At 69.3% G+C, this 55,183-nt stretch carries 62 protein-coding genes (2 of these 62 running past the window's edge); 46 read left to right on the top strand and 16 right to left on the bottom strand.

Annotated elements, in window-relative coordinates:
• From ASE12_RS06170 to ASE12_RS06095, 16 genes are all read left to right on the top strand, one after another.
• Positions 1–475, top strand: partial view of an MCE family protein gene (locus ASE12_RS06170; protein WP_082582115.1) — the end only. Its footprint begins 614 nt before the window's first position; only the last 475 of its 1,089 coding nucleotides appear in the window; the start codon falls outside the window, past its left edge; its stop codon occupies positions 473–475.
• Complete coding sequence (locus ASE12_RS06165; RefSeq protein WP_056398280.1) at positions 472–1,557, top strand: MCE family protein; 1,086 nt, start codon at positions 472–474, stop codon at positions 1,555–1,557. Before ASE12_RS06170 ends, ASE12_RS06165 begins: the two co-directional genes overlap by 4 nt.
• Positions 1,554–2,066, top strand: coding sequence for a hypothetical protein (locus ASE12_RS06160; protein WP_056398277.1), 513 nt, complete (start codon positions 1,554–1,556; stop codon positions 2,064–2,066). The genes ASE12_RS06165 and ASE12_RS06160 overlap by 4 nt, the downstream gene beginning before the upstream one ends.
• A gap of 33 nt (positions 2,067–2,099) precedes the next feature.
• The gene (locus ASE12_RS06155) at positions 2,100–2,642 is read left to right on the top strand and encodes a VTT domain-containing protein (protein ID WP_056398276.1); all 543 of its coding nucleotides are present in this window, start codon (positions 2,100–2,102) and stop codon (positions 2,640–2,642) included.
• 126 nt (positions 2,643–2,768) lie between these two features.
• Positions 2,769–3,431 (top strand): L-threonylcarbamoyladenylate synthase, encoded by a 663-nt coding sequence (locus tag ASE12_RS06150; protein WP_056398272.1) that lies wholly within the window; start codon positions 2,769–2,771, stop codon positions 3,429–3,431.
• Positions 3,428–4,549, top strand: coding sequence for a glycosyltransferase family 4 protein (locus tag ASE12_RS06145; RefSeq protein WP_056398268.1), 1,122 nt, complete (start codon positions 3,428–3,430; stop codon positions 4,547–4,549). Before ASE12_RS06150 ends, ASE12_RS06145 begins: the two co-directional genes overlap by 4 nt.
• Positions 4,549–4,950 carry a hypothetical protein gene (locus ASE12_RS06140; protein WP_157412827.1) on the top strand — a complete coding sequence of 134 codons (402 nt, stop codon included), beginning with the start codon at positions 4,549–4,551 and terminating at the stop codon, positions 4,948–4,950. The genes ASE12_RS06145 and ASE12_RS06140 overlap by 1 nt, the downstream gene beginning before the upstream one ends.
• Positions 4,951–5,090: 140 nt before the next feature.
• A complete protein-coding gene (gene atpB / locus ASE12_RS06135; RefSeq protein WP_082582114.1) occupies positions 5,091–5,891 on the top strand; it encodes a F0F1 ATP synthase subunit A in 801 nt (266 codons plus the stop codon).
• 112 nt (positions 5,892–6,003) lie between these two features.
• On the top strand, positions 6,004–6,204 hold the full coding sequence (locus tag ASE12_RS06130) for an ATP synthase F0 subunit C (RefSeq protein ID WP_223148725.1): 201 nt from the start codon (positions 6,004–6,006) through the stop codon (positions 6,202–6,204).
• Between the two features lie 28 nt (positions 6,205–6,232).
• Positions 6,233–6,778, top strand: coding sequence for a F0F1 ATP synthase subunit B (locus ASE12_RS06125; protein WP_056208095.1), 546 nt, complete (start codon positions 6,233–6,235; stop codon positions 6,776–6,778).
• Positions 6,778–7,578, top strand: a complete 801-nt coding sequence (locus tag ASE12_RS06120; protein ID WP_056398259.1) for a F0F1 ATP synthase subunit delta — start codon at positions 6,778–6,780, stop codon at positions 7,576–7,578. Before ASE12_RS06125 ends, ASE12_RS06120 begins: the two co-directional genes overlap by 1 nt.
• Before the next feature lie 32 nt (positions 7,579–7,610).
• Positions 7,611–9,257 (top strand): F0F1 ATP synthase subunit alpha, encoded by a 1,647-nt coding sequence (gene atpA, locus ASE12_RS06115; RefSeq protein WP_056398256.1) that lies wholly within the window; start codon positions 7,611–7,613, stop codon positions 9,255–9,257.
• A 2-nt stretch (positions 9,258–9,259) separates the two neighbouring features.
• Positions 9,260–10,192 (top strand): F0F1 ATP synthase subunit gamma, encoded by a 933-nt coding sequence (locus ASE12_RS06110; protein ID WP_056398253.1) that lies wholly within the window; start codon positions 9,260–9,262, stop codon positions 10,190–10,192.
• A gap of 5 nt (positions 10,193–10,197) precedes the next feature.
• Complete coding sequence (gene atpD, locus ASE12_RS06105; RefSeq protein WP_200954974.1) at positions 10,198–11,667, top strand: F0F1 ATP synthase subunit beta; 1,470 nt, start codon at positions 10,198–10,200, stop codon at positions 11,665–11,667.
• Positions 11,667–12,044, top strand: coding sequence for a F0F1 ATP synthase subunit epsilon (locus ASE12_RS06100; RefSeq protein WP_056398250.1), 378 nt, complete (start codon positions 11,667–11,669; stop codon positions 12,042–12,044). The genes atpD and ASE12_RS06100 overlap by 1 nt, the downstream gene beginning before the upstream one ends.
• A 19-nt stretch (positions 12,045–12,063) precedes the next feature.
• A complete protein-coding gene (locus ASE12_RS06095; RefSeq protein ID WP_082582113.1) occupies positions 12,064–12,510 on the top strand; it encodes a DUF2550 domain-containing protein in 447 nt (148 codons plus the stop codon).
• 281 nt (positions 12,511–12,791) lie between these two features.
• Here the strand turns inward: ASE12_RS06095 and ASE12_RS06090 are convergent, their stop codons facing one another.
• On the bottom strand, positions 12,792–13,376 hold the full coding sequence (locus ASE12_RS06090) for a cob(I)yrinic acid a,c-diamide adenosyltransferase (protein ID WP_056398247.1): 585 nt from the start codon (positions 13,374–13,376) through the stop codon (positions 12,792–12,794).
• A 71-nt stretch (positions 13,377–13,447) separates the two neighbouring features.
• On the opposite strand from ASE12_RS06090, the gene ASE12_RS06085 reads away from it, so the two are divergent.
• Positions 13,448–15,430 (top strand): protein meaA, encoded by a 1,983-nt coding sequence (locus ASE12_RS06085; protein ID WP_082582112.1) that lies wholly within the window; start codon positions 13,448–13,450, stop codon positions 15,428–15,430.
• A gap of 24 nt (positions 15,431–15,454) precedes the next feature.
• Here ASE12_RS06085 and ASE12_RS06080 read toward each other — a convergent pair whose 3' ends face one another.
• The 6 genes from ASE12_RS06080 to ASE12_RS20330 form a co-directional block, all read right to left on the bottom strand.
• A complete protein-coding gene (locus tag ASE12_RS06080) occupies positions 15,455–16,231 on the bottom strand; it encodes an isocitrate lyase/phosphoenolpyruvate mutase family protein (protein ID WP_056398241.1) in 777 nt (258 codons plus the stop codon).
• Positions 16,232–16,275: 44 nt separating this feature from the next.
• Complete coding sequence (locus ASE12_RS06075) at positions 16,276–18,699, bottom strand: ABC transporter permease (RefSeq protein ID WP_056398239.1); 2,424 nt, start codon at positions 18,697–18,699, stop codon at positions 16,276–16,278.
• 3 nt (positions 18,700–18,702) lie between these two features.
• Entirely contained in the window at positions 18,703–19,458 is a 756-nt protein-coding gene (locus ASE12_RS06070) for an ABC transporter ATP-binding protein (RefSeq protein WP_056398236.1), read from the bottom strand.
• A gap of 114 nt (positions 19,459–19,572) precedes the next feature.
• Positions 19,573–20,235, bottom strand: a complete 663-nt coding sequence (locus tag ASE12_RS06065) for a response regulator transcription factor (protein ID WP_056398233.1) — start codon at positions 20,233–20,235, stop codon at positions 19,573–19,575.
• On the bottom strand, positions 20,232–21,383 hold the full coding sequence (locus ASE12_RS06060; protein ID WP_056398230.1) for a sensor histidine kinase: 1,152 nt from the start codon (positions 21,381–21,383) through the stop codon (positions 20,232–20,234). Before ASE12_RS06060 ends, ASE12_RS06065 begins: the two co-directional genes overlap by 4 nt.
• A gap of 112 nt (positions 21,384–21,495) precedes the next feature.
• Entirely contained in the window at positions 21,496–21,663 is a 168-nt protein-coding gene (locus tag ASE12_RS20330; RefSeq protein ID WP_200954973.1) for a hypothetical protein, read from the bottom strand.
• A gap of 62 nt (positions 21,664–21,725) precedes the next feature.
• Here ASE12_RS20330 and ASE12_RS06055 point away from each other — a divergent pair, with 62 nt between their 5' ends.
• Both ASE12_RS06055 and ASE12_RS06050 read left to right on the top strand, forming a co-directional pair.
• Positions 21,726–22,250: a ferritin gene (locus tag ASE12_RS06055; protein ID WP_056398227.1), complete on the top strand. Its 525-nt coding sequence runs from the start codon at positions 21,726–21,728 to the stop codon at positions 22,248–22,250.
• Positions 22,243–22,653, top strand: a complete 411-nt coding sequence (locus tag ASE12_RS06050) for an SSI family serine proteinase inhibitor (protein WP_200954972.1) — start codon at positions 22,243–22,245, stop codon at positions 22,651–22,653. The genes ASE12_RS06055 and ASE12_RS06050 overlap by 8 nt, the downstream gene beginning before the upstream one ends.
• A gap of 63 nt (positions 22,654–22,716) precedes the next feature.
• Here ASE12_RS06050 and nucS read toward each other — a convergent pair whose 3' ends face one another.
• Both nucS and ASE12_RS06040 read right to left on the bottom strand, forming a co-directional pair.
• Positions 22,717–23,394, bottom strand: coding sequence for an endonuclease NucS (gene nucS / locus ASE12_RS06045; RefSeq protein ID WP_056398224.1), 678 nt, complete (start codon positions 23,392–23,394; stop codon positions 22,717–22,719).
• Entirely contained in the window at positions 23,391–23,774 is a 384-nt protein-coding gene (locus ASE12_RS06040; protein WP_056398222.1) for a hypothetical protein, read from the bottom strand. The genes nucS and ASE12_RS06040 overlap by 4 nt, the downstream gene beginning before the upstream one ends.
• Before the next feature lie 82 nt (positions 23,775–23,856).
• On the opposite strand from ASE12_RS06040, the gene ASE12_RS06035 reads away from it, so the two are divergent.
• The 4 genes from ASE12_RS06035 to ASE12_RS06020 all read left to right on the top strand — a co-directional run bounded on the left by ASE12_RS06035 (position 23,857) and on the right by ASE12_RS06020 (position 26,775).
• Complete coding sequence (locus ASE12_RS06035; RefSeq protein WP_056398220.1) at positions 23,857–25,050, top strand: 3-hydroxyacyl-CoA dehydrogenase family protein; 1,194 nt, start codon at positions 23,857–23,859, stop codon at positions 25,048–25,050.
• 108 nt (positions 25,051–25,158) lie between these two features.
• Positions 25,159–25,500: a hypothetical protein gene (locus ASE12_RS06030; RefSeq protein ID WP_056398218.1), complete on the top strand. Its 342-nt coding sequence runs from the start codon at positions 25,159–25,161 to the stop codon at positions 25,498–25,500.
• A gap of 215 nt (positions 25,501–25,715) precedes the next feature.
• Entirely contained in the window at positions 25,716–25,985 is a 270-nt protein-coding gene (locus ASE12_RS06025) for a hypothetical protein (RefSeq protein ID WP_056398215.1), read from the top strand.
• 7 nt (positions 25,986–25,992) lie between these two features.
• The gene (locus tag ASE12_RS06020; protein ID WP_056398212.1) at positions 25,993–26,775 is read left to right on the top strand and encodes an alpha/beta hydrolase; all 783 of its coding nucleotides are present in this window, start codon (positions 25,993–25,995) and stop codon (positions 26,773–26,775) included.
• On the opposite strand, the gene ASE12_RS06015 is transcribed toward ASE12_RS06020, so the two are convergent.
• From ASE12_RS06015 to mce, 3 genes are all read right to left on the bottom strand, one after another.
• On the bottom strand, positions 26,776–27,996 hold the full coding sequence (locus tag ASE12_RS06015) for a DivIVA domain-containing protein (protein ID WP_056398208.1): 1,221 nt from the start codon (positions 27,994–27,996) through the stop codon (positions 26,776–26,778).
• A 171-nt stretch (positions 27,997–28,167) separates the two neighbouring features.
• Complete coding sequence (ccrA, locus tag ASE12_RS06010) at positions 28,168–29,505, bottom strand: crotonyl-CoA carboxylase/reductase (RefSeq protein WP_056398207.1); 1,338 nt, start codon at positions 29,503–29,505, stop codon at positions 28,168–28,170.
• Between the two features lie 102 nt (positions 29,506–29,607).
• A complete protein-coding gene (mce, locus tag ASE12_RS06005) occupies positions 29,608–30,054 on the bottom strand; it encodes a methylmalonyl-CoA epimerase (RefSeq protein ID WP_056404573.1) in 447 nt (148 codons plus the stop codon).
• Positions 30,055–30,185: 131 nt separating this feature from the next.
• Here mce and ASE12_RS06000 point away from each other — a divergent pair, with 131 nt between their 5' ends.
• From ASE12_RS06000 to ASE12_RS05970, 8 genes are all read left to right on the top strand, one after another.
• Positions 30,186–31,376, top strand: a complete 1,191-nt coding sequence (locus ASE12_RS06000; protein WP_056398204.1) for an acetyl-CoA C-acetyltransferase — start codon at positions 30,186–30,188, stop codon at positions 31,374–31,376.
• Positions 31,377–31,386: 10 nt separating this feature from the next.
• Positions 31,387–32,349: a methylmalonyl Co-A mutase-associated GTPase MeaB gene (gene meaB, locus ASE12_RS05995; RefSeq protein ID WP_056398199.1), complete on the top strand. Its 963-nt coding sequence runs from the start codon at positions 31,387–31,389 to the stop codon at positions 32,347–32,349.
• A 73-nt stretch (positions 32,350–32,422) separates the two neighbouring features.
• Positions 32,423–32,581 carry a hypothetical protein gene (locus ASE12_RS20325; protein ID WP_200954971.1) on the top strand — a complete coding sequence of 53 codons (159 nt, stop codon included), beginning with the start codon at positions 32,423–32,425 and terminating at the stop codon, positions 32,579–32,581.
• 7 nt (positions 32,582–32,588) lie between these two features.
• Entirely contained in the window at positions 32,589–33,137 is a 549-nt protein-coding gene (locus ASE12_RS05990) for a PH domain-containing protein (RefSeq protein WP_056398196.1), read from the top strand.
• A 55-nt stretch (positions 33,138–33,192) separates the two neighbouring features.
• Positions 33,193–34,098: a co-chaperone YbbN gene (locus tag ASE12_RS05985; protein WP_056398193.1), complete on the top strand. Its 906-nt coding sequence runs from the start codon at positions 33,193–33,195 to the stop codon at positions 34,096–34,098.
• Between the two features lie 104 nt (positions 34,099–34,202).
• The gene (locus ASE12_RS20320) at positions 34,203–35,495 is read left to right on the top strand and encodes a hypothetical protein (protein WP_200954970.1); all 1,293 of its coding nucleotides are present in this window, start codon (positions 34,203–34,205) and stop codon (positions 35,493–35,495) included.
• Complete coding sequence (locus tag ASE12_RS05975; protein ID WP_056398191.1) at positions 35,492–36,442, top strand: hypothetical protein; 951 nt, start codon at positions 35,492–35,494, stop codon at positions 36,440–36,442. The genes ASE12_RS20320 and ASE12_RS05975 overlap by 4 nt, the downstream gene beginning before the upstream one ends.
• Before the next feature lie 168 nt (positions 36,443–36,610).
• Positions 36,611–36,814: a cold-shock protein gene (locus ASE12_RS05970; protein ID WP_056208020.1), complete on the top strand. Its 204-nt coding sequence runs from the start codon at positions 36,611–36,613 to the stop codon at positions 36,812–36,814.
• A 201-nt stretch (positions 36,815–37,015) separates the two neighbouring features.
• Here the strand turns inward: ASE12_RS05970 and ASE12_RS05965 are convergent, their stop codons facing one another.
• Positions 37,016–37,876 carry an NUDIX hydrolase gene (locus tag ASE12_RS05965; RefSeq protein WP_056398189.1) on the bottom strand — a complete coding sequence of 287 codons (861 nt, stop codon included), beginning with the start codon at positions 37,874–37,876 and terminating at the stop codon, positions 37,016–37,018.
• Between the two features lie 50 nt (positions 37,877–37,926).
• Positions 37,927–39,129, bottom strand: a complete 1,203-nt coding sequence (locus ASE12_RS05960; RefSeq protein ID WP_162255468.1) for a S1C family serine protease — start codon at positions 39,127–39,129, stop codon at positions 37,927–37,929.
• Between the two features lie 106 nt (positions 39,130–39,235).
• Here ASE12_RS05960 and ASE12_RS05955 point away from each other — a divergent pair, with 106 nt between their 5' ends.
• The 7 genes from ASE12_RS05955 to ASE12_RS05925 all read left to right on the top strand — a co-directional run bounded on the left by ASE12_RS05955 (position 39,236) and on the right by ASE12_RS05925 (position 44,322).
• Positions 39,236–39,697, top strand: coding sequence for an aminoacyl-tRNA deacylase (locus tag ASE12_RS05955; RefSeq protein WP_056398183.1), 462 nt, complete (start codon positions 39,236–39,238; stop codon positions 39,695–39,697).
• Between the two features lie 42 nt (positions 39,698–39,739).
• Positions 39,740–40,126, top strand: a complete 387-nt coding sequence (locus ASE12_RS05950; protein ID WP_056398180.1) for a nuclear transport factor 2 family protein — start codon at positions 39,740–39,742, stop codon at positions 40,124–40,126.
• 59 nt (positions 40,127–40,185) lie between these two features.
• Positions 40,186–40,596, top strand: a complete 411-nt coding sequence (locus tag ASE12_RS05945; protein ID WP_056398176.1) for a hypothetical protein — start codon at positions 40,186–40,188, stop codon at positions 40,594–40,596.
• Positions 40,597–40,672: 76 nt separating this feature from the next.
• Positions 40,673–41,359 (top strand): SDR family oxidoreductase, encoded by a 687-nt coding sequence (locus ASE12_RS05940; RefSeq protein ID WP_056398173.1) that lies wholly within the window; start codon positions 40,673–40,675, stop codon positions 41,357–41,359.
• A gap of 1 nt (position 41,360) precedes the next feature.
• Positions 41,361–42,476: an S-adenosylmethionine:tRNA ribosyltransferase-isomerase gene (locus ASE12_RS05935; RefSeq protein WP_056398171.1), complete on the top strand. Its 1,116-nt coding sequence runs from the start codon at positions 41,361–41,363 to the stop codon at positions 42,474–42,476.
• A gap of 50 nt (positions 42,477–42,526) precedes the next feature.
• Positions 42,527–43,048: a helix-turn-helix domain-containing protein gene (locus ASE12_RS05930; RefSeq protein ID WP_056398168.1), complete on the top strand. Its 522-nt coding sequence runs from the start codon at positions 42,527–42,529 to the stop codon at positions 43,046–43,048.
• Between the two features lie 8 nt (positions 43,049–43,056).
• Positions 43,057–44,322 carry an MFS transporter gene (locus ASE12_RS05925; RefSeq protein ID WP_056398165.1) on the top strand — a complete coding sequence of 422 codons (1,266 nt, stop codon included), beginning with the start codon at positions 43,057–43,059 and terminating at the stop codon, positions 44,320–44,322.
• Here the strand turns inward: ASE12_RS05925 and ASE12_RS05920 are convergent.
• Complete coding sequence (locus ASE12_RS05920; protein ID WP_369797165.1) at positions 44,270–44,494, bottom strand: DUF6458 family protein; 225 nt, start codon at positions 44,492–44,494, stop codon at positions 44,270–44,272. The two genes, ASE12_RS05925 and ASE12_RS05920, sit on opposite strands and share 53 nt — an antisense overlap.
• A 46-nt stretch (positions 44,495–44,540) precedes the next feature.
• Positions 44,541–45,572 (bottom strand): LacI family DNA-binding transcriptional regulator, encoded by a 1,032-nt coding sequence (locus ASE12_RS05915; RefSeq protein ID WP_082582110.1) that lies wholly within the window; start codon positions 45,570–45,572, stop codon positions 44,541–44,543.
• 95 nt (positions 45,573–45,667) lie between these two features.
• Here ASE12_RS05915 and ASE12_RS05910 point away from each other — a divergent pair, with 95 nt between their 5' ends.
• From ASE12_RS05910 to treY, 8 genes are all read left to right on the top strand, one after another.
• Positions 45,668–46,753 (top strand): substrate-binding domain-containing protein, encoded by a 1,086-nt coding sequence (locus ASE12_RS05910; protein ID WP_235508848.1) that lies wholly within the window; start codon positions 45,668–45,670, stop codon positions 46,751–46,753.
• 75 nt (positions 46,754–46,828) lie between these two features.
• Positions 46,829–47,881 carry an ABC transporter permease gene (locus ASE12_RS05905; RefSeq protein ID WP_082582108.1) on the top strand — a complete coding sequence of 351 codons (1,053 nt, stop codon included), beginning with the start codon at positions 46,829–46,831 and terminating at the stop codon, positions 47,879–47,881.
• Positions 47,878–48,639: an ATP-binding cassette domain-containing protein gene (locus ASE12_RS05900; protein ID WP_056398159.1), complete on the top strand. Its 762-nt coding sequence runs from the start codon at positions 47,878–47,880 to the stop codon at positions 48,637–48,639. The genes ASE12_RS05905 and ASE12_RS05900 overlap by 4 nt, the downstream gene beginning before the upstream one ends.
• On the top strand, positions 48,636–49,559 hold the full coding sequence (locus ASE12_RS05895) for a carbohydrate kinase (RefSeq protein WP_056398158.1): 924 nt from the start codon (positions 48,636–48,638) through the stop codon (positions 49,557–49,559). Before ASE12_RS05900 ends, ASE12_RS05895 begins: the two co-directional genes overlap by 4 nt.
• A gap of 87 nt (positions 49,560–49,646) precedes the next feature.
• On the top strand, positions 49,647–50,426 hold the full coding sequence (locus tag ASE12_RS05890) for an enoyl-CoA hydratase/isomerase family protein (RefSeq protein WP_056398156.1): 780 nt from the start codon (positions 49,647–49,649) through the stop codon (positions 50,424–50,426).
• A gap of 232 nt (positions 50,427–50,658) precedes the next feature.
• Positions 50,659–52,614: a 4-alpha-glucanotransferase gene (gene malQ / locus ASE12_RS05885; protein WP_157412825.1), complete on the top strand. Its 1,956-nt coding sequence runs from the start codon at positions 50,659–50,661 to the stop codon at positions 52,612–52,614.
• Positions 52,611–54,749: a glycogen debranching protein GlgX gene (gene glgX, locus ASE12_RS05880; RefSeq protein ID WP_082582107.1), complete on the top strand. Its 2,139-nt coding sequence runs from the start codon at positions 52,611–52,613 to the stop codon at positions 54,747–54,749. Before malQ ends, glgX begins: the two co-directional genes overlap by 4 nt.
• A protein-coding gene (treY, locus tag ASE12_RS05875; RefSeq protein WP_056398152.1) for a malto-oligosyltrehalose synthase crosses the window boundary here: on the top strand, positions 54,746–55,183 show its 5' portion. 1,827 nt of this gene lie beyond the right edge of the window; the window shows 438 of its 2,265 coding nt (coding positions 1–438); it begins with the start codon at positions 54,746–54,748; its stop codon lies beyond the right edge, outside the window. Before glgX ends, treY begins: the two co-directional genes overlap by 4 nt.

Here is a 55,183-nt window from a genome sequence, read left to right as displayed (position 1 = left end):
CAACCGACGCCGCAACACGATCAACGGCGCGCTCAAGGACCTCGCCCCCGCCGCCAAGGTCCTCCGCACCAACACCGACGAGCTCGCCGACCTGCTGAGCGGGGTCGACAAGCTCGGCACGACCGCGATCCGCGTCGTCGACGCGACCCGGGACGACCTGCTGAAGACGCTCCATGAGATCGGGCCGGTGCTCGACGAGTTCAGCACGCTCGAGACATCGTTCGGTCCCGGGCTGAGCGACCTGGTGACGTTCGGCAGGCTGATCGACAAGGGCGTACCGGGCGACTTCCTGAACACCTACCTCTACTTCCAGGACACCCTCGTGCTGGGCGACACGACGCTGCCCAAGATCGGCGACGAGCTCCGCAAGCTCGCCGAGAAGCCTGGTGCGACCCCGGCGCCGAACGCGGCGCCCGACGCGTCCATGGGCATCGGCCTCGGTGGACTCCTCGACCTGCTGGGAGGCACGCCATGAAGCGCAAGGCTCCCGTGCAGCACCTGGTGGCGGCGTTCAGCCTGCTCGCGGTCCTGATCGTCACGGTGACGTACCTCTACGGCGGCATCCTGGGCGAGTCCGTGACCCACAAGCCGTTGCACGTCACGGTCGCGATGGACCACACCGGCGGCCTCTACGAGGGCTCCGGAGTGTCGTACCGCGGCGTGCGGGTCGGTGCCGTCGACGACATCGAGATCGCCGGCGACGGCGTGGAGGTCGAGGTCAGCATCGACCCGGGCACGCGCATACCCACCGACAGCGCCGCGGTCGTCCGTACGCTCTCGCCCGCCGGCGAGCAGTTCCTGGACTTCCAGCCCGCCGGCGGCTCGGGCCCCTTCTTGCGCAGCGGCTCGCGCGTCGCCGCTGCCAGGACCTCGACACCGACCTCGGTCGCCTCGGCGCTCAGCGCGGTGGACCGGCTGATGAGCCAGGTCGACGCCAAGGACCTGCGCACCGTGCTCGACGAGCTGCACGCCGCCTTCGCGGATCCGGACGACCTCGGGCGCATCGTCGACTCGAGCCGCAGCATCCTGATGACGCTCGACGAGCTGTGGCCCGCGACCCTTCGCACGCTGCGCAACGGCCGCACCGTGCTGCGCACTGGATCGGACCTCAGCGACGAGTTCCGCGAGTTCGCGGGCTCGGCCAAGAGCCTCACGGCGTGGCTCGAGGCGTACGACCCGAAGCTCCGGACGATCCTGGATGAGACACCCGGGCAGGTCGACGACATGCGCCGCCTCGTCTCGGTGTTCGCCCTCAAGCTGCCCGGTGTGCTCGGGCAGGTCGCGACGATCACCGACATCCTCGCCGAGCGGGACCCGCACCTGCGCGCCCTGCTCGAGGCGTTCCCGACCGGCCTCAAGCGGCTCGCCGACACGATCAAGGACGGTCGCCTGCAGACCGAGATGCTGGTCTCGCCCGGCGAGGTGTGCTCCTACGGCACCGACGAGCGGCCGGCGAAGCAACCGGGCCGCCGCGCCGTCCAGCCCGGGCACACCTGTACGACCGAGTTCGACGGCGGACAGCGCTCGTCGTCGCACGTGCCCAAGGTGAGCCGGTGAACGGCACCGAGCGGCGATCCCTGCGCGGCCCGAACCGCCTGACGATCGGCCTGTCCGCAGCGCTCCTGGTGCTGCTCGCCGCCGCCGTCCTGCTGGCGGTCATGTGGTCGGGCGCGCGCGGCGACGCCGGCCTCCACCAGGCCGAGCAGGAGGCGCGGGACGCCGCCGAGACGTACGCGGTCGACCTGACGACGTACGACTACTCGAGCCTCGACAAGGACTACGCGTGGGTCGACGACGGTGCCACGGCGTCGTTCGCGAAGGAGTACGCCGAGGCCAACAAGCCGCTGCGCAAGGTCATCACGACGTTGAAGGCCCGCGCGACCGGCACCGTCACGGGGTCGGCCGCCACCGCGAGCTCCGAGCACGAGGTCGACGTCCTGCTGTTCGTCGACCAGACGATCGTCAACGGCACGGACGGCAAGAAGCGCGCCGAGCGCAACCGGGTGGTCATGACGATGGTCGACCGCGACGGCCGATGGCTCGTCGACAAGGTGGCGCTGCGCTGAATTCCGTGGCACGCGGATAGGGTTGGTCCCCTTATGGGCGGCGAAGAACTGGCACTGATCGGTGCTGCCATCGCCGTCGGCATCGGCGCGGCGCTACTGCCTGTCTTCGTCAACGCCGAGGTCTACGTCGTCACGATGGGCGCCACGGTCAACAGCAAGCCGTTCCTCGCCCTCCTGATCCTCATCCACGTCGCCGCGACGACGGTCGGCAAGGCGTTCGTGTTCCAGCTCGCCCGCAAGGGCACCAACAAGATCCGGATGGTCAATCCCAAGCCACCACGCAACCGGTTGGCGGCGATGTCCCGGAGAGTCGGCCACCGCTTCGCCCAGACCCGGTTCGCGAAGTGGGTCAAGAAGGCCAGCGACTGGCTGCTGTCGTTGCTGGACCGCCCGTACTCCGGCGGACTGACCGCCTTCATGTCGTCCTTGATCGGCGTACCGCCGCTCGCGATCGTCACGATCCTGGCCGGCGCCTCGAAGCAGCCCCAGTGGCTGTTCCTCACCACGGTGTTCACCGGACGCCTGATCCAGTTCCTCGCGATCGCCTTCCTGCTGCACCAGGTCAGTTGGTTCTAGACAGGCGTCACCATAGGCCGAGCGAGCGCCAGCGAGCGAAGGCTGGCGCCCGGGCGAAGCCCGGCCGTCGTGAGGAACGAGCGACGGGGGCGGTGAGGCACGAGCCGCGCGCCCTAGGATGACCGGGTGAAGTTCGACTGCAGCGTGGACGAGGAGTTCGACCGGGGCCTCGCCGCAGCCCAGGCGGCCCTCGAGGAGGGCAAGCTCGTGGTGCTGCCCACCGACACGGTCTACGGCATCGCCGCCGACGCGTTCAACCCGCGGGCGGTCCAGAACCTCCTCGACGCCAAGGGCCGTGGCCGCCAGATGCCGCCGCCCGTGCTCGTCGGTGCCCCCACGACGCTCGACGCATTGGCGATCGACATCCCGTCCTGGTTGCGCACGACCGTCGAGGCGCTCTGGCCGGGCCCGCTGACCGTGATCTGCCGGCAGCAGCCGTCCCTGACGTGGGACCTCGGCGAGACCCACAACACCGTGGCCGTACGCATGCCGGACGACGCGCGGGCCCTCGCACTGCTCAAGCAGACCGGACCGCTGGCGGTCAGCAGCGCCAACACGACCGGTGACCCGGCTGCGCAGACGATCGACGAGGCGCAGGACATGCTGGGCGGTCGTGTCGCGGTCTACCTCGACGGCGGTCCGAGCCCCTCGGGCGTACCGTCGACGATCCTCGACGCGACCGGCTCGACGCCGCGGATCCTGCGCGCCGGCTCGATCTCCCTGGAGACGCTCCACACCTACAACAACACGATCGAGCCACCCGAAGAAACAGCCGAGCCGACAGCATGAGGGAGTACCTCGTCGTCTTCGGCATCGCCCTCGGGGTGACGTACCTGCTCGCGTCGATCGCGCGGATGCTGGCGTACCGCTTCGGCGCCGTCGCGCGGGTCCGCGACCGCGACGTGCACGCCATCCCCACCCCCTACTTCGGCGGTCCGGCGATGCTCGGCGGGCTCGTCGCGGCCTATCTCGTCGCGACCCATCTGCCGTTCCTCTCGCTGGCCGACGACGGCGTGTTCAAGGACGCGCGGGCTGTGGTGCTGGGCGGGGCGGTGGTCTGCATCGTCGGCATCGTCGACGACCTCTACGAGCTCGACGCCCTCAGCAAGTTCGCCGGCCAGGTCCTGGCCGGCGTCATCGTCGTCGCGCAGGGCGTGCAGTTCGTCTACCTCCCGCTCTACGGCAACTACATCGGCCTCGACCAGGCGCAGGCGCTGATCTTCACGGTCCTGCTGATCGTCGGCACGGCCAACGCGGTCAACTTCGTCGACGGCCTCGACGGGCTCGCGGCCGGCATGGTCGCGATCGGCGCGGTGGCGTTCTTCGCGTACGCCTTCGTGCTCGCGGTCGAGAACGGCGAGACCCGCGCGATCGCCGCGGCGCTGCTCACGGCGGCGCTGGCCGGCGCGTGCGTCGGGATCCTGCCGCACAACTTCTTCCCTGCCCGCATGTTCATCGGCGACTCGGGCTCGATGCTGATCGGGTTCGTGCTGGCGTGCTCGTCGATCAGCCTCACGGGCCAATTCCCGGCCACCAGCATCTCCGAGGGCATCGGGGGAGCGCAGAACAGCTTCCTGCCGTCGTTGCTGCCCCTGATCCTGCCGTTCGCGATCCTCGTCGTGCCGTTCGTCGACCTGGCGCTCGCCGTGGTCCGGCGCACGCGGGCGGGCCGGTCGCCGTTCAGCCCCGACAAGATGCACATCCACCACCGGCTGCTCGAGATCGGCCACTCGCACCGGCGCGCCGTCCTGCTGATGTACGCCTTCGCGGGCCTCGTCGCGTTCGGCAGCGTCGTCATCAGCCTGTTCAGCGGCTGGCAGTCGATCGCCGGGTTCGCCACCCTCGCCGTCATCACGATCGCAGCGGTGTTCCTGCTGCCCAAGCTCGAAGAGAAGGTCTGGTCCTGATGAAAGCGCTTCGTCCTGTGCTGCTGCCCGTGCTGGCCGTGACGGCGGTGATCGCGGTCGCCGCCGGCATCGCCGCCGGCTGGGACGGCGTGATCGGCGCCGTGATCGGTGGCCTCGTGGTGGTCCTGTTCCTCGGCTCGACGCCGGTCGTGCTGAGCCCGCTCGTCAAGGCGAGCGCGACCCTCTCGCTGCCCGTCGCGCTCGGGTTCTTCACGACCAAGGCCGTCGCGATGCTGGTCGTCCTGGTCCTCCTGTTCGACGTCGGAGGGGTCGCCATGCACGTCGATTCACGCTGGTTCGGGATCGCTGCGATCGCCGCGTCGCTCGCCTGGACCCTCCTGCAGATCCGTGCGTTCCGCCGCGAGCGTGTACCCACCTATGACCTGGGTAACAGCAACTGAGGTAGCCCTGATAACCTCTGGACTGCGACCAACCATCCGGCCCTCTGGGCCGGAGAACATGTCGCACGACAATGACGCTGGCCGTATGCCTGATCGACGATGAGTCGCAGGCGACCACGCCATGACACGAAGGTGACCGAGTGACTCTCGCCTTGACCGCTTTTGCCGCATCGGCTGAGCCGCCCAGCCCTGGACCCGATGACTTCGACCTGCCTGCGGTCTTCCACCTCGGCGAGTTCGGCGTCACCAAGCCCATGCTGCTGGTGGTCCTGTCGCTGTTCGTGATCGTCGGGCTGTTCAGCACGATGGCCCGTCCGGCCGCGGTCGTCCCCGGGCGCATGCAGTTCGCCGGCGAGCTGGTCTACGGATTCATCCGCAACGGCATCGCGCGCGACAACATCGGCTCCGCAGAGTTCATGCGGTTCGTGCCCTATCTCTTCACGATCTTCCTGTTCGTGCTGGTCAACAACTTCTACGGGCTCATCCCGTTCTTCCAGTTCCCGTCGATGTCCCACATCGGCTATCCGCTGGCGATCGCGATCCTGAGCTGGCTCGTCTACAACGGCGCCGGCATCAAGAAGAAGGGCTTCGTCGGCTACCTCAAGCACGAGACCGTGCCGGCCGGCATGAAGGGCCCCATCCTCCTGCTGCTCGTGCCGCTCGAGTTCCTGTCCAACATCCTTCTGCGCCCCGTCACGCTGACCCTGCGTCTGTTCGCGACGATGTTCGCCGGCCACCTCCTGCTGATCCTGTTCTCGCTCGGCGGGTCCTACCTGCTGCTGCACTCCGACAACTCGCTGGCGCTGCCCGCCGGCCTGGTGTCGTCGCTCCTGGCGATCGCGATCAGCTTCCTGGAGATCCTGATCATGTTCCTCCAGGCCTACGTGTTCACGCTGCTGTCGTCGATGTACATCGGCGAGGCACTCGCGGACGAGCACTGAGCACACCCCAGACCCACAACTTCATACGTTCCACCAGATACGCCCCACCAGCGACGCTCGTTCGAGCGTCACAACGAAAGGAAATGCCGTGGAGTCCATCGGCACTCTGAACATGGTCGGTCTCGGCCTCGCCGCGATCGGCCCCGGTATCGGCGTCGGCCTCATCTTCGCCGCGTTCGTCACCGGTGTCGCCCGTCAGCCCGAGGCTGAGGGCAAGCTGCGCCAGATCGCCATCCTGGGCTTCGTCCTCGCCGAGCAGTTCTTCATCATCGGCCTGGCCCTGGCGTTCGTCCTCAAGTCGTCGAACACCTGATCCCGACACCTCGACAGAAGGCACGCCCATGATCACGTCACGTCTCGCTCTCGCGGCGGCGGAACCGGAGGACACCAATCCTCTGATCCCGCACACGCCCGAGATCGTCATCAGTCTGATCGTCTTCGGGTTGATCTTCTTCCTCCTGAAGAAGCTCGTCATCCCGGCGTTCGAGAAGGCCTATGCCGAGCGCACCGCCGCGATCGAGGGCGGTATCGAGGAGGCTCAGGCAGCCCAGAAGGAAGCCAAGGCCGCGCTCGACAAGTACAACGAGCAGCTCGCCGGAGCCCGTCACGAGGCTGCGGCGATCCGCGAGGAGGCCAAGGAGCAGGGCGCGCAGATCATTGCCGAGCTCCGCGCCCAGGCGCAGGCCGAGGCGGAGCGCATCACCTCGACGGCGCACGCGCAGGTCGAGGCCGAGCGTGCCCAGGTGCTCGCTCAACTCAAGGGCGAGGTCGGCTCGATGGCCACGCAGCTGGCCGGGCGCATCGTGGGCGAGTCCCTCGATGACGACGCCCGCCAGAAGCGCACTGTCGAGCGCTTCATCGCCGAGCTCGAGGAGTCGGCCAACTGATGCGAGGCATTTCCGCGAAGTCCCTGGTCGAGGTCCTCGCCGCAGTCGATGCGGCGAAGGGCAAGGCCGGCGACCTCGGAGCAGAGCTGTTCGGCGTCGTCTCGACGCTGGACGGCGCACCTGCTCTTCGCCGCGTGCTGACCGACCCGTCGACCGAGGCCGAGGCCAAGGTGGGGCTCGCCAAGCAGGTCTTCGGCGGGCAGGTCAGCGCCGACACCCTTGCGGTGCTCAACGCCGCCGTCAGCGGACGCTGGGCGTCGATGCGTGACCTGACCGACGGTCTCGAGACTGCCGGTGTCGCTGCCGAGGTCGCTGCCGCCGATGCGGCCGGTGAGCTCGACGCGCTCGAGACCGAGCTGTTCGAGGTCGAGCGGATCGTCCGGTCCGACGCCGACCTGCGGCAGGTCGTCTCCGACCGGGGCATCCCGGCCGATGCCAAGGGCGCGCTGCTGGCCTCGATCCTCGAGGGCAAGGTCACCGGCGCCACGCTGGCACTGGCGACCCAGGCCGCCGCGGCCCGCACAGGTTCGTTCGAGAAGGTCCTGTCGACCTTCGGCGACACCGTCGCCGCGCGCCGCAGCCGGCTGCTCGCCGAGGTGCGGGTGGCCTACGAGCTGGCCGACGCCGAGAAGACCCGCCTCGCCAAGGCGCTCGCCAAGAAGTACGGACGCGACGTCCACCTCAACATCGTCGTCGATCCCTCGGTCGTCGGAGGCATTGCCGTCTCCGTCGGTGACGAGGTCGTCGACGGCACCATGTCCACTCGCCTCGAAGTCGCCCGCCGGCGACTCGCGGGCTAGATCACACACCGAACAAGAAGGCAGGCACACACATGGCGGAACTCACGATCCGTCCGGACGAGATCCGCGACGCATTGCAGAAGTTCGTGGCCGACTACAAGCCGAGCGCCGCTGCGACCGAAGAGGTTGGCGTCGTCGCCGAGGCCGGTGACGGCATCGCGCGCGTCGAGGGACTGCCCTCGGCGATGGCCAACGAGCTGCTCGAGTTCGAGGACGGCACGCTGGGCCTCGCGCTCAACCTGGACGTCCGTGAGATCGGTGTCGTCATCCTCGGTGAGTTCTCCGGCATCGAAGAGGGTCAGACCGTACGCCGCACCGGTGAGGTGCTCTCGGTGCCCGTCGGTGACAACTACCTCGGCCGCGTCGTGGACCCGCTCGGCAACCCGATCGACGGTCTCGGCGACATCGAGACCTCCGAGCGCCGCGCGCTCGAGCTCCAGGCCCCCAACGTCATGCAGCGCAAGAGCGTGCACGAGCCCATGATGACCGGCCTCAAGTCGATCGACTCGCTGACGCCGATCGGCCGTGGCCAGCGCCAGCTGATCATCGGTGACCGCCAGACCGGCAAGACCGCGATCGCGATCGACACGATCATCAACCAGAAGGAGTTCTGGGCGTCGGGCGACCCGCAGAAGCAGGTCCGCTGCATCTACGTCGGCATCGGCCAGAAGGGCTCGACCATCGCGGGCATCCGCGGTGCGCTCGAAGAGGCCGGCGCGCTGGAGTACACCACGATCGTCGCGGCCCCCGCGTCTGACTCGGCGGGCTTCAAGTACCTCGCCCCCTACACCGGCTCGGCCATCGGCCAGCACTGGATGTACGAGGGCAAGCACGTCCTCATCGTGTTCGACGACCTGTCCAAGCAGGCCGAGGCCTACCGCGCCGTGTCGCTGCTGCTGCGCCGCCCGCCGGGCCGCGAGGCATACCCCGGCGACGTCTTCTACCTGCACTCGCGGCTCCTCGAGCGTTGCGCCAAGCTCAGCGACGAGCTGGGCGCCGGCTCGATGACCGGTCTGCCGATCGTCGAGACCAAGGCCAACGACGTGTCGGCCTACATCCCGACCAACGTCATCTCGATCACCGACGGCCAGATCTTCCTGCAGTCGGACCTGTTCAACGCCAACCAGCGTCCGGCCGTCGACGTCGGCATCTCGGTGTCGCGTGTCGGTGGTGCCGCGATGACCAAGTCGATGAAGGCCGTCACCGGTTCGCTCAAGGTCGAGCTCGCGCAGTACCGCGCGATGGAGGCGTTCGCGATGTTCGCGTCCGACCTCGACGCCGCGTCCAAGCAGCAGCTGGCCCGTGGTCAGCGCATCATGGAGCTGTTCAAGCAGGGCCAGTACGCGCCGTTCCCGACCGAGAACCAGGTCGTCTCGATCTGGGCCGCCACGACCGGCAAGCTCGACCCCGTGCCGCTGCAGGACGTGAGCCGCTTCGAGACCGAGTTCCTCGACTTCCTCAAGCGTTCGCACGGTCCCGTGCTCGACGCCATCCGTGAGTCGGGCAAGTTCGAGGACGACAACGAGCAGGCGCTCGAGGGTGCCTACACCGAGTTCCTCAAGCAGTTCGAGACCCACGAGGGTGAGCAGATCATCGTCAAGGCGGGTCACGAGGAGTTCGAGGCCCTGTCCGACGAAGACGTCGAGCAGGAGCAGATCGTCAAGCAGAAGCGGGGCTGACGATGGCAGCGTCCGTACGCGAGCTTCGCGCGAAGATCAGGTCGACACAGGCGACCAAGAAGATCACGCGCGCCATGGAGCTGATCGCTGCGTCGCGCATCATCAAGGCGCAGCAGAAGGCGGCGGCGGCAGCGCCGTACGCCCGCGAGCTGACCCGCGCCGTCTCTGCAGTCGCGACCTTCTCCAACGTCGACCACCCGTTGACGACCGAGAAGGAGAACCCGACGAAGGCGGCGATCCTGGTGATCGCCAGCGATCGCGGGCTCGCGGGTGCCTACTCGTCCTCGGTGCTCAAGGAGGCCGAGCGCCTCGTCGAGAAGCTGCGTGGCGAGGGCAAGGACGTCGACCTCTACCTCTCGGGTCGCAAGGCGGAGGCCTACTACAACTTCCGCAACCGCGAGTTCGTCGAGTCGTGGACGGGGTTCTCCGACAAGCCGGAGTACTCGCACGCCCGTACGATCGGCAACACCCTCGTCAGGACCTTCAACCTCGACGAGAGCAACGAGGAGGCCGTTGACCCCGAGCGCGCGGTCGACGAGCTCCACGTGGTGTTCACCCGCTTCAAGTCGATGCTGGTGCAGGAGCCCGACGTCATCCGGCTGCTTCCGCTGGAGGTCGTCGAGGGCACCGAGGCGCCGACCGAGCACGAGGTCCTGCCGCTCTACGAGTTCGAGCCCTCGGCGCACGAGGTGCTCGACGCGCTGCTGCCGAAGTACATCCACAGCCGGATCTACTACTGCCTGCTGCAGGCCTCCGCCTCGGAGCTCGCATCACGGCAGAAGGCGATGAAGTCCGCCACGGACAACGCCGAAGACCTGATCCAGAAGTACACCCGAACCGCCAACCAGGCCCGCCAGGCGGGTATTACCCAGGAGATCAGCGAGATCGTGGGCGGCGCCAACGCGCTTGCCGACGCCAATGCTGGGAGTGAGTGAGAGAGATGCCAACCGCCAAGAAGACCGCAGAGACCACGACTGAGAAGTCGGACCAGAAGCTGGCCGACGGCCGGGTTGCTCGCGTCATCGGCCCGGTGCTCGACATCGAGTTCCCGAGCGACGCGATCCCCGAGATGTACAACGCGCTGACGGTCGACACCGTGCTGGACGGCGTCACCGAGACGCTGACCCTCGAGGTCGCCCTGCACATCGGCGACGGCCTGGTCCGCGCGATCAGCCTGCGCCCGACCGACGGCATCGTGCGTGGCGCCAAGGTCACCAACACCGGCGGGCCGATCTCGGTCCCCGTCGGTGACCAGACGCTCGGCAAGGTGTTCAACACCACCGGCGACGTCATGAACCTCAAGGAGGGCGAGAAGTGGGAGGTCAAGGAGCGCCGTGGCATCCACGCCAAGGCTCCTGCCTTCGACCAGCTCGAGTCCAAGACCGAGATGTTCCAGACCGGCATCAAGGTCATCGACCTGCTGACGCCCTACGTGCTCGGCGGCAAGATCGGCCTGTTCGGTGGTGCCGGTGTCGGCAAGACCGTGCTGATCCAGGAGATGATCGCCCGAGTCGCGCGCGACCACGGTGGTGTGTCGGTGTTCGCCGGAGTCGGTGAGCGTACGCGTGAGGGCAACGACCTCATCGCCGAGATGGAGGAGGCCGGCGTCCTCGGACAGACCGCCCTCGTCTTCGGCCAGATGGACGAGCCGCCCGGAGCGCGTCTGCGCGTGGCCCTGTCGGCACTGACGATGGCCGAGTACTTCCGCGACGTCCAGAACCAGGACGTGCTGTTGTTCATCGACAACATCTTCCGCTTCACGCAGGCCGGCTCCGAGGTCTCCACGCTGCTCGGCCGCATGCCGTCCGCGGTGGGCTACCAGCCGACGCTGGCCGACGAGATGGGCGTTCTGCAGGAACGCATCACCTCGACCCGCGGTCACTCGATCACGTCGCTGCAGGCCATCTACGTCCCCGCAGATGACTACACCGACCCGGCCCCGGCCACCACGTTCGCCCACCTCGACGCGACGACCGAGCTCAACCGTGAGATCGCGTCGATGGGCATCTACCCGGCCGTGGACCCGCTGACCTCGACGTCGCGCATCCTCGACCCGCGCTACATCAGCGAGGCTCACTACACGACCGCCAACCGGGTCAAGAGCATCCTGCAGCGCAACAAGGAGCTCCAGGACATCATCGCGATCCTCGGTGTCGACGAGCTCAGCGAAGAGGACAAGACGCTCGTGTCCCGTGCGCGTCGCATCCAGCGCTTCCTGTCCCAGAACACCTACGTGGCCAAGCAGTTCACCGGCATCGAGGGCTCGACCGTCTCCATCGACGAGACGATCGACGGCTTCACCAAGATCTGTGACGGTGACTACGACCACGTGGCTGAGCAGGCCTTCTTCATGTGCGGCGGTCTCGAAGACGTCGACAAGAAGTGGGAAGAAATCCAGAAGAGCCTCTGATGGCAGACCTCTTGCAGATCGAGCTCGTCGCCGCCGACCGCGTGGTGTGGTCGGGGCAGGCGAGCCAGGTCATCGCCCGTACGGTCGAGGGTGACCTCGGCGTGCTCTCCGGTCACGCGCCGCTGCTGTCGCTGCTCGTGCCGGGTGTCGTCGAGATCAAGCCGCCGGACGGCGAGGTCGTACGTGCTGCGGTCGCGGAGGGATTCCTCTCCGTGGCCGACAACCACGTGTCTATCCTGAGTGAGGACGCGTTCCTCGCCTCCGAGGTCGACGCGAGCGCGACGCGTGCCGAGCTCGAGGCCGCCCAGTCCGAGGGTGACCAGGACGCCGTCCTGCGTGCCGAGGCCAAGCTGCGCCTCATCGACAAGGCGTCCTGACGACCGGAGGGAGTACGTGATGCCACTGTGGATGTGGTTCGTGGACTCCCTGGTGTTCGTCTTCGCCCTGCTGGTCCTGCTGATCGTCGGGCTGCTGGTGCGGCGCCGCATCCTGGCCCGCTCCGGCGGCACGTTCGAGATGAGCATCAACCGTGCGCCCGAGGCTCAGGCCAAGGGATGGATGCTCGGCCTCGCGGTCTACCGGGACACCGAGCTCGAGTGGTTCCGCACGTTCTCGCTGTCGCCTCGTCCGACCTATCGCTTCACCCGCGGTGACGTGCACATCGAGGGCCGTCGCGAGCCGGTCGGCCACGAGGTGCACGCGATCCACGCCGGCCACCTGATCGTCGCGACTGAGAACGCGGCGGGGGTCCGCCAGTTCGCCATGAGCGCCAACGCGCTGACCGGCCTGCTGTCGTGGCTGGAGTCGTCGCCGCCGGGTCAACGCGTCAACAACGTGCTCTGAGGCATCTGTACAGGTTCACTCGTTCTGGTTGACGCCCCGGTGGGGGCAGGAGAGAATCGAGCGAAGGAACGGATTCCCGTTTTCCCCAGGGAGCAGGTGCACTGTGATCAAGCGTCTAGTAGCCGCAGCATTCGTGACAGTCCTCGCAGTGGTGGGCGTCGCCCCAGCTGCCAGCGCGGCCAGTGGCCACACCGGATCGCACGTCGTCCAGTACGCGATCGACTGGGACTGACCGACTGATTCTGATGGCACCCACGACGGTGGGTGCCATTGGCATGCCCTCAGGCCGTTGAGCCGCGCTCGCCACCGGGCTTCCAGAGGATGTCGCCGGCCTCGCGATTGGCGTGGCGGCCGAGGATGAACAACAGGTCGCTGAGCCGGTTGAGGTACTTCGCGGTCAGCACGTTCATGGTGTCGCCGTGCTCCTGCAACGCCGCCCACGCCGAGCGCTCAGCGCGCCGGGTCACGGTGCAGGCGACGTGCACGGCCGCGGCCGCCGGCGTGCCACCCCGCAGGATGAACGACCGCAGCTTGGGCAGCTGCTCGTTGTAGTGGTCGCACCAGCCCTCGAGCCGGTCGATGTAGTCGGGCTCGACGCGCAGCGGCGGGTACTCGGGGTTCTGGACCACGGGACACGACAGGTCGGCGCCGACGTCGAACAGGTCGTTCTGCACGTGCGTCAGCACAGCGACGACGTCCTCGTCGAGCGTGCCGAGCGAGATCGCGAAGCCGATCTGGGCGTTGGCCTCGTCGACGTCGGCGTAGGCGGCGAGCCGCAGGTCGAGCTTGCTGGTCTTGCTCATGTCGCCGAGGTTGGTGGTGCCATCGTCGCCGGTTCGCGTGTATATCCGCGTCAGATTGACCATGTGCACATCGTACGAGTGTGAGCAGGAACGCCCTCGCGAGGCAGTGACCGCAAAGGTTACGGAGAGGTAACCTGACCGACATGCCAGACAAGCCATGGGTGATGCGTACGTATGCCGGCCACAGCTCGGCGGCGGAGTCCAACGCGCTCTACCGCCTCAACCTGGCCAAGGGGCAGACCGGGCTCTCGGTCGCGTTCGACCTGCCGACCCAGACCGGCTACGACCCCGACCACGAGCTGAGCAGGGGAGAGGTCGGCAAGGTCGGCGTCCCGATCCCGCACCTCGGCGCGATGCGTCAGCTGTTCCACGACATCCCGCTCGACGAGATGAACACGTCGATGACGATCAACGCGACGGCGATGTGGCTGCTCGCGATGTACCAGGTGGTCGCCGAGGAGCAGGGTGTCGACCCCGCCGCGCTGTCCGGCACGACCCAGAACGACATCATCAAGGAGTACCTGTCCCGCGGCACGTACGTCTTCGGGCCCGCACCGTCCTTGCGCCTGACGACCGACATGATCGCCTACACGGTCAAGAAGATCCCCAAGTGGAACCCACTCAACATCTGCAGCTATCACCTGCAGGAAGCCGGTGCGACGCCGACGCAGGAGCTCGCGTACGCACTGACGACCGCGATCGCGGTGCTCGACGCCGTCCGTGACTCCGGGCAGGTGCCCGAGGACGAGTTCGAGCACGTGGTGGGTCGCATCTCGTTCTTCGTCAACGCCGGCGTGCGGTTCATCGAGGAGACCTGCAAGATGCGCGCCTTCGGCCGCCTCTGGGACGAGATCACGCGCGAGCGCTACGGCGTCCAGGACCCCAAGATGCGCCGTTTCCGCTACGGCGTGCAGGTCAACTCCCTCGGACTCACCGAGGCGCAGCCGGAGAACAACGTCCAGCGCATCGTGCTCGAGATGCTCGGCGTCACGCTCAGCAAGGACGCGCGCGCCCGCGCCGTGCAGCTGCCGGCCTGGAACGAAGCGCTCGGCCTGCCGCGGCCGTGGGACCAGCAGTGGTCGCTGCGCCTGCAGCAGGTGCTCGCGTTCGAGTCCGACCTGCTGGAGTACGACGACATCTTCGAGGGCTCGGTCGTGATCGAGGCCAAGGTCGCCGAGCTGATCGAGGGCGCCAAGGCCGAGATCGACCGCGTCCAGGCCATGGGTGGTGCCGTCGCCGCGGTCGAGTCCGGCTACATGAAGCAGGCCATGGTCGCCTCGCACTCCGAACGACGCGCCCGCATCGAGGCCGGTGAGATGAAGGTCGTCGGCGTCAACTCCTACACGGAGACCGAGCCGTCGCCGCTCACCGCTGACCTCGACACCGCGATCATGACCGCGGATCCGGAGGCCGAGGCCAACGCGATCGCCGACGTCAGGGCGTGGCGGGAGCAGCGTGACCAGGCGGCCGTCGACGAGGCGCTCAACCGGCTGCAGCGCGAGGCCAAGTCCGAGACCAACCTCATGGACGCCACGCTCGAGGCCGTGCGCGCCGGCGCCACGGTCGGCGAGTGGGCCGGCGCCCTGCGCGAGGTGTTCGGCGAGTACCGCGCGCCCACCGGCGTCAGCGGTTCGGGCAGCGTCGCCGAGGCGGGTGCGGAGCTGTCGGCCGTACGCGAGAAGGTGCGCAGCACGGGGGAGGAGCTCGGCACTCGTCTGCGCCTGCTCGTCGGCAAGCCCGGTCTCGACGGGCACTCCAACGGCGCCGAGCAGATCGCCGTACGTGCGCGTGACGCCGGTTTCGAGGTCATCTACCAGGGCATCCGCCTGACGCCGGCCCAGATCGTCGCCGCTGCGGTCGCCGAGGACGTGCACTGCATCGGGCTGTCGATCCTGTCCGGTTCGCACATGGAGCTCGTGCCCGACGTGCAGAAGGCCATGGCCGAGTCCGGCATCGGCGACGTGCCCCTGATCGTCGGCGGCATCATCCCCGAGTCCGACGCGCGCAAGATGGAGGCCGCCGGTGTGGCCGCGGTGTTCACGCCCAAGGACTTCGGCATGACCGCGATCATGGACCGCATCGTCGACGAGATCCGCAAGGCCAACGACCTGAGCTGACCTCGCCGACGATGCGGCGCCGCGTCAGTTCAGGACGCGGAAGTCGGCCGGGAGCCCGCCACCGGCGACGATGTCGGCCGTGAGGTCCTGCAGCGCCATGAGGGCGACGGACTGGCTGAACGGCCCGAACGAGACCCGGGCGACGCCGAGCTCCTCCATGCGGGCCAACGGCACCGAGCCGGGCGCGCCGATCAGGGTCAGCTTCTGCGGTCCCCACGCGTCGACGAACGCCTTGATGTCGTCCTCGGACACCTTGCCGGGCACGAACACCACGGGCGCGCCGGTGGCGAGATAGGCCCGGCCACGCTCGATGGCGTCCGCGAGCACCTCGTCGTGCGGCTTGTCACCGGCCTTGAGGAACGCATCCGTGCGTGCGTTGAGCACGAAGTCGATGCCTTCCTGCTGCGCCGCGTCGAGCACGGCCTCGACGGCGTTGACGGCCTCGCTGATCGGCTTCATCTGGTCCTCGAGGTTGCAGCCGACGACGCCGACACCGATGGCCCGCTTGGTGGTCTCGCGGGGGTTGCCGTATCCGGCCTCGAGGTCTGCGGTGACGGGCAGGTCGGTGGCCGCGACGATGCCGCCGACGGCCTCGATCATGAGCTCGACGGGGATGTTCTCACCGTCGGCGTATCCGTATGCCGCGGCGATCGAGTGGCTCGCCGTGGCGAGGGCCGTGACGCCCTCGACCTCGGAGACGACACGGGCACTGATGGCGTCCCACACGTTGACGACCTTGAGCAGCTGGGGGTCCGTGTGGAGGGCGAGGAGGGTCTGGGCCTGGTTTGCGAGTTCGGTCATGACGACAACCGTACGACCCGGTCCCTCCTCGCCTCCGGCGGGAATCAGTCGGCGACCAGACCGGCCGCCGGAGCGATCCGTGCGGCCTGTCGCGCCGGCAGCACGCAGGCGAGCAACCCGGCCGCGGCGGCGACCAGGAAGATCAGCCCGATCTGGGTCCACGGCACCGTGAGATCCGGCGCCGAGCCGAAGATGCCGTCCGCGAGCGTCTTGACGCCGAACCACGCATAGAGGGTGCCGAGCCCGATGCCGAGCACGGCCGCCACGCCCGCCATCAGGAGCGACTCGATCGCCAGCATGGCCCGCAGGCCCGATCGCTCCAGCCCCATGGCGCGCAGCAGCGAATTCTCCCGTACGCGTTCGAGCACCGAGAGGCTCAGCGTGTTGCTGACCCCGATCAGGGCGATCAGCACGGCGATCGCCAGGAACCCCACGGTGACGGCGAGCACGATCGCCAGCAGCTTGAGGATGTCGGCGCGCTCCGGCAGGCCGCCCGTGAGGTCGAGGTCCGACGCCTTCGCGATCGAGGCGACATCGGACGTGACGGCGCTCGAGTCGGCGCCGTCGGTGGCACGTACCCAGGCCGCTCGAGGCGACGCCGTCCCGCCCAGCGACTCGAGCGTCGCCCGGCTGACGATCGCGGCGTCGCCGAGTCCGGCGGCGTACCGGACGTTGAGCTCCCGCATCGCGTGGCCGGCCGTGATGGTGATCGTGTCGCCTGAGGCCACGTTGCCCGTGCCGCCCGAGATCATGACGTCGTTCGGGCCGAGGTCCGGCAGCGCGCCGCCGCGCACGAGAGCACGTGCGGCCCGGTCGGCGCCGAGGACCGTCATCGTCTCGTCGCCGACCCGCGCATCGATGCCGGGCAGCTCGATCGCGCGGCTCACCCCGTCGACGGCGGAGAGCTTGGCGGCGAGGCCCTGTGGCAGCGAGCCCTTCGTCGACTCTGCGATGAGGTCGACCGGGTGGTTGCTGTCCAACGAGGTGTTGACCTTGCGGGAGATCGACGCCGAGCCCACCACCACCGAGGTGATCAGGGTGACGCCGATCAGCAGCGCGGTGGACGTGGCCGCCGTACGCCGTGGGTTGCGCATCGAGTTGCCGTGAGCGAGGCGTCCGGGCACTCCGGCTCGACGAGCGAGCGGGCCGGCCATGCGTATCGCGGCAGGCACGAGAACGGGCGTCAGCAGCAGCACGCCGACGAACGAGAACATCCCGCCGACCAGCCCCGCGAGCAGCTGGCTCTGCAGGCCGAGCAGGAGTCCGGCGGTGCCGATCAGCAGGAAACCGGCTGCAGTGACGAGGCGCAATGCGCCGGCCTTCGTGCGAACGTGGACCGCCTCCTGCGGCTGGAGCGCGGCCAGGGGGGACTGCCGGCCGGCTCGCCGGGCGGGCACGTACGACGCGGCGACCGTCACGGCGATGCCGAGCAGCACCGGCAGCAGCACCGCGCCCACGGTGAGCGTGGCCCCACCCATGGGCGTCGACGGTGACCAGTGGCCGATCGCCGCCTTGCCCCCTACGGCGATGACGAATCCGGTCACCACGCCGAGCGCGGCACCGATGGCGCCGATCACGAGTCCTTCGGCGACGACCGACCTGGCGACCTGGGCGCGTACGGCACCGACGCAGCGCAGCAACGCCAGGTCTCGGGCGCGCTGGGCCAGCAGGATCGTGAACGTGTTGGCGATGACCAGAGCCCCCACGAACAGCGAGATGGCGGCGAACACGAGGATGAGCTTCTGGAAGATGTCGATGCCGTTCGTCGCCCGAAGGCGGAGCGTGCGCTCGTACGCGTCGGCGGTGCCGATCTTGACGCCGCTGGTGACGCGATCGAGCCGCGAGGCGACGGCGGCGGGATCGCCGGAGACGGCGAACACCTCGTCGATCTGCTCACCGATGTCCCCGAGGCCGGGGAAGGTGCGCTCGGGCAGGTAGAGGACCGACCGCAGCGGGCCGTCCTGGTCGTCGACGATGCCGGTCACCGTGAACGTCCGGGACGTGGCGCCGACGTCCATCCGCACCGAGTCACCTGGTCGGACGTGGTGGCGCCGCGCCCATGACGACGAGATGGCGATCTCGCCGTTGGCGGTGGGCAGGCGACCCGTACGCGTCTCCTGCCAGCGCAGGTGGCGATCCGTCGCCACGCTGCCGAGCGACACCATCTGGGGGCCGCGCGACAGGGTCACGTCGGTCCAGCCGCGCCAGTTGACCGCGGCGGCGGTCACGTCCGGGTCTGCCAGCGCACGGGTGCGCAGCTCGGCGTACTGGCGTGGGCCGGTGGCGTCGGTCGCGGCAACGTCCGCGCCGCGGTACTGCCTGCCGACGGTCTCGTTGGCGCCCTCGCGGGCGGCCGAGCTCAAGGTGTTGATCGCGACGATGAAGGCCGTGGCGATGAGGACGGCGACGAGCGCCGCGACGTAGCGGCGGGCGTACGTGCCCATCGAGGCGAGGACGACGTGTCGCACGGCTCAGCCTCCGATCCGGCGGAGGGCATCAAGGATGCTGTCCTGCGTCGGGTTGTCGATCTGGGTCGCGACGCGGCCGTCGGCGATCAGCACGACCCGGTCGGCGTACGCCGCGGCGCTCGGCTCGTGCGTGACCATCACGGTCGTCTGCCCGAGCTCGCGCACCGAACGGCGCAGGAAGCCCAGCACCTCGGCGCTCGAGCGGCTGTCGAGGTTGCCGGTGGGCTCGTCGGCGAACACGATCGTCGGCCGGCTCATGAGCGCGCGGGCGATCGCGACGCGCTGCTGCTGGCCGCCGGACAGCTGGCTGGGCCGGTGGCCGAGTCGCTCGCCGAGTCCCAGCACCTCGATGAGCTCGTCGAACCAGGTCCAGTCCGGGTCCGTGCCGGCGAGGTCCAGCGGCAGCAGGATGTTCTGCTTGGCGGTCAGCATCGGCAGCAGGTTGAAGGCCTGGAACACGAAGCCGACGTGCCGGCGGCGGAAGCGGGTCAGCTCGTTGTCGGACAGCGAGGTCAGCATCAGGTCGCCGACCTGCACCTCGCCGGAGGTGGCCTGGTCGAGGCCGGCGAGGCAGTGCATCAGCGTCGACTTGCCGGAGCCCGAGGGTCCCATGATCGCGGTGAACTTCGCCGTCTCGATCGTCAGGTCCACGCCGGCGAGCGCGTGCACCTGTGCCTCGCCGCTGCCGTACGTCTTGGTGAGCCCGGCCGCGCGTGCGGCGATCGCGGGGATCGTGGTGGGTGGGTCGAGGACCGTCATGCCTGCTCCTGTGGTGGTCGTCCGGGTGTGCTCACCACGCTAGGAATCGGCGGACCGCGAATCGTCAGTCCGCGGACGGGACCTGCCGACGTCGGGTCATACCGGAGTCGTACGTCAGGGGGCGCCGGGACTGACCAGACCGGACTCGTATCCCAGCACCACGAGCTGGACGCGGTCGCGGGACCCGGTCTTGGCGAGGATGCGCCCGACGTGGGTCTTGACGGTCGCCTCGGCGAGGTAGAGCCCGGTCGCGATCTCGGTGTTCGACCGGCCACGCGCGATCAGCTCGAGCACCTCGCGCTCGCGGGCGGTGAGGGCGGCCAGCCGGTCGTCGTCGTCCGGGTCCGGCGCGTCGGAGGCATCGAGGAAGCGCTCCAGCATGCGTCGCGTGACGCTCGGTGCCACGACCGCGTCACCGCCGTGGACGTCGCGGATCGCGCCGAGGAGGGTCTCCGGCTGGGCGTCCTTGAGCAGGAATGCCGAGGCACCGGCGCGCAGCGCGTTGTAGACGTACTCGTCGAGGTCGAACGTCGTGAGCACCACGACGCGTGGCTGGTCGGACCTCGCGGCCAGCACGCGGGTGGCCTCGACCCCGTCCATCCGCGGCATGCGGACGTCCATCAGCACGATGTCGGCCGCGGTGACGGAGAGGAGCTCGACCGCCTCCGCGCCGTTGCCGGCCTCGCCGACGACCGTCATGTCGTCCTGCGACTCGATCAACATGCGGAACCCGGCTCGTACGAGCTGCTGGTCGTCGACCAGGAACACCCGGATCATGTTGCCACCGGGACGACGGCCTTGACCCGGAAGCCGCCGCCGGGACGCGGCCCGGCCTCGACCTCGCCGGCGTGGACGGCGATGCGCTCGCGGATGCCGAGGATCCCGTGCCCCTGGCCGTCGTCGGCAGCCGTGCCGCCGCGCCCGTCGTCGTCGACCTGGATGCGCACGGAGTCCTGGGTGACCCGCAGGTCGACCGAGGCCGTGACGCCCGGACCTGCGTGCTTGAGGGTGTTGGTGAGCGCCTCCTGCACGATCCGGTAGACCGTCAGGCCGGTGGCCGCGTCGAGCCGGCCGAGGTCGCCGAGCACGTCGAGCTCGATGACCAGGCCGCTCGCCCGCAGCCCCTCGACGAGGCCGTGGATGTCGGTCGCGCCCGGTACCGGTGCCAAGGGAGTCTCGCCGTCGTCGTCACGGAGGATGCCGAGCAGCTTCCTCATCTCGGTCAGCGACGAGCGGCCGGTCTCCGAGATCGTCCGCAGCGTCTCGACCGCGACCTCGGGCCGCTTCTCGGCGGCGTACAAGGCCCCGTCGGCCTGGACCACCATGACCGACAGGCTGTGGGCCACGACGTCGTGCATTTCTCGGGCGATGCGGGCGCGCTCGGCGGCGGTCGCGATCTGGGCCTGTTGTGCCGCGTCACGCTCGAGCTGCTCGGCCCGCTCCTCGAGCCCTGCGACGTACGCCCGACGGGTGCGCGCCAGGTAGCCCAGCATCCAGGCGGCCAGCACCAGCGCCGACAAGGGCACGAAGTAGCTGATGACCTGGGCGACGTCCGTGATCGAGGGCGACCACCGTGCGCCCGCGACCGCAGCGCCGAGGATGCCGGTGGCCAGCGACGCACGGACCGCCCACGTCGGACCGTACGCGGCGACGGCGTGCAGGGCGATCAGGAGGGCGACGTCGCCGTAACGAGGCGTGTCGAACGCCACGGCCTGCGCCAGGAGCAGGAGGCAGATGACCGTGAAGGTCAGCACCGGAGCCCGCCGGCGCAGCACCAGGGGCAGGATCAGCGCGATGTCGAGGAGCTGCTGGGCGGTGCCGGTGAACACGTACGAGGCGAGTGGGATGAACAGCACCATGCCGGTGAGCCCGACGTCCTGCCACAGCGTGTCGATGCGGCGCCACAGGTCGGATCGCTCACGCATGGGTCTCACCCTAGTGAGCCGCGCGCCGCCGGACGTCCGACCGAGGGATGACTTTGGGCAGCCACACCTTCGTGGTCGCCCCTGCGTGGTTGCCCTAGGCTCGGGCTACCGCTCAGGCGGCGATCTTGTGCTTGGTCCTGTCCTTCTTCTTGACCTTGACGAGCTTGCGCTTCTTGACGGTGTAGCCCTCGGGGAGGGTGCCCTTCTTCATCATGCGGATGGGACACCGCTTGCAGGCAGGCTTGCTGCTGCAGCACTTCTTCTTGGGTGTCGGGGGCACGGGCCTAGGATATCAGTGTGAGGTGAGCCTCGCCTAAGACGAGAGAGTGGGACACGGGACACATGGCAGCACCAGCATTCGTCGCAAAGCTCAACGAGCAGCTCGGGTACGAGTTCGGCGCGCACCAGCAGTACGTCGCGATCGCGACCTATTACGACGCGCTGACGATGCCGCAGATGGCGGCGTTGTTCTACCAGCAGGCCCTCGAGGAACGCGACCACGCGATGATGATGGTCCAGTACCTCCTCGACGCCGACGAGACGCCGGTGATCCCCGCGCTCGAGGCCCCCAAGGTCGACTTCACCGACGTCGTCGAGCCGGTCGCCGCGGCGCTCGCACAGGAGAAGCGCGTCACGGAGCAGATCAACGAGCTGACCCGGATCGCCCGTGACAACAATGACTTCGCCTCCGACCAGTTCATGCAGTGGTTCATCAAGGAGCAGGTCGAAGAGGTCTCCAAGATGAGCGACCTGCTGGCTGTCGTCACGCGGTCCAAGGACGACTACGAGCGCATCGAGGACTGGGTCGCCCGCGAGGAGCCGAGCCCCGAGAGCGATCCCACGGCCCCGCCGATCGCCGGTGCCTAGGACCTTCCTCGTTGTCGTCGCCGTCCTCGCGGCGGCGCTCTCGGCGTGCGGCAAGGATGCCGGGAGCGACGCGTCGTCCTCGGGCACCGCGCTCAAGATCATCCTGGTGTCCGACAAGGGCGCGGACCCCGAGACCTACACGCTGACGTGCGACCCGCCGGGCGGCAACCATCCGCAGCCGGCCGAGGCGTGCGCAGCCCTCGATGCCGCCGGCGCCGAGGTCTTCGAGCCGGTCCCCAAGGACCAGGTGTGCACCGAGCTCTACGGCGGCCCGCAGACGGCGACGGTCACGGGCACCTACGAGGGTGACAAGGTCGATGCGACCTTCACACGTACGAACGGGTGCGAGGTCGACCGCTGGGAGCAGCTCGGCACGACGTTCTTCAACGTCCCCCTGCAGTGAGCCGACTCGCGAATCTGGTCTTGTCCGCCCATAACCGGACAAAAGCAGATTCTCCGGTCCCGCCTAGAACAGTCGCAATGACGGGTCGTCGATGCCACGCAATTCGTCGTAGTTGACGACGACGCACTCGATGCCGCGATCGGTGGCGAGCGTGCGCGCCTGCGGCTTGATCTCCTGAGCTGCGAAGATGCCGCGCACGGGCCGCAGCGACGGGTCACGGTTCATGAGCTCGAGGTAACGGGTCAGCTGCTCGACACCGTCGATGTCGCCGCGACGCTTGATCTCGACCGCGACGGAGCCGTTGGCGGCGTCCTTGCACAGCAGGTCGACGGGACCGATCGCGGTCATGTACTCCCGGCGTACGAGGCTCATGCCGGGTCCGAGCGCCGTGGTGTGCTCCGCCAGCAGCTCCTGGAGGTGCTTCTCGACGCCGTCCTTCTGCAGGCCCGGGTCGACGCCGAGCTCGTGCGCCGAGTCGTGCAGGACCTCCTCGATGCGGATGCGCAGCGTGTCGTCGGTCTTGCCGGCCGTGACGGTCCACTCGGTGACCCCGTCGTCTGCGAGGCCCTCGCGCAGCGTGCACGGTGGGCTCATCCAGTTGAGCGGCTTGTAGGAGCCGCCGTCGGAGTGGATCAGCACCGATCCGTCGTTCTTGACCATGATCAGGCGGGTGGCGAGTGGGAGGTGCGCGGCGAGCCGGCCGGCGTAGTCGACCTGGCACCGCGCGATGACGATCCTCAACTCATCCTCGTCAGCGTGCCGAGCTTGAACACGAGGGTGTCGCCCTCGATCGTTCCCTTGTCGGTGTTGCCGTCGTCGCCGATCAGCGAGACCGTCGCGCCGTCGATGTCGTAGGTGCCGACACGGAAGTCCTTGACGCCCTCGAAGTCCTCGACGTACGTGCCGTCGTCGTGGAAGTGCACGACCCACTTGGCGTCGACGTCGTGCCAGTCGCCGGTGAGACCTGACGCCGGCTCCTCGGTCGGGTCCGAGGTCGGAGCGGACGGGCTGCTGCTCGTCGTGGTCTCGGTCGGCGTCGGCTTGTCAGCCGGTTCGTCGCTCGTGCCACAGGCCCCGAGCCCTAGCAGAGCGAGGCCCACGATGGCTGTAACCATCGTCATACGTCGATTCATCGTTCTCCCATGGAGCCAGCGGCACGGTCAGGTTAGTCTGACACGACCCGCTTATTACTCAGGAGTAGCCATGCAGGAAATCGTCGAGAGACTGGGCGCGAGCGACACCGCCGCCGACATCGCGCGCACATTGCTGCTGCCCTACCTCAACCACGCGGCCACGATGTACGAGAGCGGCTACGCCACCCACGACGACATCGACGCCGCGATGCGCTTCGGCTGCGGCTACCCGATCGGCCCGCTGGCGCTGATCGACGCGCTCGGTCCGCAGACCGTGGCGACCGGCCTGGAGAAGCTCTACGCCGAGACCGGCGACGAGCTGCACCAGCCCGTGAGCATCCTGACCCAGATGGCTGCCGACAGCACGACGTTCGCCCAGGCCGTCGGCGACGACGAGGCCGACTCTCCGCAGCTGCGCCACGACATCGAAACGGTCGGCGTCGTCGGCACCGGCACGATGGCGTCCGGCATCGTCGAGGTCTTCGCCAAGGCCGGCTACGACGTCGTCTACGTCGGCCGCAGCGCCGACAAGCTCGACGGCGTCCAGGCGCGCATCACCAAGAGCCTCGACAAGGCGATCTCGCGCGGCAAGCTCGACGAGGACGGCAAGTCGGCCGTGCTCGGCCGGCTCAGCGGATCGACGGAGCGGGAGGCCCTCGCGGGCGCCGACATCATCGTCGAGGCGATCGCCGAGGACCTCGAGGTGAAGCTCGAGCTGTTCCGCGACCTCGACCGCATCGCCAAGCCGGGCGCGATCCTGGCGACGACCACATCGTCGCTGTCGATCACCGCGTGCGCTGCGGTGACGTCGCGCCCTCAGGACGTCATCGGCATGCACTTCTTCAACCCCGCACCCGTCATGAAGCTCGTCGAGGTCGTGACCGCCGACGAGACCACCCCTGAGGTTGCCGAGACCGTCCGGGCGCTCTGCCTGTCGACCGGCAAGCACCCGGTGTCGTGCGGCGACCGTGCCGGCTTCATCGTCAACGCGTTGCTGTTCCCCTATCTCAACGACGCCATCAAGCTGCACGAGGCCGACGGCGGCTCGCTGACCGAGATCGACGACGCCATGAAGGCGACCAAGCTGCCGATGGGCCCGTTCGAGCTGCTCGACGTGGTCGGCAACGACGTGTCGCTCGCGATCCAGGAGACGTTGGTCAGCACGTTCGGCCACGCCGGCTGGCTGCCCGCGCCGACCCTGCAGAAGCTGGTCGCCGACGGAAAGCTCGGCCGCAAGACCGGGGCGGGCTTCCACACGTACTGAGCAGCCAAAAGTTACGGCATTCCGGGCAAAGTTCTTTTTCCCGCCGTGCCGATAACCATGGCGTGATCACCTCGTTGCTCTGTCCAGAGGGTATGGACAGGAGCACCGATGATCAGCACGTCGCTCGTGTTCGTCGCCGCACGCACCGTGCGCCGGGCGGCGATCGTGTGCGCTGTCGGCCTACTCGTCGGCTACGTCGCGCTCTCGTCGTTCTCGAGCCGCTACGGCACGTCGACGTCGCTGACCTTGGACAGCAAGAGCGCCCAGACGGCGCTGTCGGTCGCGGTGTCGGCGCAGGAGTCCGCGGGGCTCACCTGCAGCCCCAAGCCCACGCTCACCGACGTGGTGCTGTTCCAGCGCGGGCGCAACGAGGTCTCGGTGCTGACGTTCGACGAGGCCATCAAGGCCTCGAGCGCCAGCGAAGGCTCGATCCGTCGCTACTGCACCTAGAGCTCCCGCCGACAGAGAGCGTCGCCTGACTCGCGAGCCGCATGCAGCGTCCTGACGGCGTTGTCGTCGGTCGCCGCACAACCCCGGTGCGCCTCCCTCCGCCCCCTACTCGCAGAGCTCGTGGGGGGACCCCCATGCCTTGCCAGCCCGCCACCTGCGCCCCGCTCGCTTAACCGGCGCCCCTGTCGGCGGGACCTCCTCCGTAGACTGGAGGCATGTCCCGTCGCCGCGTCGCCCACCGTGCGCACCCGCCGCTGCGGACGACGACCGAGCAGGTCGAGGACAAGGCCGACGGCTCCTGGTACGTACGACAGCTCCGCGGCTCGGGGGCAGCCAAGGACTATCGCTGCCCCGGCTGTGCCCGGCTGATCCGCCCAGCGACGCCGCACGTCGTGGCCTGGCCGGTCCAGAAGGCGCTGCTCAGCGAGGCGGCCATCGATGAGCGCCGGCACTGGCACACCGCCTGCTGGGCCAGGAAGCACTGAGGACCCCATGACCGAGAAGATCCGCGGCAACTCCGTGCTGCCCGCCCGTCGTGAACAGATCACGCTGGAGACGGCAGACGGCCTGAGCCTCGTGGGCGAGCTGGCCCTGCCGCCCGACCGCGAGCCGGTCGCGACGATGATCTGCCTGCACCCGCTGCCGACGCATGGCGGCATGATGGACAGCCACCTGTTCCGCAAGGCGTCCTACCGGCTGCCTGCGCTGGCCGGCATCGCGGTGCTGCGCTTCAACACCCGCGGCACGTCCAGCGTGCAGGGCACCAGCGGGGGAGCGTTCGACAACGCCGTCGGTGAACGCTTCGACGTCGCCGCCGCTGTCGAGTACGCCGAGTTCGCGGACCTGCCGCACCTGTGGCTCGTCGGCTGGTCGTTCGGCACGGACCTGGCGTTGATGTACGGCCTCGAGCCGGCCGTCGAAGGCGCCGTCCTGCTGTCGCCGCCGCTGCGCTTCTCGACGCCTGAGCACCTCGCGGCCTGGGCCGACTCCGGCAAGCCCGTCACCGCTCTGGTGCCGGAGCACGACGACTACCTGCAGCCGCCCGAGGCGCGCGAGCGTTTCGCCGCGATCCCGCAGGCCGAGGTCATCGCGGTCGACGGTGCCAAGCACCTGTGGGTCGGTGACTCCGAGCGTGCGCTCGACGAGATCACGCGCAAGCTCGCGCCGGGCGTCCCGGTGCCGTTGCCGGACACCTGGGACGGCCCGATGGAGCGCGCCGACTCCTCGGCCTACCGCGACCGCACGGTCGCGGCGTTCAAGGACGTGCCGCGCTAGCTAGCTCGTCTTCTCCTCGACGGCTTCCTCGGCGTCGGCCTCCGCGGGCTCGTCGGCCTTGGCCTCCGCAGGTGCCTCCGCCTTGGGCTGCTCCGCCTTGGGCTGCTCGGCTGCGGGCTCGTCGGGCGCTGCCTCGGGAGCCGGCTTGTCCTCGGCCTTGTCCTTGGGCGCGCCTTCCTTGACGCTGGTCGGCGCGAACGTCGAGACGATGTCGCGCAGCTGACCCATCTGCGCCATGATGCCGTCGCGCTTGCGCTGCAGCTCCTCGACCTCGGCCCGCAGGACGCGGGTCTGACGCTCGGCGTCGGTCGTCGCGCTGACCCGGATGTGCTGGGCCTCGGCGCTGGCGCCGGAGACGAGCTGCGAGGCCTCGGCCTTGGCGTTGTCGAGCAGGCGAGCGGCCTCGGCGCTCGCGGCGTCGCGAGCCTTGGCGGCCTGGTCCATGATGTCGCGGGCCCGGTCGTCGGCGGCCTTGGCGCGGGTCTCGGCGTCCTTGACGAGCTTTGCGGTCTGCTCGGTCGCCGATGCGTGGTTCTCGGAGGCTTCGCGCGCGAGGCGCTCCTTCTCGACGGCGAGCACGCGGCGGGCCTCGGTGACCTCGCGGTCGGCTGCGGCGCGGGCCTGCTCGACTTCGCGGGTCGCACCGAGACGCATGTTCTGGGCGTCCTGCTCGGCGGCGAGCTTGACCTGGGCGGCCTCGCGCTCGGCGTGGGCGCGCAGGTCCTCGGTGTGGGCGATCGCGTCGGCGTGCATCGCCTCGGCGTCCTCGAGGAGCTGCTTGCGCTTCTCCTCGAGCTCGATGACGGCGCGGCCGCGCATCTCCTCGGCCTCGTGGTTGGCGGTGGCGCGCACGATCGCCGCCTCCTCCTCGGCCTTCTTGACGAGCTCGTCGGCCTCGCGCACGGCGCGGTTGCGTACGTCCTCGGCCTCCTGCTCGGCGAGCCCGAGGAGCTGGGCGGCGTGGTTGCCGAGGCCGGTGTAGGTCGGCTTCTCGACGGCCTCGACGCGGTCCTTGAGCTTCTCGATCAGGTCGCGGAGGTTCTCGTTCTCGGCCTGGACGGCCTTGAGGCTGTCGGCGGCCTTCTGGAACTCGGCTGACTGCGTGCGGACCCAGGCGTCGACGGCGTCACTGTCGTAGCCGCCGCGGCGGGCGAGCGGGAAGGAAGCGTCGCCGGACTTCTCGGCGGCGTCGAAGATGGACAATCCGGACTGGTCGGACATGCTGTTCCCATTCGTGAAAGAGAGGGGTTGTCAGGTGTGGGTCCACCATACCCGCCGGAAAGGGGCACCGACACGGCCGTTGTCGGCCGTATCGATGCCCCTGGGGAGTCCGCGCGGCGAGAGTGTCAGATGCCGCGACAGTGCCGGTGAGTTCCGAGGGGTCTTCGTTCCTCAGACCCCTCGGAACCTGTTGATCTTGTCGAGGTGCAGCGCGCGCTTCTCGGCGTCACGGACACCGAGACCCTCCTCTGGGGCCAGGCACAGCACGCCGACCTTGCCCTGGTGCAGGTTGTGGTGCACGTCGAGCGCCGCCTGGCCGGTCTCCGCGAGCGGGTAGACCTTCGACACGGTCGGGTGGATGAGCCCCTTGTCGATCAGCCGGTTCGCCTCGAACGCCTCGCGGTAGTTGGCGAAGTGCGAGCTCTTGATCTGCTTGAGGTTCATCCAGAGGTAGCGGTTGTCGTACTGGTGCATGTAGCCCGACGTCGAGGCGCAGGTGATGATCGTGCCGCCCTTGCGCGTGACGTAGACGCTCGCACCGAACGTCTCGCGGCCCGGGTGCTCGAACACGATGTCGGGGTCCTCGCCGCCCGTGAGCTCACGGATCTTGGAGCCGAAGCGCTTCCACTCCTTGGGGTCCTGGTTGTGCTCGTCCTTCCAGAACTTGTAGCCCTCGGCGGAGCGGTCGATCACGTGCTCCGCGCCGAGCGAGCGCACGATCTCGGCCTTCTCCGGCGAGGAGACGACGCACACGGGGATCGCGCCGCCGTTGAGGGCCATCTGCGTCGCGTACGAGCCGAGACCGCCGGACGCGCCCCAGATCAGGACGACGTCGCCCTGCTTCATGTTGGCGCCGTTCTTGCTGACGAGCTGGCGGTACGCCGTGGAGTTGACCAGGCCCGGGCTCGCGGCCTCCTCCCAGGAGAGGTGGTCCGGCTTGGGCATGAGCTGGTTGGACTTGACGATCGCCAGCTCGGCGAGGCCGCCGAAGTTGGTCTCGAAGCCCCAGATGCGCTGCTGCGGGTCCATCATCGTGTCGTCGTGGCCGTCGGGGGACTCCAGCTCGACCGACAGGCAGTGGGCGACGACCTCGGCGCCGGGCTTCCACGCCGTCACCCCGGGGCCGGTGCGCAGCACGACGCCGGCCAGGTCGGAGCCGACCACGTGGTACGGCAGGTCGTGGCGCTTGGAGTACTCGCTCAGCCGGCCGTAGCGCTCGAGGAAGCCGAACGTCGAGACCGGCTCGAAGATCGAGGTCCACACGGTGTTGTAGTTGATCGCGCTCGCCATGACGGCCACGAGGGCCTCGCCGGGGGCGAGCTCGGGGATCGGGACGTCGTCGAGGTGCAGGCTCTTGCGCGGGTCCTTGTCGCGGCTCGCCATGCCCTCGAACATGTCGACCTCGTCCTTGTGAACCGTGATTCCCTTGTACGTCTGGGGGAGGGCGATGTTCGCGAAGTCCTCGGAGGAGGTGTCGCCGGCCTGGATGGCATCAAGGATGTTCTGCACGTCGTGGATCCTTCGGTTCGGGGGCGCGCGGGTTTCCGTGATGTTACTAAGCGTTAACTTCTGCGGCTACGGCTTGAGGCTGTGATCCCCAACTCAGTGGATTCAGTGCGATGCCGCGGGCTCGACGAGCTCGACGAGGACGCCGCCGGCATCCTTCGGGTGGACGAAGTTGACCCGGGAGTCGGACGTGCCGCGCTTGGGGTTGTCGTAGAGCAGCCGCACGCCACGCTCGCGCAGGATCGCCGAGACGGCCTCGATGTCGGCGACGCGATAGGCCAGCTGCTGGATGCCCTGGCCGTTGCGGGCCAGGAACTTGGCGATCGTCGACTCGTCGCTGAGCGGGGCGAGGAGCTGGATCCGCTGGTCGGAGTCGCCGACGGCGAGCATCGCCTCGCGCACGCCCTGCTCCTCGTTGATCTCCTCGTGCACCGAGTGCAGGCCGAACGTCGAGGCGTAGAACTCCAGCGCGTCGTCGAGGTCCGGGACCGCGATTCCGACGTGGTCGATCGCGAGGAGGAGGTGGTCGGGGACGAGGGGGCTGTCAGGCATGGACACGAGGGTATGGCACCGGGACCGCAGTGCGGCGTGATCCATCGCACAGAACGGCATACCGACGTTACCTCTGAGTAAAGTGGAGATCACGGTCTTTTCGAAGACGTGAACTCTCGAAGGAGCAACCCATGACCCAGTCCGTGATCGTCGCCGGTGCGCGAACCCCGATCGGCCGCCTCCTCGGTGGCCTGAAGTCCCTGTCGGGCTCGGACCTCGGTGGTCTGGCCATCAAGGGTGCCCTCGAGAAGGCCGGTGTGACCGGTGACCAGGTCGACTACGTCATCATGGGTCAGGTCCTCGGCGCCGGAGCCGGCCAGGTGCCCGCCCGCCAGGCCGCGTTCAAGGGCGGCATCCCGCTGACGACGCCGTCGATCACGATCAACAAGGTGTGCCTGTCGGGCATCAACGCGATTGCGCTCGCCGACCAGCTGATCCGCGCCGGCGAGCACGAGATCATCGTCGCGGGCGGCCAGGAGTCGATGACCCAGGCGCCGCACATGCTGCTGGGCTCGCGTGAGGGCACCAAGTACGGCGACACCAAGCTCACCGACCACATGGCGTACGACGGACTGTGGGACGCGCTGACCGACCAGGCGATGGGCGGGCTCACCGAGCAGATCAACGCCGACGGCACCAAGCTGAGCCGCGAGGAGCAGGACGCGTTCAGCGCTCGCTCGCACCAGCTCGCCGCCACGGCGCAGAAGAACGGCGTCTTCGACGAGGAGATCGTTCCCGTCGAGATCCCGCAGCGCAAGGGTGACCCCATCGTGATCAGCGCCGACGAGGGCGTCCGCGGTGACACCACCGTCGAGTCGCTCGGCAAGCTGCGCCCCGCGTTCAGCAAGGACGGCACGATCACCGCCGGCTCCGCCAGCCAGATCTCCGACGGTGCGGCCGCGGTCGTCGTCATGAGCAAGGCCAAGGCCGAGGAGCTCGGCCTGTCCTGGATCGCCGAGATCGGTGCCGCCGGCGTCGTCGCGGGCCCCGACTCGAGCCTGCAGCTGCAGCCCGCCAACGCGATCGCCAACGCTGCTGCCAAGGAGGGCATCGAGGTCAGCGACATCGACCTGTTCGAGCTCAACGAGGCGTTCGCCGCCGTCGGCATCGAGAGCACCCGCGCGATGGGCATCTCCGAGGACAAGGTCAACGTCAACGGTGGCGCCATCTCGCTGGGTCACCCGATCGGCGCCAGCGGCGCCCGCATCGTCCTGCACCTCGCGCTCGAGCTGGGTCGCCGCGGTGGCGGCATCGGCGCAGCCGCGCTGTGCGGTGGCGGCGGTCAGGGCGACGCCCTGATCATCCGCGTCCCCAAGAAGTAGTCCCCAGACGGTGAGCCGAGGCAGCCGCGCCGTTCCGGTCGCCGAGCTCGTGGAACGCGCACGAGCCGGCGAGGCCCGGGCCGTGGCGCGGCTGATCTCGTTGGTCGAGGACCGGTCGCCGTTGCTGCGCGAGGTCAGCGCCGCGCTGACACCGCACACGGGCTCGGCGCACATCGTCGGCATCACCGGCTCGCCGGGCGTCGGAAAGTCGACGTCGACCTCAGCCCTCGTCAGTGCGCTGCGGGCGCAGGGCAAGAGGGTCGGCGTGCTCGCGGTCGACCCCTCGTCGCCGTTCTCCGGCGGCGCGCTCCTCGGCGACCGCGTACGCATGCAGGACCACGCCACGGACCACGACGTCTACATCCGGTCGATGGCCAGCCGGGGGCATCTCGGCGGCCTGTCCGCGTCGGCGCCGCAGGCCCTGCGGGTGCTGGACGCCGCCGGGTGCGACGTCGTGCTGGTCGAGACCGTCGGCGTGGGCCAGTCCGAGGTCGAGATCGCCGGGCTCGCCGACACGACCCTGGTGCTGCTGGCCCCCGGCATGGGTGACGGCATCCAGGCCGCCAAGGCCGGCATCCTCGAGATCGGTGACGTCTTCGTCGTCAACAAGGCCGATCGCGACGGGGCAGAGGCGACCAGGCGGGAGCTGCGGTCGGTCATCGCGATGACCGACCGTGCCGACGGTGCCTGGAAGCCGCCGATCGTGCTCACGGTCGCGACCAGGGGTGAGGGTGTCGACGAGGTCGCGGAGCAGATCGGGGCCCACCGGACGCACCTCGGTGACTCCGGGGAGCTCGAGCGGCGTCGGCTCGCCCGCCTGCGCCGTGAGATCGAGGCGCTCGCGCTTGCCGAGATGCAGTCGAGGTTCGCCGGGCTCTCGGGAGATGCCCGCCTGGACACGCTCGCCGCGCAGGTCCTGGCCGGCGAGACCGACCCGTACGCCGCCGCCGACACGCTGGTCGAGCACGTCTGACCCGTTCTCGACGGAATGCCGGTCCCCGGCGCGCCTTCGCGGCTGGGCGGAGGGTCTTCGACACAATGGCGATGTGCTCAAGAAGGTCTTCCTCCTGCTGCTCGTCGGCTTCGCGATCTACTACCTGTTGTCGACGCCCGACGATGCTGCTGACTTCGTGAGCAGCTCGTTCAGCGGCATCATGGACGCCTTCCAGCAGGTCGGTGTGTTCTTCAACGAGCTCGTCAAATAGGTCCCTGATGCTGCGGGCGCTGCTCGACCGGTTGCCTGATCAGGAGATCGACAGCCACCTCCTCGCCGATGAGGGCGAGGTCGTGATCGATCTGGTGCGCCACCACGGCATCGTGTTCTGGAAGCCGATCGCCGAGGTCGTCGGCACCGTCGTGCTGTGGGTCCTGGCGCTCGTCGGTCCGATCCAGCTCGGCTGGCTGTTCATCGTGGGCGGCCTGGCCCTCGCCCTGCACGCGGCCTATCTCGCGATGCGCGAGCGCCGTGACGTCTTCGTCGTCACCAACATGCGGGTCTTCCGGGCGACCGGGGTGTTCTCGGTCCGCATCGCCACGATGCCGATCACCCGCATCCTCGACATCACCGTCGAGAAGCCGCTGCTGGGACGCATCCTCGGCTACGGCCACTTCATCTTCGAGTCCGCGGCGCAGGCCCAGGGCCTGCGTCACATCCGCTACATCGGCGATCCCGATGCCCGTGACCTCACCATCCAGCGAGTCGTGCAGCGCTCGGGTCTGCGCGGCCGCACGATCGAGCAACGCTTGTTGGAAGGGAGCTGACCGGCACCAGGGCGTCACCGGTCACCGTCTTCGCGCCAGTTCATACACTGGGCGCATGAACTTCTCGCGCCCCGGCGCCATCGACCTCTCCGCGCTGAAGCAGCCGCCGGCCCGTCCCGGCCAGCCTGCCGCGGGCGGTGGATCGTACGTCGTCGACATCACCGAGCAGAACTTCCAGACCGCGGCCCTGCAGGCCTCGATGGACTACGTCGTCGTGCTGAGCCTGTGGTCGCCGCGCTCGCCCCAGAGCGAGAGCTTCAACGCGATGCTGGGTGGCCTGGTCTCGCAGTACGCCGGGCAGATCGTCCTGGCGCAGGTCGACATCGACGCCAACCCGGCGATCGCCCAGGCGCTCCAGGCCCAGGCGGTGCCGCTCGTCGTCGGCCTCGTCAAGGGCCAGCCCGTCCCGCTGTTCCAGGGCACGGTCGAGGAGGCCGAGGCACGTCGCTACTTCGACGAGCTCATCAACGTCGCTGCCCAGAACGGCGTGGCGGGTCGCGCTGCGCCGACCGGGGAAGCCCCTGAAGCTGCTGAGCCCGAGGAGGCCGAGGACCCGCGGTTCGCCACGGCGGACGAGGCGTTCGCGGCGGGCGACTTCGACACGGCCGTCGCCGAGTACGACAAGCTGCAGAAGCAGTATCCGGCTGACGCCGAGATCTCCGAGCGGCTCGCCGGGGTCAAGCTGCTCGCCCGTACGCAGGGCGCCGACCTGCAGGCCGCCCGCAAGGCCGCTGCCGACTCGCCCGACGACCTCGAGGCCCAGATGCTCGTCGCCGACCTCGACGTCAGCGGCGGACACGTCGACGACGCGTTCGCGCGGCTGATCGAGCTCGTGAAGCGTACGTCCGGCGATGACCGCGAGCTCGTGCGCCAGCGGCTGCTCGACCTGTTCACGGTGGTCGGCGTCGCGGACCCGCGCGTGGCGACGGCTCGTCGCGCCCTCGCGTCAGCGCTCTTCTGAGCGACGCGGCGCCGGCCGAACCGCTCCGCCTGTCCGGGCGCGCGCCCGTCGCCCGATAGGCTCACGGCGGCGTCAGTCGTTGGTGCCCGAGAGGGAGAGTGGACATGCGGACGAGGCTGAGTTGGGCACTTTCCGTGCTCGGCGTCCTCATCGCGGGCCTCGGGCTGGCGGTCATGATCCGGCTCGGCCCTGACAGCAGGTTCTCGTCCGGACCGCACCCGATCGACACCGACGGCATCGCGATCGTCACCAAGCCCAAGGTCATCTCGTGGGCCGACGTGCAGGTCGACATCCTTGCCGAGGTGCCGGTGCGCAAGCCCGTGTTCGTCGGTCTGGCCAACAGCGTCGACCTCGAGAACTATGTCGGCAAGACGCAGCGGCTCGAGGTCACCGGCTTCAAGACGCCGTGGGACATCAAGACCCGTGAGGTCAAGGGCCGGCCCAACCTGCCCGGCGCGCCGACCGCGCTCGACTGGTGGATTGCCCAGTCGGCGGGCCTCGGTGGTGCCAGCATCAGCACCGAGCTGCCCGACGAGACGGTCTCGGTGGCGATCCTCTCGGTCGGCTCGACCAACCTGTCGGGCGTCGAGGTCACGGTGGCCTACGGCATCAAGGGCGGCTTCTACAAGGGCCTGGCGCTGCTGCTGCTCGGCCTCGCCGCGCTCTGGGCCAGCTGGTGGATGCGCCACGACGCCGCGACGTGGTTCGCCGGCGCACACGACGAGAAGGGCCCGATCATCGAGGAAGAAGTCGTCTATGTGTACGTCGACGAGGACGGTGTCGAGCACGAGATGTCGGCCGAGGAGGCCGAGGCCTACGACGTCGTCGAGGAGACGGTCGAGGTCGTCGAGGCCGAACCCGAGTCGGAGGTCGTCGAGGTCGAACCCGAGTCCGAGGTCGTCGAGCCGGTTGTCGAGCCGGATCCCGTGGCGCCACGCGTCCCGGGTGTCCTGACGGCGGCGGAGATCGCCGCCGGCGTGGAGCCCGAGCCCGTGCCCGTGCCCGTGCCCGTACCGGAGCCGGAGCCCGAACCGGAGCCGGAGCCTGAGCCCGTACCGGAGCCCGAGCCGGAGCCCGAGCCCGTACCGGAGCCGGAGCCCGTACCGGAGCCGGAACCCCTGCCCGTACCTGAGCCCGAGCCCGTACCGGAACCGGAGCCCGTACCGGAGCCCGAGCCCGTACCGGAGCCGGAGCCGGAGCCCGTACCGGAGCCGGAGCCCGAACCGGAGCCGGAGCCCGAACCGGAACCGGAGCCGGAGCCCACGCCTGCCCCGGCGCCGACAGCCGATGAGCGCGTCGTCTACGTCTTCGTCGACGAGGACGGCGTCGAGCACGAGGTCGGGGAGGACGAGCTCGGTGACTTCGAGATCGTCGACGAGGACGAGGAGGAGAAGTGAAGCGCCTCTCCCTCGTGCTGGTGTGTGCCCTGGCCCTCTCGGCCTGCGCCGTGCCCCACAAGCGCGGCGACCTGGCGATGGAGAAGACGGCGGCCGGCAAGACCGAGGTCTCGGAGGTGTTCGCCGAGTACCGCAAGGTCCGCAACACCGCGATCGAGCTCCTGGACGCCAAACCGCTGTCGATCGTCGAGAGCGGTCCCGTGCTGGCGATCGACACGGGCTCGTTCGAGGTGTCGCAGCGGCTGGCCAAGACGCAGAAGCAGGACACCGGCTCGTTCGAGGTCACGGACGTGCAGACCCCGCGGTTCACCACGTACCCCTTGTGGTTCTACGCGGTCGTCCATGACAACTCGGCGGGCGTCAACCGCGTGCAGATCTTCGAGCGTGAGACGGCCGTGGAGCCGTGGCTCCTCGTCGCCAGCCCGGAGACGCTCGCCGACACACCGATCCCCGACGTACGCCGCGAAGGCGGCAACGCGCTGACGGTGAAGCCCGACGACGCCGTCGGGATGTCGATGTCGGCGACGGACGCCGCGAAGGCGTACGCCAAGTCGCTCGCCGATCCGTCGTCCGCCGAGGCCGGCAAGGTCGCCGACGACTCGTTCATCAAGCAGATGCGCACGACCGCGGACAACAACTCCAAGCTCGAGGGCGTGACGTTCTCGCAGTCGTGGGGCAACGAGCCCGTGAAGTACGTCCTGCGCACGACCGACGGGGGAGCGCTGGCGTTCGTGACGCTCCTGCGCCTCGACACGTACGCGGTCAAGGACGGGCTCACCATCAGCTGGCCGGAGGGCACGCCTCAGCAGGCCTTCCTGTCGTCGGGCATCTCCAGCTCGGGCAAGCTCCGCTACTACCACCAGGTGCTGCTCTACATCCCGCCGGGCAACGGCAAGCCCCGTGCGATCGGCCAGTACGGCGGCGTCGTGAGCGCCGATTCGCAGTGAGATGCGGACAGGGCCTCCCACCCGCTACGATGGTGGGGTTGCACGACGTTGGATTCTACGGCTGATCAAGTTCCGCAAGGTAGCTAGTTCTTCTCGCAGGTTGGATGTGTGTCGCGACAGTCGCTCGCGAAAGGCGTGAGCGACAACTCGCCAAGAGGAGAAACAAACATGGCTACAGGAACCGTCAAGTGGTTCAACGCTGACAAGGGCTTTGGATTCATCGCCCCCGACGACGGCAGCGAAGACGTTTTCGCGCACTTCAGCGCGATCGCCACGAGCGGCTACCGCTCGCTGGACGAGAACCAGAAGGTCGAGTTTGACGTCGAGCAGGGCCAGAAGGGCCTGCAGGCGACGAACATCCGTCCCCTCTGATTCAGATCCAGGCTCGCGAGAGCTTGGGGACGGCTTGTCGTCCCCTCTGATCTCTTTTGATCTGAAGTAACACCAACGAAGGCTCGGGAGCTTGCTCCCGGGCCTTTGTCATGCCCGAGGTGCTCGCTGAGCCTGACGTTTCGGTGCGACACGCCGTAGGTGCCCAACAGAAACGTCAGGCTCAGCGAGGACTCAGCGGAGCTACTCCGCGGCTTTGGGGGCTTCGCGGTAGGTCGGCAGCGAGCCGGCCTCGACCGCCTCGAGGAGCTCGATCGCCGCTGCAGCAGCGTGCGCGCGTACGTCCTCGGGCCCGCACCACCGCACGGACTTGATCTCCGTGGCCTGCAGAGTCATGTCGTCGGTGACCGAGCTGTCGACGACGCCGAGGTCGAACAGGAAGATGCACGCGTCGTCCCAGCCCCGCCAGGCGGGCAGCCAGTTGACCGTGATGAGGTCGCCGACCTCGACCTTGACGCCGAGCTCCTCCTCGAGCTCGCGGGCCAGCCCGATCGAAGGCGCCTCGCCGACCTCGACGACGCCGCCGGGCAGGTCCCATTCCTGCTTGTAGGTCAGCTCGCACAGCAGCACGCGCCCGTGCTCGTCGCGCAGGAGTCCCTGGCTGATGACCCGCTTGGTCGGCAGTCCCGCGTTGAGGATCGCGATGAACCCGTCGCGGCTGTGCGGCTCCGGGTCGTCGACGATCCGGGCCAGCAGGGCGCGGTCCGGGTCGTCGCCGGCGCCGCGGAGGACGCCCTCGCGTCGCATCCCGGCGATCGAGGCGGCCCTGACGTCGCCCAGGCGCTCGAGCGGGATCCGCGCCTCGACCCGGGTCATGCCGAGATCGTCGAAGGCGTATGCGAGCGCGAGGCGAAGCGCCCGCACCGCGACCGGGATGTTGTCCGTGCCGGCGTTCCAGCGGATCGACGCCGTGCGGCCGTCCTCGCCGCGCAGCGCGACGGTGCCGACCCGTTGGCCGTCGAGCATGATCGCGAAGCCGGTGAACTCGTCGGACCCCGTGGTGGGCTCCAGCACGAGGTCGCCGTCGCGGAGGGTCTCGGTCACCCGTTCAGGCTACCGACCCTCCGCCGACGGCTCCTCCGGCGGCAGACGACTCAGCCGATCGGTCCGGCCTTCAACGTCACCGTCGCGGTGTGACTCGTGCCGGCCGAGTCGGTCCACGACACGGTCGCGGTCTTGCCCGCGTCGACGCGTGACACGGCATCGGACAGCTCCGCGGCCGTCGAGATCGACGAGCCGTTGAACTGCGTGATGGTGCTGCCCCGGGTGATGCCGGCGGCCCGGGCCGCGGAGCCCTCGACCGTGCCGGCGACCAGAGCGCCATCGCTCTGCCCGTACGCCGACTGCGCCATCTGGACACCCAGGAAGCCGGTCGTCCCGATGTGGACCGTGCCGGTCTCGGTGCCGCTCTCGATCTGGTCGGCGATCGTGAGCGCCTGGGAGATCGGGATGGCGTAGCCGGTCACGTCGGCGCTGCCGCTCGATGCGGCGGTGTTCATGCCGATCACCTCACCGTCGCTGTCGTAGAGGGCGCCGCCGGAGTCGCCGGCGATGATGTCGGCCGACACCTGGATCAGGCCGCTGAGCCGCTCGGCGCCCGAGCCCGCGTCGGACTGCACCGTGATCGACCGGTTGAGCGCGGCGACCGTGCCTGCGGCAGCGCTGGCGGCACCACCGTCGCCGTTGGCATTGCCCACACCGGTGACCTTGTCGCCGACCGCCACGGCGTTGGACGTGTCCGGCTTGATCGTGGTGAGACCCGAGGCGTCCTTGAGCTGCAGCACCGCGACGTCGTGTGTGGAGTCGTAGCCGACGACTGCTGCCTGGTACGTCTTGCCGGTCGACACGACCTGCACCGTGATCGCGGTCGCGCCCTCGACGACGTGGTGGTTGGTGAGGATCTCGCCGTCGGAGGTCAGGACCATGCCGGTGCCCGCCGCCTGGCCGGCCCCGTAGTCGACGGTCGTGTTGATGTAGACGAGCCCGGCTTCCTGTGCTGCCGTGGCGTCGGTCGTGCCGGCCTGGTCGATCGATCCCGCCTGCCGGTCGAACGGCAGGACGGTGAGGTCGCGGTCGGACCGGTTCTTGGTCGGCAGGGTCTGGGCCGACGCCGTCGTCGCGGGGTCGTTGCCTGCCTGCGCGGCGTACGTGAGCCCGGAGACGCCGAGGATCGCCGCGCCGGCCATGGCGGCGATGCCCAGCCTTCCGGGCCGGCGACGCGTCCGTGCGTGGGCCGTCGGGGTGTGCTGCGGCTCGGGCCGGGCCGGATCGGGCGTGGTTCCTGGTTGGTCGTTCATGGCGTGCTCCTCGTTGAGTCCTGTCTTCGACTCAAGTCCGGGTTGGTATGGGAACGCTGTGAGTGGGCTCAACTTGTGGTGAGAGTTCCTTGCGTACGCTCGTGGCGTGAGCGAGCAGCGTGCAGTCGCGGCGGTCGAGGCGACCGGGATCGCGTACGAGGTGACGCGGCACGGCCCGGTCGGGTCTCTCGCCGAGGCGGCCGCCGCGCGTGGCATCGAGCCGCGGCAGCTCGTCAAGAGCCTGGTCGTACGTCGTGCCGACGACGACTTCCTGTTCGTGCTGGTGCCCGGAGACCGGACGATCTCGTGGCCCAAGCTGCGCAGCCTGCTCGGTGTCTCGCGGCTGTCGATGCCCGACGCGGCGGTGGCGCTCCAGGTCACCGGCTACGAGCGCGGCACGATCACGCCGTTCGGCTCGCTCCACGCCTGGCCGGTCGTCGTCGACGAGCGGGTCGACGGGACGATCTCGCTCGGCGGTGGTGCGCACGGCGTCGGCCTGACCGTCAATGCGGTCGACATGATCCGCGCGCTCGACGCGCAGGTCGCCGATGTCTCCGAGCCGCAATAGCCGTTGTGGCCCGCACACGGCCGTGCGGTGCGATGATCGATCATGACCGACACCGAGCTCGACACCGCCTGCGCGGACTTCGACCGTGCGGTCAACCAGCGCGACCACGAGGTCGCCGAGCGCGTCCTGCACCCGGACTTCGCGCTGGTGCTCGTGCACCCGGCAGCAGCGGTCATGCCACGCGCCCGATGGCTGGAGACCCTCGACGCGTACGTGGTCCACGAATGGGACGTCGAGGAGCAGCTCACCGACACCGGTGACGGCATCGCGTCCGTCCTGCGCCGCGTACGGATGCGCGCGACGGTGCTCGGCGAGGATCGCAGCGGGACGTTCATCATCAGCGACACGTGGCTTCGTACGAGCTCGGGGTGGCAGGTCTGGCGCCGCCACTCGACGCCGCTCGACGCGGGTTCCCTGCCGGGCGCCTGAGCGGTTCTCTGCCGTACTGGCAGTATCCCGTTGACCTCGACCTGTGCCACGATGCCTGCGTGGAACTCGACAACGTGCTGTGGATGCTGACCGCCCTGGCGGCGGTCGTCGTCCTTCTCACGCGGATGCGGCTGTCCGCGACGGGCCGGCAGCCCGGCCACGCGCAGATCCCCGGCACGATCCTCAACGCGCACACCGTCCTGGGCGTGACGGCGCTCGCCTTGTGGGTCTACTACCTGACCTCCCCGAGCGACGCCGTAGGAATCGTTGCGCTCGTCGTGTGGTGGATCGAGGTCGTGGTCGGCATCCTGATCCTCGCCCGCTGGTTGCCGGGTGCCGGCAAGCACGCGGCGCCGGCCGTCGACGACACCTGGGCCGAGGGTCCATACCTGTCGATCCTCGGGCACGTCGGGCTGCTGCTCGGTGTCATCTTTTTCACCTACTGCGTGCTCGCCGGCAAGGTCGGCTGAGCTGCGGGGGTTGACCTCAACCTTGGTTGAGGTTGTTGGCTGATGTGCATCAGACATCACCAAGGAGAGAACCCCCATGCCTCGTGCACTCATCACCGGCGGCTCCGCCGGTCTCGGCCTTGCGCTGGCCACCGGTCTGGCCGAACGCGACTGGGACGTCGTCATCACCGGCCGCGACGAGACGCGCCTCGGCGAGGCCGCCCGTCATGCGGGTGACCGTGTCACGGCCGTTGCCGGCGACGTGACCGACGCCCGGCACCGCGCTGCGCTCGTGGAAGCCGCAGACGGCGGCCTCGACCTGCTCGTCAACAACGCCAGCACGTTGGGCGTGAGCCCGCTGCTGCCCGTGCTGGAGCTGGACGACCAGGTGCTGGTGGATGTTTGGCAGACCAATGTCGTCGCGCCGATCGCCCTGACCCGTGCGCTGTGGCCCTCGTTGCACGTCGGCGGAGCGGTCATCAACATCACCTCCGACGCCGCGGCGGACCACTATGAGACGTGGGGCGCGTACGCCGCCAGCAAGGCCGCGCTCGAGCACCTCACGCTCACGCTCGCCGTCGAGCAGCCCGACGTCCGGTGGTGGACCGTGGACCCGGGCGACATGCGCACGCAGATGCACCAGGACGCGTTCCCCGGCCAGGACATCTCGGACCGGCCGCTGCCGGAGTCGGTCGTCCCGGCATTCCTGGCGCTGCTCGACCAGCGGCCGCCGAGCGGTCGCTACCAGGCGTCGGACCTCGTGCCGGCCCGGGCGGGGGCCTGAGATGACGCGGATCGACATCGCGCCCTCGACGACGTTCTCGCCGCCGGGGGACCGGACCGCGCCCTCGCCGGCCGAGGCGCGAGGGATGCGCCGCGACGACGTACGCCTGCTGGTCGCGCACGGTGACCAGGTGACGCACGCCACGTTCGGCGACCTCGCGGACCACCTCCAGCCGGGCGACCTCGTCGTCGTCAACGCCTCGCAGACGGTCGCCGGCGAGCTCGATGCCGTGCTGTCCGGCGACGGCGCCTCGAACGGGGACGTCGTGGTGCACGTGGCGACGGACCTGAGGGACGGCACCTGGGTCGTCGAGGTCCGCACGTCCCCCGACGCGTCGTGGGCCGTGCTCGACGCCGAGGCCGGGCAGACCCTGGCGCTGCCGGTCGAGGGCGCGGCACTCACGCTGCTCGAGCCCTATCCGTGTGAGAGCTCGTCGCCGACCGGCCGCGGCAACCGGCTCTGGCGGGCGTCCTACGCCGGACAGGCAGCGCTGCCTGACGTCCTGGCGAGCATCGGGCGACCGATCGCGTACGGCTACCTCGACCGGCGGTACCCGATCGAGGACTACCGGACCATCTTCGGCACGACACCGGGCAGCGCCGAGATGCCGAGCGCGGCCCGGCCGTTCACGCCGGACGTGGTGACCAGGCTCGTGTCCCGCGGCATCGCGATCGCGCCGATCCTGCTGCACACGGGCGTCTCGTCGCAGGAGGCGGGCGAGGCTCCGCAGCCCGAGTGGTTCGAGGTCAGCGAGTCGACCGCGCGGCTCGTCAACGCCACGAGAGCCGGGGGAGGGCGGGTCATCGCCGTCGGCACCACCGTCACGCGGGCGCTCGAGTCGGCCGTCGGTGGGGCGCCGGGCCGGGCCACGGTCGAGGCGAGCTCCGGCTGGACCGAGCGGGTCATCACCCGCAACGCGCCCCCGCGCGTCGTCGACGGGCTCATCACCGGCTGGCACGACCCGGCGGCGTCGCACCTGTTGCTGGTGGAGGCCGTCGCCGGGCCGCGGCTGACCCAGACGGCGTACGACGCGGCTGTCGAGGCCGGCTATCACTGGCACGAGTTCGGCGACTCGGCGTTGCTGTTGCCCGCCCGGGCAGAGGTACTGGCCGCCTGACTGCAAAGAACTGTTTGCAAAGAAGTCTTTGCAGTTGTACGGTTGGGGACATGAGCCTCACCAACAAGGTCGTCGAGGACCTCGACACGCTCAAGGCGGTCTCGCACCCGCTCCGGATGCAGCTGCTGGGTGCGCTGCGCCGCCTGGGTCCCTCGACCGCTTCGGAGCTGGCCCGCGAGCTCGGCGAGTCGAGCGGGTCGACGTCCTACCACCTGCGGCAGCTCGAGCGGTTCGGCTTCGTCAGCGACGCCGACGAGCAGCCGTCCGGCCGGGAGCGCCGCTGGAAGTCGCTGTACGACCTCACGACGTACCCGGCGACGCTTGCGAGCCTCGACGGCGGCCGGGAGTACCTCGACGTCGTGCGACGGCGCCAGGAGGAGCACCTGCGTGAGGACCTCGAGCGGTGGACCGAGCACCGGCCCGGCGTCGGCATGAGCGACTACGCGCTGTCGCTCGATCCCGAGGACCTCGAGGCGCTGGAGCAGGACATCCTCGCCGTCGTGCAGCGCTACGCGGACAAGCAGGGGTCCGAACGGGTGACGCTGCACGCGCTGATCCTGCCGCGGGCATGACGAGCCGCATGACCCTGCGCAACCGGTTCTGGCTGCTGACGGCGCTGCGCTGGCTGCCGACCGGCTTCATCGTGCCCGTCGTCGCGCTGCTGCCGCTCGAGCGCGGCCTCTCGATCGCCGAGTACGGCCGGGTCGCCGCGGTCCAGGGCATCGTCGTGCTGCTGCTCGAGCTGCCGACCGGGGGATTCACCGACGCGTTGGGTCGCAAGCCCGTGTTCCTCGCTTCTGCGGTCGTCGCTGTGGCGTCGTACGTGACGTCCTCGCTCGCACACTCGGTGCTGGCATTCGCTCTGGCGTACGGCCTGGCCGGCACGTTCCGGGCGCTCGACAGCGGGCCGCTCAACTCGTGGTTCGTCGACGCGGTGCACGACGACGAGACGATCGACGAGCCGGCCGCCGTGGTCGCTCGGGGCCTGTCGGGCTATGCCAGTGTCCTCGGCATCTCGATCGCCACGGGTGCCGTGCTGTCAGGCGCGGTCATCGCCTGGCTGCCGGTCGACCGGGAGGCGGCACTCACGGCTCCGTTCGTCATCGCGGCGGCTCTCGGTTGCGTGCAGATCGTCGCGGCCGCGCTGCTGATGCACGAGGACCGCTCGGACCGGCGCGGCGGCGTGCTGGACTCGGTGCGGGCCACCCCGACGACGATCCTTGCCGGGCTGCGGCTCATGTGGGGCTCTCGGGTGCTCCGGGCGCTCGTGGCGGTCGAGCTGTTCTGGGGCTTCGGCATCGTCGCGTTCGAGTCGTTCATGCCGATCAGGCTCTCCGAGCTGTTCGACGATCGTGACCTGACGGCGTCGGTCATGGGTCCCGTGACGGCAGCGGCTTGGGGCGTGTCCGCCCTCGGTGCGGCGGCGGTGCCGTTCCTCGTCCGCCGGTGGACCATGACGCAGGTCTCCGTCGCGTTGCGGATCCTCCAGGGCGCCACCGTCGTGGCGATGGGGCTCGCCGGCGGACCGGCGGCCTTGATCGTCGGGTTCTTCGCGACGTACGCGGTGCACTCCGCCGCCGGGGCGATCTACGAGACGCTGCTGCACGAGCAGGTCAGCAACCGCAACCGGGCGACGGCGCTGTCCCTCGCCTCCATGGCGTTCCAGTCGTCGGCGGCGGTCGGCGCCATCACGTTGGGCGCGATCGCGTCCGGATTCTCCACCGGCACCTCGATGATGGTCGGTGGTGTCGTGCTCGCGCTCGCCGCTCCGCTGTTCCTCGTGCGCGACCCGGTCAGCGCGGCGGCGGCAGGTCGTCGCGGCGACCCTGGGTTCGCTGACCGTTGATGATCAGGCTGACGACGATGCCGAGCGCGCCGGCCGCCATGAGGATGTAGCCCACCGTCGTGAGCTCGACCTCCTGGATGTTGTCCTGCACCGCGAATGCCAGGATCGCGCCGAGGGCGAGAAGGAAGATGGATCCACCGATGTACATGGGACGCCTTTCGTCGGGGGTCAACCTTTCGACGGTAACGCCGCTCGTACGCCCCCGCACTTCGTGAGCGTCACGGTGGTGGGATCTCGCCGGAGCCGCGTACGAGGAACGAGGTGGGCACGACGATCTGCTCCACGGGACCGGTGTCCCCGCCGATCCGGGCCAGGAGGCGCTCGGCCGCCATCTTGCCGATGAGGTGCGGGTCCTGGGCGATGACCGTGATCGCGGGGGAGACGAGGTCGCCGAGGGAGATGTCGTCGAAGCCGACGACCGCGATCTCGTGCTCCAGGCCGAGACTGCGCAGCGCGCGCACGACCCCGATCGTCACGAGGTTCTGGGCGGCGAAGATCGCCGTCGGGGCCGGGCTCGCCTGCAGCATCGCGCGGGTCGCGGTCTCGGCGAGGTACTCGTTGGAGAGGTCCGGGATGATGTGCGTCGCCGCCCGTGCCGCCCAGCACGCCTCGCGATAGCCCTCGAGGCGCATGCGGGCCGTCGGCAGGAACTGCCGGTCGCCCATGAACGCGATGTGCCGGTGCCCGTACGAGATGAGGTGCTCGGTGGCCAGCCGGGCACCGCTCTGGTTGTCGACCACGACGCTGTCGGTGTCGAGCCCGTCGACGCCGCGGTCGACGAGCACGACCGGCATGCCGGCATCCATCTCGCGCTGCAGGGCGGTCGGATCGGGACCCGCAGGCATCACGATCAGGCCGTCGACCTGGTAGGACCCCATCGTCGGCACGAGCTCGCGCTCCCGGTCGGGGTCCTCGTCGAGGCTCGCCGAGAGCACCGCGAATCCTGCGGCGCCGGCGGCATCCTCGACGCCGCGGTGCACCTGGGCGTCAAACGGGTTGGAGACGTCGCCGAGCAGCAGCCCGATGCTCAGGGTGCGGCGGTCGGCCCGGCGCAGCGAGCCGGCGCTCACGTCACGCCGGTAGGCGAGTCGTTCGACGGCGGCTCGTACGCGGGCAGCGGTGGCCTCGCCGACGTAGCCCTCCCCGTTGACGACCCGGGAGACGGTCTTGATGCCGACGCCGGCTTCGCGGGCGACGTCCTTCATCGTCGGCCGCTGCCGAGGCGCTGGTTTGGGTGACAACGGTGTCATGAGACACAGCCTAGCCCTTGACGCGTGATTCTGTGTGAGGTAGAACACTTTATGACAACGATGTCAGACGGTCTGGCGTTGTGAGAGGAATCATCGTGAAAACACCATCTGTCTCCCGACGCCGCTTCGCGGCCGCCGCGACTGCGGTCCTGGCATCCACGCTGATGCTCGCGGCGTGCGGCTCCGGCTCCGACTCCGGCTCCGGTGGTTCGGGCGACGTCGGCGTCTCCCTCATCGTCAAGACGACCAGCAACCCGTTCTTCGTCGCGATGGAGAACGGCGCCAAGAAGGCCGCGAAGGCCAACGGCGTCGACCTCAAGCTCGCGGCCGGTAAGACCGACGGCGACGAGGACACCCAGATCCAGGCGATCGAGAACGCGATCTCGCTCGGCCAGAAGGGCATCCTCATCACCCCCAACGGCCCCGGTGTCGTCGACGCGATCCAGAAGGCGCGTGACGCCGGGCTCTTCGTCATCGCCCTCGACACCCCGCCCGACCCTGCGGACGCGGTCGACATCACGTTCGCGACCGACAACTTCAAGGCCGGCGAGGCGATCGGCTCCTGGACCGCCAAGAAGCTCGACGGCAAGAAGGCCGTCATCGCGATGCTCGACCTGTTCAACGACAAGGTCGTCTCGGTTGACTACAACCGCGACCAGGGCTTCCTCACCGGCATGGGCATCCCGACCAAGGACAAGAAGAAGAACGCCGACGAGGCCAAGTCCGGCTCCTACAGCGGCGGCGACTACCAGATCGTCTGCAACGAGGCGACCAACGGCGCCGAGGACGGCGGCACCACCGCGATGGAGACGTGCCTGTCGAAGAACCCCGACATCAACGTGGTCTACACGATCAACGAGCCCGCCGCCTACGGCGCGTACCAGGCCCTGAAGAGTGCGGGCAAGGAGAAGGGCGTCACGATCGTCTCGATCGACGGTGGATGCGCCGGAATCGGCTACGTGAAGGACGGGATCATCGGGGCGACCGCTCAGCAGTACCCGCTCGAGATGGCGGCCAAGGGCGTCGAGGCGATCGCCAAGCTCGCCAAGGACGGCACGAAGCCGAAGACCAGCCCCGGTCTCGACTTCTTCGACACGGGCGTCAAGCTCGTGACCGACGAGCCGCAGGACGGCGTCGAGAGCGTCGACACCACGGCCGGCAAGTCCACCTGCTGGGGCTGAGCGCACGACGGCGGGGTGTCCTCACGGGCACCCCGCCGCTCCCGCCCCCGACCCAGATCGAGAGGACCACCCGCCATGACCCACCAACCCGAAGACACCGCGCTCGTCGACCACCCGCTCGAGGTGCTGACCGACGCCGGCCTGACCCGCCCGCCGAGCCCGCTCGACCGGCTGCGCACCCTGCTGCATCGCTATCCGGCGCTGAGCCCGGCCGTCGTGCTGATCATCTCGATGATCGCGTTCGGCCTCCTCAACGACCGATTCCTCAGCAGCGCCAACCTTTCGCTCGTCGTGCAGCAGGTCGCCGTCATCGGCGCGCTCGCGATCGGGCAGACCCTCATCGTGCTGACCGCCGGCATCGACCTGTCCGTCGGCGCCGCGATGATCCTGTCGACGCTCGTCGCGGCCGGTGTCGCGACTGACCACGGCTGGCCCGGGCCGCTCGCCCTGTTCGCTGCCCTCGTCATCGGCGTGGCGACCGGTGTCATCAACGGCGTCCTCGTCACGCGGCTCAACCTGCCGCCGTTCATCGTCACGCTCGGCACCTTCAACGTGTTCACCGCCGTTGCGCTGCTCTACTCCGACGGCGCCACGGTCCGGGGCATCGAGATGCCTGAGCTGCTGACCTGGACCGGCAAGTCGTTCGACGTCGCCGGTGCCCAGATCACGTACGGCGTGGTGCTGATGATCCTGATGTACGTCGGGATGGCGTTCGCCTTGAGCCAGACGACGTGGGGCCGTCACGTGTACGCCGTCGGCGACGATGCGGAGTCGGCTCGCCTGAGCGGCATCCACGTCACGCGCGTCATTCTCAGCGTCTACGTCACCGCCGGCGCGTTGTTCGCCGCGGCCGGCTGGATCCTCATGGGCCGGGTCAACGCCGCGAGCCCCAACGCCGGCGTCGACGCCAACCTCGACTCGATCACCGCCGTGGTGATCGGCGGCACGAGCCTCTTCGGCGGTCGCGGCGCGCTCTGGGGCAGCCTGATCGGCGCCCTGATCGTCGGCGTCTTCCGCAACGGGCTGAGCCTCGCCGGCTACGACCCGCTCTACCAAACGCTCGCTGTCGGTGTCCTCGTCATCGTCGCGGTCTCCGTCGACCAGTGGATCAGGAAGGTACGCGCATGAGCACGCCAGTTCTGGAGGCTCGCGGCCTCGTCAAGACGTTCGGGCACGTCGTCGGCCTGGCCGGTGTCGACCTCGAGCTGCACGCCGGCGAGGTGCTGGCGATCATCGGCGACAACGGCGCCGGCAAGTCGACGCTGATCAAGTGCCTGTCGGGCGCCTACACGCCTGACGCCGGCCAGATCCTCGTCGAGGGCAAGCCGGTCGAGTTCCACCGACCCGACGACGCCCGCAAGGCCGGGATCGAGACGGTCTACCAGAACCTCGCCGTGTCGCCGGCGCTCGACATCGCGAGCAACCTGTTCCTGGGTCGCGAGCAGCGGCTGCCGGGCGTACGCGGGTCGGTGTTCCGGATGCTCGACAAGAAGGGCATGCGCGACCGCGCCAAGCAGCAGGTCGAGGACCTCGGCATCACGACGCTGCAGTCCATGACCCAGGCCGTCGAGAACCTCTCGGGTGGCCAGCGGCAGGCCGTCGCGGTCGCCCGCGCGGCGGCGTTCGGCTCCAAGGTCGTGATCCTGGACGAGCCGACGGCGGCGCTGGGCGTACGCGAGTCGGCCCAGGTCCTGCAGCTCGTGCGCGACCTGCGCGACCAGGGCATGCCGGTGATCCTCATCAGCCACGACATGCCCCAGGTGTTCGACGTCGCCGACCGCATCCAGATCCAGCGGCTCGGGCGGCGTGCGGCGGTCATCACGCCCAAGACGCACACGCCGCAGGAGGCAGTGGCGATCATGACCGGCGCCATGGTCGTCACGTGATCCTGGTCGTGGGGGAGTCGCTCGTCGACATCGTGGTGCGGTCGGACGGCCGGCGGAGCGAGCATCCCGGGGGCAGCCCGGCGAACGTCGCGGTCGGCCTGGGTCGCCTGGGCCATCCGGTCATGCTCGCCACGAGCCTCGGCGACGACGAGCGCGGACGCGTGGTCCGCGCAGCCCTCGAGCGGAGCGACGTCAGGCTCGCGCCCTTGAGCGTGGGTCCGGGTCCCACGTCGACGGCGACGGCTTGGCTCGACGCCCGCGGCGCCGCGCGGTACGACTTCGACATCGCGTGGGACCCGGACGGCCTGGAATCGCTGCCGATCGGGCCGCTCGTGCACACCGGGTCGATCGCAGCGTGCCTCGGACCGGGCGCCGACGCGGTCGAGGAGCTCGTCAAGCGAGCGTCCGAGACGGCCCTCGTCACGTTCGACCCCAACATCCGGCCGCGGTTGCTCGACGACCGTGACGCCGTGATCGACCGCCTGACCCGGCTCGTGGCGTCGTGCGGAGTGGTGAAGGTCAGCGACGAGGATCTCGACTGGCTCTACCCGGGCATCGCGCCCACTGTCGTGGCGCGCCGTTGGATCGGCCTCGGGGCCGGCCTGGTGGTCATCACGGCGGGTGCTCGCGGCTCGTTCGCGGTGCACTCGGCGGGCGAGGTGCACGTGGCCTCGTCGACGACGCCGGTCATCGACACCGTGGGCGCCGGCGACTCCTACATGTCAGGGCTCATCGACGCCATGGTGACGACGGGTCTGGTCGCCTCGGACACCGCAGACCCGGCGGCGGGTGTCCGGGGACTGTCGCTGTCGGACCTGCGCTCGTACATGCACCACGCCAACATCTCGGCGGCGATCACCGTCGGGCGTGCCGGTGCCGAACCGCCGACGCGCGAGGAGCTGCCGCCGATCGCGTCCTGACGTTCGGGGTGGTCGGGCCCGCCGTCGTCGCTGTCCTATGCTCGTCGCGATGGCGGGACGACCGCCGACGACGCGGCTGGAGGCACGATGGGTGAGTTCGTACGACTCGAGGTCAGCGACGGGGTGGGCACGATCCGGCTCGACCGGCCCAAGATGAACGCCCTGGACGCGCAGATGCAGCGAGAGATCATCGAGGCGTGCGACGAGGCTGATGGCCGCGACGACGTCGCCGCGGTCGTCGTCTACGGCGGCGAGCGGGCCTTCGCGGCCGGTGCCGACATCAAGGAGATGGCCGCGATGTCCTACCAGGACATCAGCCGGCACGCCCACCTGCTGCAGGCATTCACCCGGTCGCTCGCCGCGCTCGGCAAGCCCACGATCTCGGCGATCACGGGCTTCGCGCTCGGCGGCGGCTGCGAGGTGGCGCTGGCGACCGACGTACGTTTTGCCGCCGACAACGCCAAGCTCGGGCAGCCCGAGATCCTGCTCGGCATCATCCCCGGCGCGGGTGGCACGCAGCGGCTGGCCCGCCTCGTCGGCCCCGCCAAGGCCAAGGACCTGATCTACACCGGCCGCTTCGTGGACGCCCATGAGGCGCTGGCGATCGGCCTCGTCGACCAGCTGCACCCCGCTGACGAGGTCTACCTCAAGTCGGTCGAGTGGGCCTCGCAGTTCGTCGGCGGTCCCGCGCTCGCACTGCGCGCGGCCAAGAGCGCCGTCGACCGCGGCCTCGAGGTCGACCTGCAGACGGGCCTGGAGATCGAGCGCTCGGAGTTCGCCGCGCTGTGGGCGACCGACGACCAGTCCGCGGGCATGGACTCGTTCATCGAGAACGGGCCAGGCAAGGCAACCTTCAGCGGGAGCTGAGAATTGGGCAGAGCCAGCGGCAGCTGAGATTGGGCAGAGCCAGCGGGCGCTGAGCGGTTCGACCCGCTCGAACGGGGTACCCGCACGTCCATGCGCACGTCTCTGCTCCTCGCCCGCATGCTCGCCGCACGCGGCTTGGCGATCTTCGACCCGCCGCGCCAGCTGCGCGCCCGGGCGGCGTACGTGACCACCGGTTTGGAAAGCCGCCCCGGCACCGGGGATGCTGGACCGCATGGCCGCGACCGACGACTCTGACGCGCTGAGCCGGCTCGCCGCCGCCCACGGCGTCGCCATGACCTACGAGGGCTCGGACCGTGAGCTCGTCACGGTCGACGACGAGATCGTGGTCGCCGTGCTGGCCCGCTTGGACGTCGACGCCGGCAGCGCCGAGTCGATCGAGCGGGAGCTCGCGCTCGTCGAGGTCGAACGTGCCCGTCGGCCGCTGCCCGCGACGATCGCCGTCACGCAGGGGACGACGCGCGAGGTCGGCGTCTCGGGCCGGCTGCTGCTCGAGGACGGGTCGACGCTCGACGTCGAGGGTGAGCTGCCCGAGGACCTGCCGCTCGGCTGGCACCGCCTGACCGCCGGCGACCAGGAGATCACCGTCGTCGTCGCGCCGCCCCGCATGCCCGAGGTGCCGCGCACCTGGGGCTGGATGCTGCAGCTGTACGCCCTGCGGTCCGCCCAGTCGTGGGGGATGGGTGACTACGGCGACCTTGCCGAGATGGCCCGCCGCGCCGGGTCCGAGCAGGGCGCCGGCGTGCTCCTCGTCAACCCGGTGCAGGCGTTCATGCCGTCGCACCCGCTGGAGCGCTCGCCCTACTCCCCGGCGAGCCGGCGCTTCGCCAACCCGCTCTACCTCCGGGTGACCGACACCGCAGCGTTCGCGGCCGCCGACGACAGGACGCGCGAGGACGTGCTCGCGCTGCTGCCCGCCCAGGGGACTGAGCTGGTCGACTACGACGCCGTCTGGGCAGCCAAGCTGGCCGCGCTCGAGCTGCTCTGGGTCCACGCCGGCAAGATCGACCGGAACGACCCCGACCTCGACGCGTACGCGACGTTCGCCGCGCTCGCGGAGCTGCACGGCGCGGACTGGCGCGAGTGGCCCGAGGAGCTTCGCGATCCCGCGGGCGACGCCGTGGCCGAGGCCCGGACGCCCTTGGCGTCCCGCATCGACTTCCATGCCTGGCTCCAGGTGCTCTGCCGCGAACAGCTCGACGCCGCCCGGGTCGCCGCGCACGACGCCGGCATGTCCGTCGGCATCGTCCACGACCTCCCGGTCGGGGTGCATCCCGGCGGCGCCGACGCGTGGGCACTGCAGGACACGTTCGCCTCCGACGTACGCGTCGGGTGTCCCGCCGACGCGTTCAACCCGCTCGGCCAGGACTGGGGCCTGCCGCCGTGGCGGCCCGACAAGCTCGCCGAGTCCGGCTACGCGCCGTTCCGCGACGTCATCCGCAGCGTCCTGCGGCATGGCGACGGCATCCGCATCGACCACATCGCGGGCCTGTGGCGCCTGTGGTGGATCCCGCCGGGCGAGCCCGCGCACCGCGGGACGTACGTGCACTACGACTCCGACGTCATGCTCGCAGTGCTGACGCTCGAGGCACATCGCGTCGGTGCGATCGTCGTCGGCGAGGACCTCGGCACGGTCGAGGAGGTCGTCACCGAGACGATGCACGAACGCGGCATCCTGAGCTCGGCGGTGCTGTGGTTCGAGCGCGACTGGGACGTGCCAGGGCAGCCGCACGTGCCGCCGCAGGACTGGGAGCCCGAGACGATGGCGAGCATCAGCACCCACGACCTGCCGACGGTCAGCGGGTGGCTGCAGGACGAGCGCATCCGCGTCCAGGCCGACCTCGGCCTGCTCGACGGACCGGCCGACAAGGCGTACGCCCAAGCCGCGGCCGACCGTGAGGCCCTGTTCGACCTGCTGAAGGCCGAGGGCATCCCGGCCGACGACCCGGTGGTGGCGCTGCACGCGGTCATCGCCAAGGCGGCGTCGAGGCTCGTGCTCAGCTCGCCAGCGGACGCCGTCGGACAGGTGCAGCAGCCCAACCTGCCGGGCACGGTCGACGAGTATCCCAACTGGCGCATCCCACTTCCCGTCACGCTCGACGCGTTCTTTTCCGATGAACGGGTACACGCGGCCGTGGCCCCGCTCCGTGCGGCCCGGCCCGCATCATGACCGACATCGACGAGGGGAAGTCCGTGCAGCCTTGGCCAGGCAGGTCCTATCCGTTGGGCGCGACGTTCGACGGCACCGGCACTAACTTCGCGCTGTTCTCGGAGGCAGCCGACCACGTCGAGCTGTGCCTGTTCGACGAGGAAGGCACCGAGACGCGCGTGCGGCTTGAGGAGGTCGACGGGTTCGTCCACCACGGCTTCCTGCTCGGCGTGGGTCCCGGTCAGCGCTACGGCTACCGCGTGCACGGCCCGTACGACCCCGCCAACGGCTTGCGCTGCAACCCCAACAAGCTGTTGATCGACCCGTACGCCAAGGCGATCGGCGGCGAGCTCGACTGGAACCCGGCCCTGTTCGCGTACGACCTGGACAACCCGGATGAGCGCAACGACGACGACTCGGCCGGCCACGTGCCGTACTCCCTGGTGGTCAACCCGTTCTTCGACTGGGCCAACGACCGGCAGCCTCGTACGCCCTACAACGAGACCGTGATCTACGAGGCGCACGTCAAGGGCCTGACGCAGACCCACCCGCACGTCCCCGAGAGCCTCCGCGGGACCTACGCCGGCATCGCGCACCCAGCGATCGTCGCGCACCTGAAGTCGCTCGGCGTCACGGCGATCGAGCTGTTGCCGGTGCATCAGTTCATCACCGACCACTACCTGTCCGAGAAGGGCCTCACCAACTACTGGGGCTACAACACGATCGGGTTCTTCGCGCCCCACGACGCGTACGCCTCGCGACCCGGCCGGCAAGTCGAGGAGTTCAAGGGCATGGTGCGGGCGCTGCACGAGGCCGACATCGAGGTCATCCTCGACGTCGTCTACAACCACACCGCCGAGGGCAACCACCTCGGGCCGACGCTGTCGATGCGCGGCATCGACAACTGCGCCTACTACCGCCTCGTCGAGGACGACGAGCGGCACTACATGGACTACACCGGCACCGGCAACTCGCTCAACGTCCGCAGCCCGCAGACGCTGCAGCTCATCATGGACTCGCTTCGCTACTGGGTCACCGAGATGCACGTCGACGGCTTCCGCTTCGACCTCGCGGCGACGCTCGCCCGCGAGTTCTACGACGTCGACAAGCTCGCGACGTTCTTCGAGCTCGTGCAGCAGGATCCCGTCGTCAGCCAGGTCAAGCTCATCGCCGAGCCGTGGGACGTCGGTCCGGGCGGCTACCAGGTCGGCGGGTTCCCGCCGCAGTGGACCGAGTGGAACGGGCTCTACCGCGACACGGTCCGCGACTTCTGGCGCGGCGAGCCGGCGACCCTCGGCGAGTTCGCGTCACGCATCACCGGGTCGTCCGACCTCTACCAGGACAACGGCCGGCGTCCGTACGCCTCGATCAACTTCGTGACGGCGCATGACGGGTTCACCCTGACGGACCTGGTGTCCTACAACGACAAGCACAACGAGGCGAACGGCGAGGAGGGTCGCGACGGCGCGGACGACAACCGCTCGTGGAACTGCGGCGTCGAGGGGCCGACCGACGACGCCGAGGTGATGGAGCTGCGACACCGTCAACGCCGCAACCTGCTGGCCACGATGCTGCTGTCGCAGGGCGTGCCCATGGTGCTGCACGGCGACGAGCTCGGCCGCACGCAGGGCGGCAACAACAACGCGTACTGCCAGGACAACGAGATCGCGTGGGTCGACTGGAGCCTCGAGGAGGCCGAGACCGACCTGCTGGACTTCACCGCGTCGCTGACCGCGTTCCGTCGGCGGCACCCGGTGTTCCGTCGTCGCCGCTTCTTCCAGGGCAAGCCGATCCGCAAGGCCGATGAGCTGCGCGACATCGCCTGGTTCACGCCGTCGGGCGAGGAGATGAAGGAGCAGAACTGGGACGACGCATTCGGCCGGTCGATCGCGGTGTTCCTCAACGGCGACGCGATCGCAGACCGCGACGTGCGCGGCATGCGGATCACCGACGACTCGTTCCTGCTGGCGTTCAACGCGCACCACGAGGACATCGAGTTCACGCTGCCCGACGGCGACTACGGAGCGACCTGGACCGTCGTCGTCGACACCGCGACGGGTGCGGTGGAGCAGCCCGGAGGCGACATGTTCGACTCCGGTGCCGCGCTCGACGTGCCCGCCCGTTCGCTGGTCGTCCTGCAGCGGGTGGCGGCATGACGGCGCCGACCTCCACCTATCGACTGCAGCTGCGGCCCGGCTTCGACTTCACGGACGCGCGAGCCGTCGTCGACTACCTGCGCGACCTCGGCGTCGGCGCGGTCTATGTCTCGCCGGTCCTGGAGGCGACGCCCGGCTCGACCCACGGCTACGACGTCACCGACCCGACCCGCCTGCGCGAGGAGCTGGGCGGCGAGGACGGCTTCCGTTCGCTCACGGCAGCGGCTCGCGAGGCTGGCCTGGGCGTCGTCGTCGACATCGTGCCCAACCACATGTCAGTCGAAGTGCCCTCGGCCAACCCCTGGTGGCACAGCGTGCTGCGCGAGGGCGAGGCGTCGGCGTACGCGCGTCATTTCGACATCGACTGGTCACGCGGTCGCGTGCTGGTGCCGGTGCTGGGTTCGGCCGACGACCTCGCGAAGCTCACAGTCGAG

The sequence above is a fragment of the Aeromicrobium sp. Root236 genome (assembly GCF_001428805.1).
GTDB lineage: Bacteria > Actinomycetota > Actinomycetes > Propionibacteriales > Nocardioidaceae > Aeromicrobium.
This window is presented reverse-complemented; position numbering and strand designations above follow the sequence as displayed.

What these genes read in the sequence shown, in the direction of transcription:
- ASE12_RS06165 (WP_056398280.1), top strand. Translation starts at nt 472, where the DNA reads ATGAAGCGCAAGGCTCCCGTGCAGCACCTGGTGGCGGCGTTCAGCCTG.
- ASE12_RS06155 (WP_056398276.1), top strand. Translation starts at nt 2,100, where the DNA reads ATGGGCGGCGAAGAACTGGCACTGATCGGTGCTGCCATCGCCGTCGGC.
- ASE12_RS06145 (WP_056398268.1), top strand. Translation starts at nt 3,428, where the DNA reads ATGAGGGAGTACCTCGTCGTCTTCGGCATCGCCCTCGGGGTGACGTAC.
- ASE12_RS06140 (WP_157412827.1), top strand. Translation starts at nt 4,549, where the DNA reads ATGAAAGCGCTTCGTCCTGTGCTGCTGCCCGTGCTGGCCGTGACGGCG.
- ASE12_RS06130 (WP_223148725.1), top strand. Translation starts at nt 6,004, where the DNA reads ATGGTCGGTCTCGGCCTCGCCGCGATCGGCCCCGGTATCGGCGTCGGC.
- ASE12_RS06125 (WP_056208095.1), top strand. Translation starts at nt 6,233, where the DNA reads ATGATCACGTCACGTCTCGCTCTCGCGGCGGCGGAACCGGAGGACACC.
- ASE12_RS06120 (WP_056398259.1), top strand. Translation starts at nt 6,778, where the DNA reads ATGCGAGGCATTTCCGCGAAGTCCCTGGTCGAGGTCCTCGCCGCAGTC.
- atpA (WP_056398256.1), top strand. Translation starts at nt 7,611, where the DNA reads ATGGCGGAACTCACGATCCGTCCGGACGAGATCCGCGACGCATTGCAG.
- ASE12_RS06110 (WP_056398253.1), top strand. Translation starts at nt 9,260, where the DNA reads ATGGCAGCGTCCGTACGCGAGCTTCGCGCGAAGATCAGGTCGACACAG.
- atpD (WP_200954974.1), top strand. Translation starts at nt 10,198, where the DNA reads ATGCCAACCGCCAAGAAGACCGCAGAGACCACGACTGAGAAGTCGGAC.
- ASE12_RS06100 (WP_056398250.1), top strand. Translation starts at nt 11,667, where the DNA reads ATGGCAGACCTCTTGCAGATCGAGCTCGTCGCCGCCGACCGCGTGGTG.
- ASE12_RS06095 (WP_082582113.1), top strand. Translation starts at nt 12,064, where the DNA reads ATGCCACTGTGGATGTGGTTCGTGGACTCCCTGGTGTTCGTCTTCGCC.
- ASE12_RS06090 (WP_056398247.1), bottom strand. Translation starts at nt 13,376, where the DNA reads ATGGTCAATCTGACGCGGATATACACGCGAACCGGCGACGATGGCACC.
- ASE12_RS06080 (WP_056398241.1), bottom strand. Translation starts at nt 16,231, where the DNA reads ATGACCGAACTCGCAAACCAGGCCCAGACCCTCCTCGCCCTCCACACG.
- ASE12_RS06070 (WP_056398236.1), bottom strand. Translation starts at nt 19,458, where the DNA reads ATGACGGTCCTCGACCCACCCACCACGATCCCCGCGATCGCCGCACGC.
- ASE12_RS06065 (WP_056398233.1), bottom strand. Translation starts at nt 20,235, where the DNA reads ATGATCCGGGTGTTCCTGGTCGACGACCAGCAGCTCGTACGAGCCGGG.
- ASE12_RS06060 (WP_056398230.1), bottom strand. Translation starts at nt 21,383, where the DNA reads ATGCGTGAGCGATCCGACCTGTGGCGCCGCATCGACACGCTGTGGCAG.
- ASE12_RS06055 (WP_056398227.1), top strand. Translation starts at nt 21,726, where the DNA reads ATGGCAGCACCAGCATTCGTCGCAAAGCTCAACGAGCAGCTCGGGTAC.
- ASE12_RS06040 (WP_056398222.1), bottom strand. Translation starts at nt 23,774, where the DNA reads ATGACGATGGTTACAGCCATCGTGGGCCTCGCTCTGCTAGGGCTCGGG.
- ASE12_RS06035 (WP_056398220.1), top strand. Translation starts at nt 23,857, where the DNA reads ATGCAGGAAATCGTCGAGAGACTGGGCGCGAGCGACACCGCCGCCGAC.
- ASE12_RS06030 (WP_056398218.1), top strand. Translation starts at nt 25,159, where the DNA reads ATGATCAGCACGTCGCTCGTGTTCGTCGCCGCACGCACCGTGCGCCGG.
- ASE12_RS06025 (WP_056398215.1), top strand. Translation starts at nt 25,716, where the DNA reads ATGTCCCGTCGCCGCGTCGCCCACCGTGCGCACCCGCCGCTGCGGACG.
- ASE12_RS06020 (WP_056398212.1), top strand. Translation starts at nt 25,993, where the DNA reads ATGACCGAGAAGATCCGCGGCAACTCCGTGCTGCCCGCCCGTCGTGAA.
- ASE12_RS06015 (WP_056398208.1), bottom strand. Translation starts at nt 27,996, where the DNA reads ATGTCCGACCAGTCCGGATTGTCCATCTTCGACGCCGCCGAGAAGTCC.
- mce (WP_056404573.1), bottom strand. Translation starts at nt 30,054, where the DNA reads ATGCCTGACAGCCCCCTCGTCCCCGACCACCTCCTCCTCGCGATCGAC.
- ASE12_RS06000 (WP_056398204.1), top strand. Translation starts at nt 30,186, where the DNA reads ATGACCCAGTCCGTGATCGTCGCCGGTGCGCGAACCCCGATCGGCCGC.
- ASE12_RS05990 (WP_056398196.1), top strand. Translation starts at nt 32,589, where the DNA reads ATGCTGCGGGCGCTGCTCGACCGGTTGCCTGATCAGGAGATCGACAGC.
- ASE12_RS05985 (WP_056398193.1), top strand. Translation starts at nt 33,193, where the DNA reads ATGAACTTCTCGCGCCCCGGCGCCATCGACCTCTCCGCGCTGAAGCAG.
- ASE12_RS20320 (WP_200954970.1), top strand. Translation starts at nt 34,203, where the DNA reads ATGCGGACGAGGCTGAGTTGGGCACTTTCCGTGCTCGGCGTCCTCATC.
- ASE12_RS05970 (WP_056208020.1), top strand. Translation starts at nt 36,611, where the DNA reads ATGGCTACAGGAACCGTCAAGTGGTTCAACGCTGACAAGGGCTTTGGA.
- ASE12_RS05960 (WP_162255468.1), bottom strand. Translation starts at nt 39,129, where the DNA reads ATGAACGACCAACCAGGAACCACGCCCGATCCGGCCCGGCCCGAGCCG.
- ASE12_RS05950 (WP_056398180.1), top strand. Translation starts at nt 39,740, where the DNA reads ATGACCGACACCGAGCTCGACACCGCCTGCGCGGACTTCGACCGTGCG.
- ASE12_RS05940 (WP_056398173.1), top strand. Translation starts at nt 40,673, where the DNA reads ATGCCTCGTGCACTCATCACCGGCGGCTCCGCCGGTCTCGGCCTTGCG.
- ASE12_RS05935 (WP_056398171.1), top strand. Translation starts at nt 41,361, where the DNA reads ATGACGCGGATCGACATCGCGCCCTCGACGACGTTCTCGCCGCCGGGG.
- ASE12_RS05930 (WP_056398168.1), top strand. Translation starts at nt 42,527, where the DNA reads ATGAGCCTCACCAACAAGGTCGTCGAGGACCTCGACACGCTCAAGGCG.
- ASE12_RS05925 (WP_056398165.1), top strand. Translation starts at nt 43,057, where the DNA reads ATGACCCTGCGCAACCGGTTCTGGCTGCTGACGGCGCTGCGCTGGCTG.
- ASE12_RS05915 (WP_082582110.1), bottom strand. Translation starts at nt 45,572, where the DNA reads ATGACACCGTTGTCACCCAAACCAGCGCCTCGGCAGCGGCCGACGATG.
- ASE12_RS05905 (WP_082582108.1), top strand. Translation starts at nt 46,829, where the DNA reads ATGACCCACCAACCCGAAGACACCGCGCTCGTCGACCACCCGCTCGAG.
- ASE12_RS05900 (WP_056398159.1), top strand. Translation starts at nt 47,878, where the DNA reads ATGAGCACGCCAGTTCTGGAGGCTCGCGGCCTCGTCAAGACGTTCGGG.
- ASE12_RS05890 (WP_056398156.1), top strand. Translation starts at nt 49,647, where the DNA reads ATGGGTGAGTTCGTACGACTCGAGGTCAGCGACGGGGTGGGCACGATC.
- malQ (WP_157412825.1), top strand. Translation starts at nt 50,659, where the DNA reads ATGGCCGCGACCGACGACTCTGACGCGCTGAGCCGGCTCGCCGCCGCC.
- glgX (WP_082582107.1), top strand. Translation starts at nt 52,611, where the DNA reads ATGACCGACATCGACGAGGGGAAGTCCGTGCAGCCTTGGCCAGGCAGG.